63 protein-coding genes and 2 pseudogenes (1 of these 65 only partly in view) are annotated in these 53,796 nt (G+C 59.5%); 13 read left to right on the top strand and 52 right to left on the bottom strand.

Annotated features, from left to right (window positions below; genetic code table 11):
• A protein-coding gene (locus FFS21_RS05055; protein WP_137923836.1) for a hypothetical protein crosses the window boundary here: on the top strand, window positions 1-85 show its 3' portion. Its footprint begins 245 nt before the window's first position; only the last 85 of its 330 coding nucleotides appear in the window; the start codon falls outside the window, past its left edge; the stop codon is at window positions 83-85.
• Between the two features lie 162 nt (window positions 86-247).
• Window positions 248-1,246, top strand: coding sequence for a hypothetical protein (locus FFS21_RS05050; protein WP_212745215.1), 999 nt, complete (start codon window positions 248-250; stop codon window positions 1,244-1,246).
• A gap of 499 nt (window positions 1,247-1,745) precedes the next feature.
• Here the strand turns inward: FFS21_RS05050 and FFS21_RS05045 are convergent, their stop codons facing one another.
• From FFS21_RS05045 to FFS21_RS04905, 29 genes are all read right to left on the bottom strand, one after another.
• Window positions 1,746-2,384, bottom strand: coding sequence for a helix-turn-helix domain-containing protein (locus tag FFS21_RS05045; protein WP_212745214.1), 639 nt, complete (start codon window positions 2,382-2,384; stop codon window positions 1,746-1,748).
• Between the two features lie 146 nt (window positions 2,385-2,530).
• The gene (locus FFS21_RS05040) at window positions 2,531-3,634 is read right to left on the bottom strand and encodes a tetratricopeptide repeat protein (protein WP_137923835.1); all 1,104 of its coding nucleotides are present in this window, start codon (window positions 3,632-3,634) and stop codon (window positions 2,531-2,533) included.
• 23 nt (window positions 3,635-3,657) lie between these two features.
• The gene (locus FFS21_RS05035; protein WP_137923834.1) at window positions 3,658-4,389 is read right to left on the bottom strand and encodes a hypothetical protein; all 732 of its coding nucleotides are present in this window, start codon (window positions 4,387-4,389) and stop codon (window positions 3,658-3,660) included.
• A 109-nt stretch (window positions 4,390-4,498) separates the two neighbouring features.
• A complete protein-coding gene (gene cheY, locus FFS21_RS05030) occupies window positions 4,499-4,888 on the bottom strand; it encodes a chemotaxis response regulator CheY (protein WP_137923833.1) in 390 nt (129 codons plus the stop codon).
• A 20-nt stretch (window positions 4,889-4,908) separates the two neighbouring features.
• Window positions 4,909-5,310: a hypothetical protein gene (locus FFS21_RS05025; protein ID WP_225934815.1), complete on the bottom strand. Its 402-nt coding sequence runs from the start codon at window positions 5,308-5,310 to the stop codon at window positions 4,909-4,911.
• A gap of 320 nt (window positions 5,311-5,630) precedes the next feature.
• Window positions 5,631-6,452, bottom strand: a complete 822-nt coding sequence (locus FFS21_RS05020) for a class I SAM-dependent methyltransferase (RefSeq protein ID WP_137923832.1) — start codon at window positions 6,450-6,452, stop codon at window positions 5,631-5,633.
• Window positions 6,453-6,526: 74 nt separating this feature from the next.
• Entirely contained in the window at window positions 6,527-7,300 is a 774-nt protein-coding gene (locus FFS21_RS05015) for a hypothetical protein (protein ID WP_249359154.1), read from the bottom strand.
• A gap of 66 nt (window positions 7,301-7,366) precedes the next feature.
• A complete protein-coding gene (locus FFS21_RS05010) occupies window positions 7,367-9,304 on the bottom strand; it encodes a DNA cytosine methyltransferase (protein ID WP_137923831.1) in 1,938 nt (645 codons plus the stop codon).
• Window positions 9,305-9,478: 174 nt separating this feature from the next.
• Window positions 9,479-9,829, bottom strand: coding sequence for a hypothetical protein (locus FFS21_RS05005; RefSeq protein ID WP_137923830.1), 351 nt, complete (start codon window positions 9,827-9,829; stop codon window positions 9,479-9,481).
• 133 nt (window positions 9,830-9,962) lie between these two features.
• The gene (locus FFS21_RS05000) at window positions 9,963-10,199 is read right to left on the bottom strand and encodes a hypothetical protein (protein ID WP_017510888.1); all 237 of its coding nucleotides are present in this window, start codon (window positions 10,197-10,199) and stop codon (window positions 9,963-9,965) included.
• 88 nt (window positions 10,200-10,287) lie between these two features.
• Complete coding sequence (gene lepB / locus FFS21_RS04995) at window positions 10,288-11,244, bottom strand: signal peptidase I (RefSeq protein ID WP_137923829.1); 957 nt, start codon at window positions 11,242-11,244, stop codon at window positions 10,288-10,290.
• On the bottom strand, window positions 11,241-11,516 hold the full coding sequence (locus FFS21_RS04990) for a hypothetical protein (protein ID WP_137923828.1): 276 nt from the start codon (window positions 11,514-11,516) through the stop codon (window positions 11,241-11,243). The genes lepB and FFS21_RS04990 overlap by 4 nt, the downstream gene beginning before the upstream one ends.
• The gene (locus tag FFS21_RS04985; protein ID WP_137923827.1) at window positions 11,513-12,277 is read right to left on the bottom strand and encodes a hypothetical protein; all 765 of its coding nucleotides are present in this window, start codon (window positions 12,275-12,277) and stop codon (window positions 11,513-11,515) included. The genes FFS21_RS04990 and FFS21_RS04985 overlap by 4 nt, the downstream gene beginning before the upstream one ends.
• 45 nt (window positions 12,278-12,322) lie before the next feature.
• Complete coding sequence (locus FFS21_RS04980; protein ID WP_029309235.1) at window positions 12,323-12,610, bottom strand: HU family DNA-binding protein; 288 nt, start codon at window positions 12,608-12,610, stop codon at window positions 12,323-12,325.
• A 55-nt stretch (window positions 12,611-12,665) separates the two neighbouring features.
• The gene (locus tag FFS21_RS04975) at window positions 12,666-13,274 is read right to left on the bottom strand and encodes a GIN domain-containing protein (RefSeq protein WP_137923826.1); all 609 of its coding nucleotides are present in this window, start codon (window positions 13,272-13,274) and stop codon (window positions 12,666-12,668) included.
• Window positions 13,275-13,366: 92 nt separating this feature from the next.
• On the bottom strand, window positions 13,367-14,170 hold the full coding sequence (locus FFS21_RS04970) for a hypothetical protein (protein WP_225934814.1): 804 nt from the start codon (window positions 14,168-14,170) through the stop codon (window positions 13,367-13,369).
• Between the two features lie 140 nt (window positions 14,171-14,310).
• Complete coding sequence (locus FFS21_RS04965) at window positions 14,311-14,568, bottom strand: hypothetical protein (RefSeq protein WP_249359151.1); 258 nt, start codon at window positions 14,566-14,568, stop codon at window positions 14,311-14,313.
• Between the two features lie 105 nt (window positions 14,569-14,673).
• Complete coding sequence (locus FFS21_RS04960) at window positions 14,674-15,300, bottom strand: hypothetical protein (protein WP_137923824.1); 627 nt, start codon at window positions 15,298-15,300, stop codon at window positions 14,674-14,676.
• A gap of 53 nt (window positions 15,301-15,353) precedes the next feature.
• Window positions 15,354-15,875 carry a hypothetical protein gene (locus FFS21_RS04955; RefSeq protein ID WP_137923823.1) on the bottom strand — a complete coding sequence of 174 codons (522 nt, stop codon included), beginning with the start codon at window positions 15,873-15,875 and terminating at the stop codon, window positions 15,354-15,356.
• Between the two features lie 12 nt (window positions 15,876-15,887).
• Complete coding sequence (locus FFS21_RS04950; RefSeq protein WP_137923822.1) at window positions 15,888-16,247, bottom strand: hypothetical protein; 360 nt, start codon at window positions 16,245-16,247, stop codon at window positions 15,888-15,890.
• A 57-nt stretch (window positions 16,248-16,304) separates the two neighbouring features.
• The gene (locus FFS21_RS04945) at window positions 16,305-16,562 is read right to left on the bottom strand and encodes a hypothetical protein (RefSeq protein ID WP_137923821.1); all 258 of its coding nucleotides are present in this window, start codon (window positions 16,560-16,562) and stop codon (window positions 16,305-16,307) included.
• A 109-nt stretch (window positions 16,563-16,671) separates the two neighbouring features.
• The gene (locus FFS21_RS04940; RefSeq protein WP_249359149.1) at window positions 16,672-17,847 is read right to left on the bottom strand and encodes a DUF6615 family protein; all 1,176 of its coding nucleotides are present in this window, start codon (window positions 17,845-17,847) and stop codon (window positions 16,672-16,674) included.
• A 376-nt stretch (window positions 17,848-18,223) separates the two neighbouring features.
• Complete coding sequence (locus FFS21_RS04935) at window positions 18,224-19,207, bottom strand: hypothetical protein (RefSeq protein WP_225934813.1); 984 nt, start codon at window positions 19,205-19,207, stop codon at window positions 18,224-18,226.
• 277 nt (window positions 19,208-19,484) lie between these two features.
• Window positions 19,485-19,748, bottom strand: a complete 264-nt coding sequence (locus tag FFS21_RS04930) for a hypothetical protein (protein ID WP_137923819.1) — start codon at window positions 19,746-19,748, stop codon at window positions 19,485-19,487.
• 136 nt (window positions 19,749-19,884) lie between these two features.
• Window positions 19,885-20,352, bottom strand: a complete 468-nt coding sequence (locus FFS21_RS04925) for an arylamine N-acetyltransferase family protein (RefSeq protein ID WP_137923818.1) — start codon at window positions 20,350-20,352, stop codon at window positions 19,885-19,887.
• A gap of 215 nt (window positions 20,353-20,567) precedes the next feature.
• Complete coding sequence (locus tag FFS21_RS04920; protein WP_149135130.1) at window positions 20,568-20,789, bottom strand: hypothetical protein; 222 nt, start codon at window positions 20,787-20,789, stop codon at window positions 20,568-20,570.
• Between the two features lie 140 nt (window positions 20,790-20,929).
• The gene (locus FFS21_RS04915; protein ID WP_137923816.1) at window positions 20,930-21,253 is read right to left on the bottom strand and encodes a hypothetical protein; all 324 of its coding nucleotides are present in this window, start codon (window positions 21,251-21,253) and stop codon (window positions 20,930-20,932) included.
• Between the two features lie 81 nt (window positions 21,254-21,334).
• Window positions 21,335-21,583: a hypothetical protein gene (locus FFS21_RS04910; RefSeq protein ID WP_137923815.1), complete on the bottom strand. Its 249-nt coding sequence runs from the start codon at window positions 21,581-21,583 to the stop codon at window positions 21,335-21,337.
• A 3-nt stretch (window positions 21,584-21,586) separates the two neighbouring features.
• Window positions 21,587-22,138, bottom strand: coding sequence for a hypothetical protein (locus FFS21_RS04905; RefSeq protein WP_137923814.1), 552 nt, complete (start codon window positions 22,136-22,138; stop codon window positions 21,587-21,589).
• Between the two features lie 203 nt (window positions 22,139-22,341).
• Between FFS21_RS04905 and FFS21_RS04900 the strand changes: the two genes are divergently transcribed.
• Window positions 22,342-22,896, top strand: a complete 555-nt coding sequence (locus FFS21_RS04900) for a hypothetical protein (protein ID WP_137923813.1) — start codon at window positions 22,342-22,344, stop codon at window positions 22,894-22,896.
• Window positions 22,886-24,223, top strand: coding sequence for a YfaP family protein (locus FFS21_RS32395; RefSeq protein WP_225934811.1), 1,338 nt, complete (start codon window positions 22,886-22,888; stop codon window positions 24,221-24,223). The genes FFS21_RS04900 and FFS21_RS32395 overlap by 11 nt, the downstream gene beginning before the upstream one ends.
• Window positions 24,224-24,289: 66 nt before the next feature.
• On the opposite strand, the gene FFS21_RS04890 is transcribed toward FFS21_RS32395, so the two are convergent.
• The 3 genes from FFS21_RS04890 to FFS21_RS04880 are packed head-to-tail and all read right to left on the bottom strand — an operon-like array spanning window position 24,290 to window position 26,034.
• A complete protein-coding gene (locus tag FFS21_RS04890) occupies window positions 24,290-25,078 on the bottom strand; it encodes a hypothetical protein (RefSeq protein WP_137923812.1) in 789 nt (262 codons plus the stop codon).
• Window positions 25,079-25,088: 10 nt separating this feature from the next.
• On the bottom strand, window positions 25,089-25,526 hold the full coding sequence (locus tag FFS21_RS04885; RefSeq protein WP_029309220.1) for a hypothetical protein: 438 nt from the start codon (window positions 25,524-25,526) through the stop codon (window positions 25,089-25,091).
• Entirely contained in the window at window positions 25,495-26,034 is a 540-nt protein-coding gene (locus tag FFS21_RS04880) for a hypothetical protein (protein WP_187192332.1), read from the bottom strand. Before FFS21_RS04880 ends, FFS21_RS04885 begins: the two co-directional genes overlap by 32 nt.
• Before the next feature lie 80 nt (window positions 26,035-26,114).
• Between FFS21_RS04880 and FFS21_RS31930 the strand changes: the two genes are divergently transcribed.
• A complete protein-coding gene (locus FFS21_RS31930; RefSeq protein ID WP_160172348.1) occupies window positions 26,115-26,270 on the top strand; it encodes a hypothetical protein in 156 nt (51 codons plus the stop codon).
• 216 nt (window positions 26,271-26,486) lie between these two features.
• Here FFS21_RS31930 and FFS21_RS31925 read toward each other — a convergent pair whose 3' ends face one another.
• Both FFS21_RS31925 and FFS21_RS04875 read right to left on the bottom strand, forming a co-directional pair.
• Window positions 26,487-26,663: a hypothetical protein gene (locus tag FFS21_RS31925; protein WP_160172347.1), complete on the bottom strand. Its 177-nt coding sequence runs from the start codon at window positions 26,661-26,663 to the stop codon at window positions 26,487-26,489.
• A 436-nt stretch (window positions 26,664-27,099) separates the two neighbouring features.
• Window positions 27,100-28,056, bottom strand: a complete 957-nt coding sequence (locus tag FFS21_RS04875) for a GlxA family transcriptional regulator (RefSeq protein WP_137923811.1) — start codon at window positions 28,054-28,056, stop codon at window positions 27,100-27,102.
• Between the two features lie 115 nt (window positions 28,057-28,171).
• Here FFS21_RS04875 and FFS21_RS04870 point away from each other — a divergent pair, with 115 nt between their 5' ends.
• Both FFS21_RS04870 and FFS21_RS04865 read left to right on the top strand, forming a co-directional pair.
• Complete coding sequence (locus FFS21_RS04870) at window positions 28,172-29,059, top strand: MBL fold metallo-hydrolase (RefSeq protein ID WP_232776335.1); 888 nt, start codon at window positions 28,172-28,174, stop codon at window positions 29,057-29,059.
• 198 nt (window positions 29,060-29,257) lie between these two features.
• A pseudogene (locus FFS21_RS04865) lies at window positions 29,258-29,809 on the top strand (tyrosine-type recombinase/integrase); the annotation flags it as partial.
• Here FFS21_RS04865 and FFS21_RS04860 read toward each other — a convergent pair.
• The 15 genes from FFS21_RS04860 to FFS21_RS04790 all read right to left on the bottom strand — a co-directional run bounded on the left by FFS21_RS04860 (window position 29,696) and on the right by FFS21_RS04790 (window position 44,346).
• Window positions 29,696-30,100: a hypothetical protein gene (locus FFS21_RS04860; protein WP_225934870.1), complete on the bottom strand. Its 405-nt coding sequence runs from the start codon at window positions 30,098-30,100 to the stop codon at window positions 29,696-29,698. The pseudogene FFS21_RS04865 and the gene FFS21_RS04860 sit on opposite strands and share 114 nt — an antisense overlap.
• Window positions 30,101-30,168: 68 nt before the next feature.
• The gene (locus FFS21_RS04855; RefSeq protein ID WP_137923810.1) at window positions 30,169-31,035 is read right to left on the bottom strand and encodes a nitrilase family protein; all 867 of its coding nucleotides are present in this window, start codon (window positions 31,033-31,035) and stop codon (window positions 30,169-30,171) included.
• A gap of 36 nt (window positions 31,036-31,071) precedes the next feature.
• Window positions 31,072-31,776, bottom strand: coding sequence for an ABC transporter ATP-binding protein (locus FFS21_RS04850; RefSeq protein ID WP_137923809.1), 705 nt, complete (start codon window positions 31,774-31,776; stop codon window positions 31,072-31,074).
• Entirely contained in the window at window positions 31,773-33,602 is a 1,830-nt protein-coding gene (locus tag FFS21_RS04845) for a branched-chain amino acid ABC transporter ATP-binding protein/permease (protein ID WP_137923808.1), read from the bottom strand. The genes FFS21_RS04850 and FFS21_RS04845 overlap by 4 nt, the downstream gene beginning before the upstream one ends.
• 7 nt (window positions 33,603-33,609) lie before the next feature.
• On the bottom strand, window positions 33,610-34,443 hold the full coding sequence (locus tag FFS21_RS04840; protein ID WP_137923807.1) for a branched-chain amino acid ABC transporter permease: 834 nt from the start codon (window positions 34,441-34,443) through the stop codon (window positions 33,610-33,612).
• A 30-nt stretch (window positions 34,444-34,473) separates the two neighbouring features.
• A complete protein-coding gene (locus tag FFS21_RS04835) occupies window positions 34,474-35,664 on the bottom strand; it encodes a substrate-binding protein (protein ID WP_137923878.1) in 1,191 nt (396 codons plus the stop codon).
• A gap of 131 nt (window positions 35,665-35,795) precedes the next feature.
• The gene (locus FFS21_RS04830; protein ID WP_137923806.1) at window positions 35,796-36,440 is read right to left on the bottom strand and encodes an ANTAR domain-containing response regulator; all 645 of its coding nucleotides are present in this window, start codon (window positions 36,438-36,440) and stop codon (window positions 35,796-35,798) included.
• 25 nt (window positions 36,441-36,465) lie between these two features.
• Complete coding sequence (locus FFS21_RS04825) at window positions 36,466-37,641, bottom strand: transporter substrate-binding domain-containing protein (RefSeq protein ID WP_137923805.1); 1,176 nt, start codon at window positions 37,639-37,641, stop codon at window positions 36,466-36,468.
• Window positions 37,642-39,144: an ABC transporter substrate-binding protein gene (locus FFS21_RS04820; protein WP_249359146.1), complete on the bottom strand. Its 1,503-nt coding sequence runs from the start codon at window positions 39,142-39,144 to the stop codon at window positions 37,642-37,644.
• A 74-nt stretch (window positions 39,145-39,218) separates the two neighbouring features.
• Window positions 39,219-39,932 (bottom strand): urease accessory protein UreF, encoded by a 714-nt coding sequence (locus FFS21_RS04815; RefSeq protein WP_137923803.1) that lies wholly within the window; start codon window positions 39,930-39,932, stop codon window positions 39,219-39,221.
• On the bottom strand, window positions 39,913-40,482 hold the full coding sequence (locus tag FFS21_RS32825; RefSeq protein WP_137923802.1) for an urease accessory protein UreE: 570 nt from the start codon (window positions 40,480-40,482) through the stop codon (window positions 39,913-39,915). The genes FFS21_RS04815 and FFS21_RS32825 overlap by 20 nt, the downstream gene beginning before the upstream one ends.
• 5 nt (window positions 40,483-40,487) lie before the next feature.
• Window positions 40,488-41,303 (bottom strand): urease accessory protein UreD, encoded by an 816-nt coding sequence (locus tag FFS21_RS04805; RefSeq protein WP_137923801.1) that lies wholly within the window; start codon window positions 41,301-41,303, stop codon window positions 40,488-40,490.
• Window positions 41,300-41,914, bottom strand: a complete 615-nt coding sequence (gene ureG, locus FFS21_RS04800) for an urease accessory protein UreG (protein WP_137923800.1) — start codon at window positions 41,912-41,914, stop codon at window positions 41,300-41,302. Before ureG ends, FFS21_RS04805 begins: the two co-directional genes overlap by 4 nt.
• A gap of 15 nt (window positions 41,915-41,929) precedes the next feature.
• Window positions 41,930-43,645 (bottom strand): urease subunit alpha, encoded by a 1,716-nt coding sequence (gene ureC, locus FFS21_RS04795; RefSeq protein WP_137923799.1) that lies wholly within the window; start codon window positions 43,643-43,645, stop codon window positions 41,930-41,932.
• A 2-nt stretch (window positions 43,646-43,647) separates the two neighbouring features.
• On the bottom strand, window positions 43,648-44,346 hold the full coding sequence (locus FFS21_RS04790) for an urease subunit beta (protein ID WP_104670286.1): 699 nt from the start codon (window positions 44,344-44,346) through the stop codon (window positions 43,648-43,650).
• A gap of 476 nt (window positions 44,347-44,822) precedes the next feature.
• Here FFS21_RS04790 and FFS21_RS04785 point away from each other — a divergent pair.
• The 6 genes and pseudogenes from FFS21_RS04785 to FFS21_RS04760 all read left to right on the top strand — a co-directional run.
• Window positions 44,823-45,656 (top strand): annotated as a pseudogene (locus FFS21_RS04785) (IS5 family transposase); the annotation flags it as partial.
• 776 nt (window positions 45,657-46,432) lie between these two features.
• Window positions 46,433-47,251, top strand: a complete 819-nt coding sequence (phnC, locus tag FFS21_RS04780) for a phosphonate ABC transporter ATP-binding protein (RefSeq protein WP_020200553.1) — start codon at window positions 46,433-46,435, stop codon at window positions 47,249-47,251.
• A 2-nt stretch (window positions 47,252-47,253) separates the two neighbouring features.
• A complete protein-coding gene (gene phnD, locus FFS21_RS04775) occupies window positions 47,254-48,114 on the top strand; it encodes a phosphate/phosphite/phosphonate ABC transporter substrate-binding protein (RefSeq protein ID WP_004629229.1) in 861 nt (286 codons plus the stop codon).
• Between the two features lie 12 nt (window positions 48,115-48,126).
• Entirely contained in the window at window positions 48,127-48,924 is a 798-nt protein-coding gene (gene phnE / locus FFS21_RS04770; RefSeq protein WP_009238668.1) for a phosphonate ABC transporter, permease protein PhnE, read from the top strand.
• A 24-nt stretch (window positions 48,925-48,948) separates the two neighbouring features.
• Window positions 48,949-49,959 carry a phosphonate dehydrogenase gene (locus FFS21_RS04765; RefSeq protein ID WP_009238667.1) on the top strand — a complete coding sequence of 337 codons (1,011 nt, stop codon included), beginning with the start codon at window positions 48,949-48,951 and terminating at the stop codon, window positions 49,957-49,959.
• Complete coding sequence (locus FFS21_RS04760) at window positions 49,956-50,840, top strand: LysR family transcriptional regulator (RefSeq protein WP_004629222.1); 885 nt, start codon at window positions 49,956-49,958, stop codon at window positions 50,838-50,840. Before FFS21_RS04765 ends, FFS21_RS04760 begins: the two co-directional genes overlap by 4 nt.
• Window positions 50,841-51,057: 217 nt before the next feature.
• Here FFS21_RS04760 and FFS21_RS04755 read toward each other — a convergent pair whose 3' ends face one another.
• The 3 genes from FFS21_RS04755 to FFS21_RS04745 are packed head-to-tail and all read right to left on the bottom strand — an operon-like array spanning window position 51,058 to window position 53,746.
• On the bottom strand, window positions 51,058-51,540 hold the full coding sequence (locus FFS21_RS04755; RefSeq protein WP_094478839.1) for a hypothetical protein: 483 nt from the start codon (window positions 51,538-51,540) through the stop codon (window positions 51,058-51,060).
• Window positions 51,537-53,465, bottom strand: coding sequence for a hypothetical protein (locus FFS21_RS04750; RefSeq protein ID WP_094478837.1), 1,929 nt, complete (start codon window positions 53,463-53,465; stop codon window positions 51,537-51,539). The genes FFS21_RS04755 and FFS21_RS04750 overlap by 4 nt, the downstream gene beginning before the upstream one ends.
• Window positions 53,462-53,746 (bottom strand): hypothetical protein, encoded by a 285-nt coding sequence (locus tag FFS21_RS04745; protein ID WP_137923798.1) that lies wholly within the window; start codon window positions 53,744-53,746, stop codon window positions 53,462-53,464. Before FFS21_RS04745 ends, FFS21_RS04750 begins: the two co-directional genes overlap by 4 nt.
• Window positions 53,747-53,796: the final 50 nt, after the last annotated feature.

Raw genomic sequence — 53,796 nt, 5'->3', positions numbered from 1 at the left:
CTTCCATGAACCCAAGTGGCTGATGGACGTTGTCTCCCATGCCGGTGTGCAGCGTGCCCGCATCGCCGGAGAGACATTGCCTTAACCGACACGCGCCGCCCTACTTTCGTGGGGCGGCGTTTCATTTGGTGCCCGCGCCTTCTCCAGCCTGCCGCGGCTGACAGCAACAAAGGCCTCGCACACGAACTTACTCGTCGCTGTCCAGCATCACGAGGTTGCAAGACCAACCTCTATGGAGATCGAAATCATGAGCCAGACCAGCTACACCGCACGAAACAACCTTCAACTTGATCTTATTCCGGCAATCGTAAAGGGAAACCTGAAGAAAGGCATGGAGGCTGCCGGGGCCAGTTCCGGAGATTTGTGGACCATCGACCCCTTCGAGATCATCGTGGACGAGCGGTATAACGTTCGCGAGAAAAACAAGGCGTACTGGGACAAAGTCGCGAGCATTCAGCGGTCGATGATGAAGCCGCAGATTGGCTACATGCGTGACAGTCCGCTGTCCGTGATCGTGGCCAAACGGGACGGCAAAGATGTAGTCATCCTGAAGCGCGGTCACCGCCGCCTTGAGGCAGCGAAACGCGCCATCAACGCAGGGGCTACCTTCGATAAGGTTTATGCAGTCGCCACACAAAGGAACCTCACTGAGGTAGAAAGACTGGCAGACTTGCACCTCTCGAACAACGGCGACAAGATCTCAACTTACGAGCTCGCGAAACTGAGCAAGATGTTGTCGATGTATCTTCCGGATGCGAAGTCGATCGCGGAGGAGCTCGAGCTCGAGTCGGTTGGGTATGTGGAAGATCTGCTGCTGATGATTGAGGGCCCAGTCGCCATTACCAACTGGGTGCGGGAGGAAGTCATCACCGCGAACTTCGCGATCGATATGCTGAAGCAGCATGCTGACAAGGCGACTGAAGTCATTCAGCAAGCAATCGATCGCGCCAAGGTAACGGGCAGCACGAAGGTATCCGCGAAGCACGCGCCTGGCGCCCTCCTCAAGAAAGCAGTCACAAAGGCGGCGCCCGAAATGCGAGTGGCCATCCACGACATCAAAGCTGATCCCGCTTTCGACAAACTTGCACCGGACACCAAGGCAAGAATCGACGCCATCTTCGAAGCACTGAAGAAGGCCGAGGACGAGGAGTCCCTCCTCAGCACCGCCGCCGCCGGCGCATCCAGCGACAATGGCGAGACGCCCACGACGAAAACTGCTGGGAAGCAGGAACCCGTTGCAGCTTAATCAACCATGGCCCGCAGTTCTTTCTGCGGGCCTCTTTCTTTTGTCCCGCAGGAAAAAAAGAACCCCGCGCTGTGCGCGGGGCGTCGTGTTCAAGAACCGTCGGCCAGGTAGAAGATGAAACCTTCGATTCGGTAGAGAGATGACCCGCACACTGGTGACCTGCTACCGCCGCAGTAAGCCAAAGATACGTCCCCAGAAACTGGGCCTGGAAATGCAAGTTGACCGCCATGCCCCATCTCTGCGATGTTCCATTGACATGCGAGCACCCTCGCTGCGGACTCGATAGTCGAATCGAGTCAAGCCTTCGCAGTGAAAGCACGCCGCAAGCCCCGTCAGGCGATAGACGTCCGGGAGAAGGTTGACCACGCGGCCTCTCTGCAGCCTAGTGACCAGCGGCTTCCCGCACCCCTCGCACGAGATACGGATCTCGGGAAGTACGGCGCCGTCGGAGAATTGGATCGGCAGAGACGCGGACAATGCAGGCGTCTCTTCCCACTCGCTAGTTGAGTTGACTGCTTGTGGATTCACTGGTCGGGGATGCAATTTGCGTTGGCTGGTCTGCGCTCGCAAGCATAGCACCACCCTTTTCATCCCAGCCACGTAGCACAGCTTCTACGTAGACCGCCACCCATCCTGGCATTTGCCGCTTTCCTCGCTCCCATTCGCCATATGCCGCCAAGCGCCGGCCGAACTTCTTCGCCATATCCTCTTGCCGCAGGCCGAGCTTCTGCCGCAAGGCGGCCAGGTCGGGCGATGGCAGCGTATTCTGCGGCCTCACGATACCCTCGAACAACGCGGTTGCCAGTAGCAGAACAGGCTCCGGTGCGCCCTCATGTTCCCAGCGCGTCACCAGCGGCGTCGATACATGCAGCCAACTTGCGAGCGTCGATTGCGATATGCCTGCGGAAACGCGGAAGGCCGCCAGAGCAGTAACCTCGCGATCGCGACGACGGACGCCGTACTCTGCGGCCATGTCGTCCCGAAACCGTTGTGCGGCGTACAGCGATCCCTCCTTGCCATGATAGGCGGCGTCTCTGAAGTGGCGATTGGCGACATACTTCCCGCTTTTGAACAGACGCACACGCCAGCCGGCATCTGCTGGGTTGGCCGGACGTTCATCTCGGGAAATTCCTTGCATAGCTGGTTCGGCCAGCCTACGGGCTCCCGTTGCAGCTCGGTGCGTAGTTGCGGGCGGTTGCAGCGACACGCTGCCTGGATCGATCGTTCGCGATTGCATCTTCACTCGTTCTTCAAGAATTTGGACACCTAGCAGAGCTGAGCCGGTTACCAATCTCCTCCGGTTCCGCCATCGAACGTGGGCCCTCCACTTCCGCCGCCGCCATTTCCGCTCCCGTCATACCGTCCGCTGGATTCATCGCGGTTTTCCGCGCTTCTGACGGGGGAGGAGCCGCTCAACATGGCGCCGACCACCACACCGGTAAGGAAGCCGCCGCCCGACGATTCGCGTTGCGTTTCGGTGTTGTGCACTGCCGCTCGAGGCGCGATCGACTGCGCAATAGGTCGACTCGTCACCACCGCTGGCCCGACTCGGCGATGATCGCCAGGGCCCGCCACAGGGGGAGTAGTCACGACCCCGGTTTCCGCGGCCGTCTCTAAGCGTGAGGCCCTGGCCACGAGCGCCGGCATCACTCCCTCTATCGATGTGCCGTGCCGCCACTGAGACACTGTCCGCTCCACGTCTTCGCGCAGCCTCCAGATGGACTCGAGAATCAGATCCTTCTTGCCGGTTGGGTACGAAGCCGCCTTGCACACACCCTCCGCAGAGTCCAAACGCTTCAACAAGGCCTCCAGTTCATCGGGCAGCCGGGCTATGCTTCGTGGCCGATCGCTCGTCTGGACTCGGACGATCCCCATTAGGACGGCGACCACCATCAAAAGTGCCGCTGGAACGATGAGCCACAGCATGCGGCCCTCCCAGTCCTCAAGCACGGTCACCACTTGCGGCTGGCTGGCAGGCGTGTCGGTTGCCTGCAGCTGGGCAGCACTCGACGCGCCCTCTATGGCCGGTGTCTCGTGGGAGACGTCCGTGCCTTGCAAACTTGATGCGCCGGCGTCGAGCTTGCCTTCGACAAGCGCCTCCTCTCGGGTGACCATAGCCTCGAACAGCTTCGGCGATGATGCAAACTTGAGCGACGGATCAATTTCCTTCGCCCTGCGATACTCCGCTAGCGCCTCAGCGTGCCGGAACTGGTGTGCATAGACCTGGCCGAGTTGGTAGTGCGCTTTCGGCGATTCGCGCTCCCGCAGAACCTCCCCGAGAAGCGACTCAGCTTTGGACCAGTCCTCTGATCTCACTGCGCTGGCCACATCGGCTGGCGACGGCATCGCAAGTGCCACCGCGGACATCACCAGAAGAGTGACTGCCACGCAGAGGTGCTTCGCATTCGCCCTCACGTACGTGGCCCTCCTTTCTTGTCGGCACGCATAGACAAAATCGACTTGTTTGACGCTACGGCCTCGGCGTTATGGATCGCTTCCGGCGACAAACCATCAATGCGGCTAGTCCAGACCACGCCAGGCGTCTTGTTCCTGACCGACCAGAGATAGGCGTTGTCTAAGTCCCCCGATTTAAGGTAGAGATCGCCTAGCCCTTTGGCCGCGTACGTCGATCCAGCCAACCATGAGCGTTCGAAGAATGCTACGGCGACATCGCGATTTCTCAGCACGGACCTTCCTTCAGCCAGAAGCGATGCAGCATCATCCAACAGCGGAACGTCGCCAGGCTTTCCTTCAGCCTTCTTGGCCCGCTCGACAATCTGTGCAGCAACAGCTTCACGGCTGGCTTTCATCTCATAGGTCCGCACGTACCTCAGAAGTTGATCCGTTGCCAACACAGGCGCCAGCTCTGCAGCCCGCGCATCCAGTGCAACATACAGATCCCGTCGGTATGCACGAAAGGCTTCCCCGCAAATCCTCGGGAAGCCGCAGATGCTCGTGGTGTCAGGATCAGTCCTGCCCAACTCAGCCTCCAGAATTTCAATGGCCTTGTTTCCATCAGATTCGGCCTTTGCCCGATCGAAGACAGACACTTGTTCTACCGGCGCACTTTGGGTGCAGCCAGCGACCCCGACTGCGGCTAGAGCCAGCAATAGCATGCAGATCCAGCGGTGATAGTTCATCATTCACTCCCGTAGTGCGATGCCGTCGACCTTTCTTGATTCATCGACGGACGTTTCGCTACACAACACGTCCTGGTATTTGATTCCGAGACAAACGAGTAGCCCCGCCCGCTCATGCCTCGCCGAGCCGACCGAAGATCCGGTCGAGCTTCTCACCCAGCGTCGCCGCGGTGAAGGGCTTAACGATGTAGCCGTCGGCGCCGGCGTGAGCCGCTGCGATGATGTTGTCCCTCTTGCCCTCGGCGGTGACCAGCAACACGCGCACGCCGGAGTACTTCTCAGATTGGCGAAGCGTTTGGAGCAAGGTCAACCCGTCCATGCGAGGCATGTTCCAATCCGTCAGGACAACGTCAAACGATCCAGCCTCCAGCTTCTCCAATGCATCGACGCCGTCCTCCGCCTCCTCGACATTCGAGTGGCCAATGTCCTTGAGCAAGTTTCGAACGATGCGACGCATCGTGGCGAAGTCGTCAACCACAAGGAACTTTCGATTCATGTTCATCCGGGCAATCCTGCGGCGTCTTATTGATCCATGGGGAATGAGTTGGCGCCCAGCACGAGGTCTTCACGTACATGCTTGATCAACTCTTCGCCGCCGGCGGTGATGCCATGCGCACGGATGCCGCCGGTAACGGCCCAGTACGTCTTGCCACTGTCGCGGTCGATCACCTTCTTGTGGAGCATCAGGCTGTAGTAGAAGAACCGCTCTCCGTCCCGATAGGATGCGGTCTCCATGACTCCAATCAGCCTGTAGTTCGAATCAAGGGCCTGGACCTTGGCGGGAAGGAACTGGGTCACTACCTCCGTGAACTTGGCCTTGTCCACGACCGCGTCTGTCGACGCCAGATTCATTTCAATCGCGTTGGCGGCCTGCGTCAGGCCGAGGAGCGTTGCGGCCAACGCGCATTTGAGAGCATTCTTCAAGTGCAGCCTCTTCAGATTTGATGAGTTTCGGGAACCGCTCGGAGCGGGAACTGTGTTTGTCCCGGTGCTAGAGCTACTGGTTCTTTACACAGTCGACAGACACGTACTGCTTCTGCTTCCAGGGGTCCTTGGACACACCGACACCCAAGTCTGCAGTCTGCTTCCTAACGGAGGTAGCCGCCGCGTTACATGCAGCCAAACTTGCGACGTGTTCGGTCTTCACTATGACTCCGTGGGCGGTTGTCATGACAATGATCAGAAGGTAAGCACCCATACTTTTCTCCACAGCGACTGGTTATACATGTCAGCGTCAATGCTCTTCACATGAATCCTTCGGAAAGCGCGTACCGCCCCTCCCCCTTCACAACGAAGACCTCGGCATAACGCCGTAAGGTTTGACGGATCTTCTCTCTCCACCAACGGGTTTCAGTTGGGCGGTTGCGCTGCAGTTCTTCGTAGATATCAGCCAGGCTGGCCTCACCTCCCAAACGGCGTAGCGCGAGCTCGATAACCTTCCGCCAAATCGGGCCGCTCCCTTGTTTCAGAACGACCTGGTAGTCATCCTGCATGCGGTGTACGGCAACGGTCTCGTGAAACAAGGCAAATCCCAGAAGCCTGCGATGGCGTTCCTTGTGAAAGAGCGCGAACACCAAGGGGAGCCGCAAGCCGTCGAACACATTCCGCGGCACGAGCTCCTGCGCGATGGTCCAATACTGGTTGTAATCCACTACGCGGCTTGCGGTCTGGAACGCGTAGGCCGGCAGAAGGAATCCAACCCTTCCCCCTTCCGGCAGCAATGCGTGCGCGCGAGCAAGGAATTTGTCCACCAGTGCCAGCTTGAACGGAGGGTTGCCGATGATTGCCGTGGGCCTAGCCTCCAAGTCGACCGTGCAGAAGTCACCAGTGATTACCTCGCGTCCGGTCGCGACTCGCGCGCACTCGGCCGCCAGTGGATCAATCTCAACGCCGATCGCCGGCACACCGGTCGGAATTGCCCCAAGGAAAGCGCCAGGGCCGCAGGCCGGCTCGATAACAAGGTCGTCTCGCCCGAGGTCGCCGAAGTACCGCTCGACAAGCCGCTCCGCCGCCCACGCGGGCGTCGGGTACTGTCCCAATTGGCGAATCTTGTCCTGGTCGTTCATTCTGTTTAGTTCGCGCTTCAGTTGGTGTATTGTTACGTGTTACCGTTACTTTAGTCAAGTAACAAAGGGAAGCCCTAGAAGCGATTGAGGTTGCCGGGCTTGAGGATCAGGTTCATGAAATGCCGCGGTGACAAAACCATCTTCCGCTTCTTCGGCTTCTTCTTCACCTCGAAGTGGCCAGGCTCAATCTCGTAGACCAGCCCGCAGCCGATGGGGACCTCTTCGAGCTGGATCAGCCCCTCGGGGCATGCGTAGTAGAAGACTTCGGACAGATGTGTGTACCCTCGCCGCTTCTCGGGTTTTGCCAGATCGGCCAGAAAATCCTCCCGAGACACCTTCACCTCGTGGATGCACGGGTTCATCCGGTCGGGGTTGTACGACTTGGCGAGAGAAAAGACGTCCGGCCTGACGATGGAGACCCAGTCCGGAACCTCTATGGCCGTTCCAGGTATCGTCACCACGTCTGGAGAGGTGACCTTGAACTCGATGTTTTCCCAGGTCATGCGACCTTGCTGGCGGAGCCATCCCGCTAGGCGGGAGCCGAAGTCGTGGTGGCCAGCTCTCCGCCCGATCTCCCGTCGATGCTCGAGGGCGAGCTCCTGGTCTCCCGCTTTCGTCAGCACGAACTTGGGCTCGGATCTCGGGTTCGGAACCCGCTCAATCAAACCCGCACCGAGCAAGTCGAGATCGATGGGGTCCGGCCGGCCGGTAGCCGGGTGGTGGTTCCCCATGAAGTACCAGCGAAGGCGCCGGAAATGCTTGCGCGTGAGACCGACCCTGAGGGGGATCATTTGCGTGATGACGATCGAGTCATCGGCTGTGCCTGTGGGCGTGCTGGAATCAGGCATAGTTTCTTCCATTGTTTGTGCTTGTCGACGGGAAAGTGGCTATCGGGCCGTGGCTGGTTGGAGCGTTCACGCGGCCCTCTGTCGCCGCTCGTCCTCGCCTGAGAAGACGCGCAGATGGGCGCAATTGGCCGCGATAACTGCGGCACCGTGGTGAGGCGAGACGCTGTTTCCGCACATCCGGACTTGTTTTTCCTTCGTAAAGACACGGCCGTCGTGCCCCACCTCGATCTCGTAGTGGAGTGGGAAGCCCTGCGCCGAATACAGCTCACGTGGCTGCAGCATTCGCAAGCCGATATCGACAATGACGTACTGCCGGCCATCCACAACTACCGTCACCAATGCCAGGAGCTCTTCCCTCGTCAGTTCCTCCGGCGACCTGCCCGCAAGGTCAACGCTCTCGTGCTCGATCAAGAACCGTGCCACTCGCAGCGCCCGCCTCTCATCCGCCAGGGAGAGCTTCGGCCTCGCAGCAGCCGAGCATCGAGCGGCAAGGTGAGCTTCGACAAGCCCGTGGTGTTGCCCCCCTGCACTGATCGTCCGAACCGGCTCGTCCACAGGACGTGCATCACAGTTCCGTCGGAGGTGAGTCAAGTGCGTCGCCACCAAACCCGGCTCGGCGGCATGCAATGGGTGCAGGGAGTGCTTGATCAACTGCTGCTGGGCTCCCTTATTGGTAATGCTCGTCATGGGCCGGCGCAGATCGTGGCCAGGGGTGCCTCGTTCGTCGTTGAATCCGCCATTCATTTGGGCGAGATAGAGGGTGGACAGACCCAAGGCATGGGCAGCGCCTGCAGCTCGCCCCTTCCCGTTTCCGCCGGCGGTGATTGCCGGCAGCGGCTTGGTAAGTTCCAGCCCTGTGGAATCAAATCGGAACTTGACCAGGTGGGCAGCGGCAAGCCCGTTGTTCGACGCACCGCCAGCCCGCCCCACCACCCTTCGGTACCTGATCGGTTTGCGACCTTCCCCGCCAACAGGTGCGAACACCGGTCTGACGTAGGACAACTCTCCGCGGTTGGCGCATGTGATCGTGGGAAGCGGTAGCTCGATATCGTTCATGCGGTCGCTACCATGGTGCGTCAATGGGACGATGAATGGGCTGGCCGTTTCGAGGACGAAGCGCTGAGTACCCTTTGCAATTCTGCGCATGGTCTTCACAACAAGCGGCTTCTTCCCTTGCGACTCGCGATCGAAGATGGACGGGCACTCGAGCGAGAAGTCGATTGCTTCCGCAGCAGCTCTCCACCGCTTTTGGCCTGGAAGCGGATTCTGGAAATGCGTCTGCACTGGCTCTACGTAGGGCAATCCATCCCTACGAGCGATCATGAATAGGCGCTCTCGTGTCGTCTTGGCGCCATAGTTCGCCGCTACTCCGATGTGAACGTCAACCGTGTAGCCGAGCTCCTGGATGCTTTTCACGAACTTTTTCCACGTCCGGCCTTCCTTTTTCGGATCAGGAACGAGGAACTGTTGACGCACTGGTACATGTTCGCCGGGAGCGGCAACAGAGCCATCAATTTTGACGACGCGGCCTGTTGCCTTGTCCCGCTTTGCACGAAGCCCACCCCACTTCAGGATCTGCCGAACGCATTCCAAGCTGATCGTCTCTGGTCGCACCTGCGCTGCCCAGCGGTAGCCGACCCAAGCGAGACTTCTCAACTGATTGCTGCGCGGCTGCCCGGCTGCTGCCTGGCTGTGGTGAGTGCAGTCCGGAGACAAATGCAGCAGTCCGATCGGCCTACCTTTCGTAACCTCGTGCGGGCAGACCTCATACACATCGGCGATGTAGTGAGTGGTCTGCGGATGGTTCACCGCGTGCATGCTCAGGGCGTCATCCGAGTGGTTCACTGCGATATGCGGCGGCCTACCTAGCGCCCATTCAATCGCGGTGCTCATCCCACCGCCGCCAGCGAACAGATCTACGATCAGTTTCGAGTCCAGATCAAGCACCGGCTGCGGCCGATAGCCGTTCACGAATGCCTCAAAGTCAAACTGATCGCGCAGCATAGAACATGTCTCTCCCAAGGTCATATGATCAACGCGGCGCGCTTTCGATTCATGCGCCGTATGTGTACGTGTTATCTAACGTTGTTTCTTTGCTTTTGTCAAGCGAGGCAAAAGAAAACCCCCGCTCGCGATGACGCGTAGCGGGGGTGGTGCAGGGTTAAGTGCAGTGAGCTGTCAGTGCATGGCAGCCTTACTCATCGACGTCCGGCGGCTCGTATGGCGCCTGATCTGCTTGCGCAGTTGCGCGGCCTCCTGAAGCATCTCCGGGCAGACCACTTTCCAGACTGTACAAACTGCGTGTCCGGAGCGAACGACGCGATCGGTTTCCTGGAACTTGTTGAGGTCAAGAATCGACTTCAGGACGCTGTCGTCGAGATCCCAGTTGATGGCGATCTCATCGTCCGCGAAGGCTTCATCGGGCAGGTTCACGTTCAGCCTGGCGTATGGACCCTCATCAGCCCAGAGTTGAATAGCGATCCGACCGTTCGTGAAGACCATTACTTGCGTGGTGATTGCTTCATTCATGAGTATCTCCTTGAGCATGGGTGATCAAACCCGATCCATGGGCCTTGTGGACTGATATGTCCTCCACGCGGCTATATGAAAAAGGCCTGCCGGTTCGGCAGGCCTTATGGGCAACGATCGGGCTTCCAGGTAGTTATCGACCGTGCGCGGACGTCTCGACGTGCGTCCGATCAACCTTGTCCACGGAGTGCAGGAGATATCGCAGGAGCGCCCCGGTGACAAGTAGCACCACAACGACCTTGAGAGGCGAGATCACGCTCAGCGCAATGCCCAGCATCGGGCCCAGGACAACGCAGAACAGGATCGTCAGCGCCGCGATCAGGATCAGGGCAAGCAAGTAGGAGCGCCAGTTTGCGCGAACGTGTTCCATGGGGAATTCCTGTGTGGCCGTTGTATCAGATCGCTATTCTAGTCGTGTTTGTACCTGTTAGGTATCGTTTTGCCGCAAACATGTTCTTTCAGCGCAACCAAACCCCTGTGTAGCGGGGCCCACTGGTGTTCCCGAGAACGGCATCGACCCTCCCTAGGAGATGGCTGTCCGGCACGAAGCCCCAGTATCGGCCGTCCAGGCTATCGCTTCGGTTGTCCCCGAGCACGAAATAGTGGCCCGGGGGCACGATGCACTGCATTCCCGCTCTGCCGAAGGCGCAACCATCTTTGGGATGCAGCGCCACGACGGCGGCCAGATCCGCCCAAGGGGTTCCGGGCCGGTGGAGTGACTGGTACCTCGTCGATTCGAGCCGCTCGACGAACTGGTCGGCCGCCACGGGGTGGCCAGCGTCGCTCGTGTAGGTGTAGCTGCCGGCGGGAGTTTGGAGAAGCCTTTCACCGTTGATCTCGATACCTGCATCATCGACGCGGACGGTATCACCCGGGATTCCGATTACTCGTTTCACGAACGCGCGGCTTCGATCGGGCGGGTACTCGAAGACGATCATCTGTCCTCTAGCGGGCTGGCCAATTGGGATCAGCGGGAGGTTGAGCACTGGCAGGCGGATGCCATAGGAGAACTTATCCACGATGATCACGTCGCCAACTGATAGCGTCGGCCGCATGGATGACGACGGGACAACGAAAGGCTCCACAACGAAGAACCTCACCAGACATACGCCCAGCACCATGAGGAATGCGTCGCTCCCGTAACGCGCCACCCCGGACGTCCAGCGGCGCCCATGAGTGCGCTTGGCCAACCAGTCCGCGCCCCATAGAAGGCCGCTCACCGCAGCTGCCACAAGCAGTGCTGAGGGCAACGTGGCGACGTAGACCAGCAGCAGGAACGGGCCGAAGATCGCACAGGAGTACCCAAGGGACAGAAGCCTACTGTTGACCTCGTCTGTTTCCCCCCGACGGCGGCCGTAAGCCACCATGGCCGGCCCGGCGGCGGTCAGCGCCAAGCCCGACAGGAAGAGGCTCATGCGACACCCCCATTGCTTGGTCGTTTGCGACGTACGAGTTTGCAAATCAGCCATGCCGCAGACAGCACAGCCAGCCCACCGGATACCCAGCCGACGGTCTCGGCGGCGGCCCACAAACGCACGTACCAGGTGCTCCTGTGGAGTAGGTCCCTGGCCGTGATCGCGACCGACGCGAGCAGGAATGCAATCGCAAGGACGTTGAAGGCGATTGTGAGCAGCAAATAAGGGCGAAAGCTCTGCCGCCAGTTCACGATGATGGTCCGTACGTTCATTCTGATTCCTTCTGGGGTGCCAAAGACCACCCGAACTCGTCGACGAGCAGCCGCCAACCAGCAAGAGCGCCAATGAGATGGGAATCGCCCTCTCGTACAGCGTTGACGTTCAGGGTCCGGCAGTAGTAGCCGGCGAGCTTGGCGGTGGCAGCGCCCAACTCCTCTCGGAACGCCGCATGTGCCGGCGTACCTTCACAGGGCGAACAGCTTTCGAACTGGAGCGGGAATGGCTGCACGACCAGTAGTCCGGGAGCGAAAGAGGAGCACAGCCACCTCAGCATGAACTGGCCGAGCCACTCGCCTAACCTTTGACCTTGCTGGTCAGCCCTCACCTCAATGCGGGAGAGATGTAGGATCGGAGCGGACCCGAGCAAACGGCCGACGTCCTGCACGGCCGATTGCGACAGTGCGATCGCCATAGAGCTCAACGCACTACTGGCGCTATCGCAGGCATCCAGGAACTGCCACTCCTCGAGGGTCTGGCCGGCGCACGGCGACAGCAAGTCGAACTCCACGTACGCGCGTGGAAAGGCCTCGCCTAGTCTGAACGCCTGCGCATGCACGCCTCTGGCATCCATGCCGGAGTCTTCCGAGAGAAAGCTATCGGACACCTGGCAGAGGACAAGCCACGGCTCCTTGGCAAATTCGGCGTCCAGGCGGATTCCGTCAGTCAACGCCTCGACTTCGCTGAAGTAGCCGGTCTCTTGCCGGCGCCGCGGCCAACCCAGTTCCAAGGCGGTGGTGGATTTGTTAGCAGTCACGATGTCTCCGTTGATGGGGCCACAACGGCGGTTCAATGCCGCGGCCTAGTTGCGCTTCCAGCCAACAACCTTGTCCTTGAAGCCCTTGCCGGGCGCGAAGGTCGGTACCGTCCTGGAGGGGATCTCGACGAAGGCCCCAGTGCGAGGGTTTCGCGCGGCGCGGGCGGCGCGGGTGACCCCACGGAATGCGCCAAATCCAACAATGGTCACCTCGCCACCCGCGGCGACCTCGTTCTCAATCGCCGACAAGACCGTCTGAAGTGCACGCTCTGCGGCGACCTTCGTGAGACCGCAACCTTGGGCGACTTTCGCCACCAACTCTGCTTTGTTCATGACACCTTCTCCTGTTTGCAACAGAGGCGACTTGGCGTCGCCCCATCCATACTCGTTAGCGCGAGACAAGTCCCTCGCCGGCGGCACCCCACAACCGGCTGACGTAGCCGTCGTCCGCGATCGCGATTTCTTCCCTCCGTGGACGGCCGCCAATTGCGAAGGACGCATGGCCTGATACCTGCGCGCGAATGGAATCGAGGGCGAAGGTTCTGCAGGAAGCGTTCTCTGTGATGTGACAATCGGCCTGAGAAGTGACCAGTGCCTCGCAGTCAATCGAGCTCATCCCGCCGGCGGAGACTGTGAGGTGCCGGCAGCGTCCGCCTGCCGATACTTCACTGGAGTCGGTACCTTGGATCTCGAGCGCATCCACGTCGATATCGGCGATGCTGACGATCGCGTCGCCGCCCGCGGCAACGCCGGCGATCTGGGGCGCGGCAATACCGACGACTACGCGTCCCTGATGTTCGAACGCGTGGTGGGCACCGGGATCGACCTCGATCACCAAGGTGCCCTGGCTGACAACTGTGCTGACGGCCTGCAGCTGCGCCTGCGAGCTGGCGGAAAGCCTGAGCTGATGGTCGGGCAGTTGGTGGAACTGCAGATCGAATGGACCAACAACGCGTAAGCGGGACGGAACCAGGATCTGCCGCTGCTCGGCGAGCATCTCAAGGTGGACGTCACCAGACGGCTCGTTCGATCGCCGGCCAGCCAACCTGCGGCTGCAGCACCAGAGAACTCTCAAACGCTGAAAACCGCTCATCCGCGAGCCCCGTCCTTGGGCACAAAATGGATGTCGTTCTCCTCGGCGTCATAGGCCCAGTGTCCATCGGCATCAGGGGAATACGCCTCTCCTTTCAACAGTTCAAGAGCAACCGCCCTTTCGCCGTCTCGCAGATCTGGGAGCCATCCATCCACCATGCTGGTGAATCGCTGCTCGTAGAGCTCGTAGAACTGGCCACATCCCTGGTTGGCCAGCGCCGACATCTCGCGGATCTTGGCTTGTAGATCCTCTCGCGTGAGCGGTCGCAACTCATACTCGCGTTGGCCCCAGCCGGCCTTCCAGTTCTTCGCCAGTGCGATATCGCTGGCGAGCAACGGAGATGGTTCAAGGTTTGGGTAGCCGGCATAGCCAGCTTGGAACGCGAGCTCGATGGCCAGAGTTTCTTCGCGCCTGTCGGCAAACAGCCTGCTGAGCGCGATCGCCGCACTGGCCTCCAGCGCATAGACGGCCGGATCTGCTGGAAATACAGTCGTATTTGTATCCTCTCGAATAGCCTCCGGCCTTTCGAGTACGCGCAACACCAGGGCACCCAACACGGTGAGCTTCAGCGAGGCGCCATCACGCATGGCATCGCCCCCTTCCCCCGTACTTGCGCCTGCAGCTGGCTCAATGAGACCGAGCATCCGCAACGACCGACAGGATTCCTCGGTAAACTGTGACGCGGCATACGCCGCTCGGCGCACCGCACGCAGGCCATCAACGGTCTCCGGCGGCATTTCCACGCCGCAAAAGCGCACCGCCCCATCCTTTGCCTTGATCAGGCTGCGAACTGACTTCAACTTTTCCCTCCTGGGCAAGCACATTTCCACCTATCTCGCTTCATATCGCGTAGCAATACACCCTCAGTGGAAGGCTCACGATGTTCGAGCGAAAAAAAGCCCGCATAACGCGGGCAAGCGGTGATACGAGGAGAAAGGGGTCAGGCGGCGCCAGGCACGAACAGCGTATAGACGACGTACACGAGGCAGAGAGTGGCGAAAAAGCCGCTCAGAACGAGAGTCAGGCGATTTTCGGCCAGCAGATCCGTCACAAACGCGTCGAAGTCCGGGGGCACGGAGGAGGCGTTGTCCGTTTTCACGGTGAAAAGGCGCTTCCGGCGCTGGAAAGCGATCAGGAAGATGAAGGCACAAATCACGAGGGCAGCACGGGCAGCAACAAGGGGAGTCATGGTGGGCATCAACCTTTTCGGTTACTCAGCGGTTCTTATGATACATAACACGTATCGATACGTCAACAATGAATTTTAGGCGCGTGAAACGCTCCATGTGCAGAGCACCAGAGGCTACCGCGCCTGAACGGCGTTACGGTGGAGCGCCTCGATACCGCGCTTCAGCTTTTCGCTCTCCCCTGCTTGGTAGCTGGGCCACGGCGCGAACGGCCACTCCGACAGTACCCCGCCCCAAACCAGCGAAGTCGGGCAGCGGTACCGCGCCGTCTCGCTGTCGATTCGCACGAGAGAGATGCCATCGCATTGGACGTCATCGACGCCCAGGGCTCGTGCGTCTCCGATGCCGGACTTGTCTCGGTCGCTGAAGAAAACCCAGTGATCGAGTGTCGTCCCGGTCAGGTAGATGCCGGCAAGCACGGCCCAGACGATCATGCCGACCCGAATTGCGGGCCCTTCCGCGGCCTGGTGCCTAGCCGCGAGCAGCTTCTTGCCGAACACGACGACGGTTAGCACGCCTAAGGCGAAAAACAGCGGCACGCTCAGGTTGGTGCCTGGTCGCTGCGCCCCGGTGAAAACTGCCTCTAGGCCGAAGCCGAAGATCACCGCGCAAGCCCCCACTGTTGCGGCCAGCCAATGCAGCACGGCAGTTATGCGTTGCGGTCCGTCGCGGTTCGAAAGCGCGCGGAAAGTTGCGATCATGTGGGCATACAGCAAGAACGTGGTGGCTGCGAGGAACGGCATTGGTGGGGATGCTTCGAAAAGACGGTGTGAGAATCGAATGATGTGCGCTCGGGTCATTCGCCGGCGAAGGCGATCGCGTCATCTGGGACGTCGATGCCATGGTGCTCGCGCACTTTCTGGCGGAACGTGTGCCATTGCTCTGGGCCGGCAACACCGTGAGCGCAGAAGAGACACTGGGGAGCCCCGGCCATCTGCGCTTCGCCGCTGGCGTGAACGTCGATGCCAAATCGCTTGCTAAAGCGGGCAATACAACTGCCATCGGCCCAGTTGACCCAGACGGTATCGCCCTGTGCGGAGGTTCGGACCTCGAAGGCGGACCCTTCGGCATCTGGCCAGCTGGGCTCGGCCGGCGCTGCCCCGCCCGCGGCACCGCTCTTTGGCGCCTCAACCCCCAAGGCCAACCGGTCAAGGAAGCCACTGGCCTTTTCGGCAGACCAAAGCTCGCCCGGTCGGCCATCAGGGTCACCGCCCTGCTGCAAATACCAGTCGCCAAAACGCCATCCGACCAGGTACTGCTCAGACCGCCCGGTCGGCTCTCCGGCGGTGGCGACGTCATCAAGACACTGTGTAGCCATTCCGATTGTCCGTTACGCCGCTGCTGCAGTGCTGGAGCCTATGACGTTCAGAAGGTCGTAGACCGTGTCGTAGATGCCTTCCCTGCAAACGAAGAAGATCGAGCCGCCGGCGTCGGCCTTGAGGAAAGCCTGGCGAACGAGCTCCTTTGCCTTGAACTTGGATGCCACATCGACCAGCTGAGGCGAGTTCTTCCCGAGCTCCTTCAATCGCTCGTAAGCCGCCTGCCCAACGGGCGTCAGATACAGCCCTTCGCGTGCGACATTGCCAATGCCGAGGCCTACCGCGAACTTACCCGCCGCGGTGACGGTGTCCAGGACCACATAGGACTCGAGGTACTTCGCCTGGTCTTTGATCTCGCTGGAAATCTTCATTTTCAACTCGCTCATTGCTCGGATAGCGCACATTCGCCAACCGTATGCCGTTGGCTATCAAGCGTCAGCCGGCAAACCCAGTTCGGTGCGCCATGTAAATTGGTATGACCCCAACAGGTTCAACAGCCGCGTCCCATCATCCAATCCGCTTGGCCGCCAACCGAGTGTCAGCCCATCCCACAGAACATAGACGCCATGAGCAAACTGGCGCAGACGCTCAGCTTCCTCGGCAGGCTTACCACGGGATGCCTCCAAGAGCTGCTGAATACGATGCTCAGCCTCGTTTGTTACTTCTTTGTAGTCCCATGATTTCATCGGAGTCTTCCCTGTCATATATTCGTCTGCTGCGACGCTGCGGCATGCAGAATTGACCAAGAAATACCGGCACCCGCTATCTCTTCTGTCAACGACCGCAAACCTGCCTTCACATCTCAAAGTCCCTGTCGCGTTGCGAGTGTGTCGCGCTGTCGTTCTCTGCTACCCGGTTGAGCCCAAGCCGTTGGCGGTAATGGCCTGTGATCGTAGAGAGCAACTGGTTGTTGGCTCGCTTCTGATCAAGCTCCAGCCCCCCTTCCGCAGTGACCGTAGCGACGTAGAAGGGCTTCATATCGGAAACCTCATCAAGGTAGGCCAGGATTTCCGCTGTATCCGCGAAGGAACCGATCCTCCCCCCAACACCCGCGTGCGCGACGATGTATTCCGGCATACACAAACCGAGGTCGGACAGATCCGCGGCCAGAACTCCGTTCTCCCGTGGGAGACTGGACACAGACACCGCAGGAACGTACGGAAGCTTGGAATACTGGATATACAACCCGAACGAACCCCGATTTGGCCTATGCACTTTGGTTAGTGCGTCAACCTGCAAGCCCTTGGTGTTCTTCTGGTCGTAGTGAAGCGTGAATGGGTTGGCATCGGCTTCAGCCTTCTTTGCCTGAATCCAGAAAGCCCTCGCAAAGCCGCTCCCTGCCACCTGCTGTCCAGCAACGATCAGGAGAATATCGGCACCTACATCCGCTTCCTTCACTGCCGGCTTGGCATGCTCAAAGATCACGCTATAGGCAACCTGCAGATTCCCGCTTTCGGCGGAGAACCTCGATGCCGTCCCGACTTCTGAAGCCAATGCCTTCAAGAACTCCCCGGAGACCCCGTCCTCGACCTTGGCCACGACCGCATTTGCGGCAGCGCGACAAGCGTGGACAACGCACCAGTACAACGCCCATCGCGCTGGACTAGAGAACTGGTCCATACGGCTCACGTCGGACGGCGATGCACCATCCCTCAGGAATGCGCTTCGGAATTTCCATGTTTTCTCATGGAAGCTTGCGGGCGTCCCAGGCGGAAACTCCACCAGTGAGGGCAAGCACCAGTCCTGGCGGTCCCGTTCTTGCTGAGCTGCTTCTCGCAGTTTCCGATTCTCTTCCTGGCTTCCCGTCAGAGCGCGCTCAGTCGTCGCGAGTGTCGACCGCAAAAGGGAAAGCTGCTCCTCGCGCTTGTCAAGCGTCTTTGACAGATCGCTGACGAGATCTACTTTCGCTTGAAACTCCTGCTTCCTGACCAAACCCAAGGAAGACAACAAAAACTTGATGAATGCCTGCATAACGCGGGTGGGATTGACAGTTATCGTATAGATACGTGTTACGAATCATACGTGAGATCTTTCTACTTGCCAAGAAACAGGACAGAGCCGGCCGTGCGCGCTCGATCCAGGGCTGTCGCAGAGGAAAGCTGAGCCCAGAAAGCCAAAGGCCCGCACGATCTTTCAATCGTGCGGGCCTTTGACTGCAAGTGCGATCTTTCGATCGCTTCCCAACCTCAGAGGAGAATCTGAGACCGATGTGTGTTTCGGTATGGGGTCTATTAGACATGAGGATGGCCCCCGTGGCAAGGACCATTACCCCGGGGTAACTCCAAAGCCGCGGCGCAGGAAAGGAAAAAGACGCCGCGGAGAAGCTCCGCGGCGTGCTGGACAACAGTTACTGGCAACGGAAGACCGCAAGGCCTCCCACGTCTCCGCTGGTCGGGGTAACGGTACCGTACGCAATCACGAGATAGGGTTTGCTCAGGTCCGAGCCAACCGTCTCGGCAATCACGGACGAACCACCGCCAGTGGTCGGCATGTCCACCAACACGTTGGTTTTCGACAAAGTCACACCATGGTCAGCGCCGATATCGAGCGACAGGTTCAGTGTGATCACCTTCGTAGCCAGGTTGATGATCGCCGAGCTGCCCGCACCATTGAAGGTGCCAGCGGCGGTCGAACCATCCAAGCTCGTCGGTTTCGTCGAAGCCTCGTAGGCGCATGCCAGCGTGCCGGTGCTCGGGCCCGAATACAGATCCAGGGGGATGCCCACTGCATACGGCGCAGCCTGGTTGACCCGGAGCGTCTGGGTGTTGTTGACCGTCGGCGTCGTGACGTCGAACGAGCCAACCTTCCAGCGGCCGATCGCATACTGACCGTTGCCGGCCACATCATCGATTTCTGCGACGTCGGACAGCTTCACCGACATCGCGCCACTGCTGGCACCCAGCGTGCTGTACGCCCCTTCTGCCGTAACTGCCTGCGCGGTCGCAGGGACGGTCAGAGCCGAAAGGAAGTTTCCAGCCAAACCCGTCGGCTTCAGCGCAGTGCCTGCAAACAGCACGGTAACGTTCTGCGAGCCAACCAGCGATGCACTGCCGGTGACCTTCAGGCCGGGCGTACCGGGGCCGGACGGGTTGGTCGGGGTCGTCGGATTCGAGGGATCAGTCGGTGTCGACGGATCGGTCGGAGTCGTCGGACCGGACGGATTCGCCGGATCGGCCGGTGTGGGGTTCGATGGGTTGCCCGGTTGCGGAGTCGAGATGATCGGCGTGGAGTCCGGCTTCACCGTCTCCTCACCACCACCACCGCACGCAGCGAGTGCCAGCGAAGCAGCCAGTGCAGCCAGAATTGCAAAGGGTCGAGTCGATTTCAACATGAGTACATCTCCTTGATCGGTTGAGATTGGAACAAGCGTCATATCTCTCCCGCCGACTGGCGGGGTGAGCCTTACGGGTGTGGTATGGGAAACACCGGGAGATAAACCTCACAGGCCCGCGACGCTGGCCGCCGCGGCGGCGGCCGTGCCGCGCGACGACGAGTAGGCGACTACGAATGAAAATGCCCGCGGCCGATCGGGAGATCGTGCACGCGGGCTTATTGGGGGATGAGGTCAGACCACAGACGCCTCAGCCGGGAAGCCGGCGGTCATGACATCAGGCGGTAAAGCCGTATTCAACTTTGAGACCCTCTGCAAGGCCGTTGGCCTGGGCAATCAATGAGGCGTCATGCTTCAACAAGTCGTTCATGCGCTCGGCCTCCCGCTCGATCGCGGCACCGGTCATGGGGTGCGTCTCTTCGCCCCGTAGGTGTCGCTTGGCTGCGTCGGTCAGGGATGGCTCCAAACCCATCTTCTCGGCCACGAGAAGGATGATGCTATTGCCGTGTCCATAGGTCATCTGCTTTGCAGTGCAAGCCATTTTCCATTCTCCTGAATAGTATGCGGGTTGAGCCGCGGTTGAGTGCCAACGGAGATGCATCACAAGCAAACCCACGCTTCAAAAGAATGAAAGCCCCGGCCACCTGAGGAGGTGCGCACGGGGCTGGATGTAGGGTTTAAGCGAGTGCCGGTTCGTCGGCTATCGGCTCGTAGTCTTCTGCATAGCGTGCATGCAGGTTCAAATCGTCGTCCAAGAAGAAGACATCGCCGTCAGCAGCGGCCTCGAACTTTTCCATCAGTACAGCGATCTGGGCGCTGCTCGTTTGGATGATGTAGCCACCGTCGCTCGGATAATCCGCGAAACGGAAGGTGCCGTCAGGCTGGACCACCACTTCACCGTTCTGCAGTCGCAGTTCCTCCTCAATGCCCCCGGGGCCCCAGGCTGGATAGCAGGCAAAACGCGCCTCAGTGAGCTCGTACGCCTTACACACGGCAACGAGCCTGGCAAGCTTGCCGATGAACGAATGCGTAACGTCGAAGGCGGCGTAGGTCGGTGCCTCAGCGGACTCGCTGGTGCCACTGGCTTCGATAACTACCCTCGCGGTCTTGTTCGTGCAACCGATTCGGTTTTCCTGCTGAGTCATAGCGATTCTCCTGGTAAGGTGGGTTGACTTGCAGGTAGGTATGCGGAACGCCTACCCGTAATCGCACTGGTGACGCCTGCAAGCCCTGCGACGCGCAGTAACAAAAAATGCCCGCGGCACGACGTGAGTCGAGCGCGCGGGCATGGGGTTTCGGTTGCTTCACTTCATTGTTCGGGACGATGGAGCTCGGCCACCCGGGCACTCCGATCGGGGACTTAAAAGCCCTGGTCAGCGCCGAGGCCGTACGACTTCTTCGCATGGCTGTACACCGACTCCTCGTAGACGGTGCGATGCGGATCATCGGAAAGTCCGCATGACTTCAAGTAGTGCTCGACGAGTGAGCCAAGCCGCGCCTTCGTCCGATCGCCTGATGCGGCAAACACCTCCAATGCGCAGCGATAGGCGTATGGCAGATGCTGGATGGGAACGAGTTCCATTCGGTGCTCCTTTGTTGGGGGTTGAACTTGCGAACCGTTATGACAAACACCCTCCTCTACCCGCCCACGCATGAAAGAAAAAGGCCGTCCGAGGTGGACGGCCTGTGGTGAGATTTAGGCTACGGGAAAAGCGCGGTGATTCAGCGCTCCATAACGTTGCCAGCAGCGGAGGTGGCGTTCTGCCCAATCAGGCCAGCGATAACCGGGTTTGGACGCCAGCGGCTGTCATCAAGCCAGTCTGCGATGTCTCGCAGCTTGCTCGGAGGCATTGCCTCGGCATCGAGGGCGATCATCGTCCCTTCGAAGCCGTTGGCGACCGCGTCTGCCTTTGCCAGTTCGAGGTGCTTCCCCAACAGTTCTTCTTCCTCCGTCACTTCCACCGTGCAGGTGTGAATCGACGGATTCCAGGCGCTGTCCAAACATGCGACAAAAATCCTGACGGGTTGCTTCACAGCGTTGCTCATGGTGAGATCTCCAGAATGAGTGGCGTTGACTTGCGATCGGAGATGCCGACCAGAGACGTGTAAGGCGAACATCCCCTCCTGCTACTCAACACGCGCGATCCGGATCTTGCCGATGACGTCTCGATCCCTCCAGAGCTCCTTCGCAGCAATCTCGAGGTCCTCGTCCGAATGGCCCTCCTCCCGAATCAGCGTGAACGTCGCACCGAATGACCCTGCAAGGGTGTAGTCAAAGACCACCCCGTTCGAAGTCACCTCCCCGAAGCGCCTGTTCCGTTCTACGTCCGATGCGCAATACACCGTGTCGCAGTTGCGCGTTAAAGACTTGGCCATCGTTCAGTTCCCCTTTGCCGCCAAACCCGGGGCTACCTGGTCGTTGCACCCCGTCAGGTACTCATGCGCGGAGGCATGGGCCTGTTCGGGCTGGGCGTAACCATCAGGGCAATGAGACTGAATCCAAGCCTCCGGCCGCACGAACTGCCCAGGCAAACCCGGGACCATCGGAAACCAGCGCGACATGAACTGGCCGTCAACCATTCGGTAGTCACGGACAGCCCGCGTTTCCGCGGGGCCGACAGACATGTCCGCTTGTGCCAGCACTGCTGAGCTCCGAACCCAGTGATGCGCGTCGTTGAGCAAGAAGCTCCGCGCCTGGTCGTCACACTGACAGAAGAGTTTATGCGCAACCATGGCTCGCGCCACGTGATCCAGATCGAGAAGATCCTCGGCGGTAACCGTGGGCTTCGCAGTCAGCACCTCCACCTCCTCCTTCCGGGTTGCGTACAGCACCTCTACCACGTCGCGCGGCATAGATCCCTTGGTCGGGTACTGCTCGCGCAGTCTCCGCGACGAAAATCCTGCTCGCACCTGAATTACTTGATTCTGCATACCTTCTCCTTCCTTGCGGGTTGATCGATGAAGAGGGATGCGCAACATGCGGAAATATATCAACTTGATACAGGCTGATACCACCTCCGTGTTATGTATCAGTCAAGCATCGTGGTGTATCGTCGATGCCGCCGGCGGAGCTGGCTGATGCAGGGGTTAGCCATGACGGTTCCGCCGGGAAACGACTCAAAGATCAAAGGAAAATGACAACTCATCGAAAATCAGGTGTACTGGCTCGCCATACCGCGATCATCGCCAGCGCGATCGTCTTGTCCGCATGTGGTGGGGGTTCAGACTCCCAGGCACAAACGCCCCCGACTGAAACGCCGGCGCAGGCGGTGCAACGCCTGGAGCAAACCGGCCAGCTTCCGATCCTCGACCGGTCTCCAGACGTGAAAGGTCCGGATGCCAATGGAAACGGCATCCGAGACGACATCGAGGCCTACATCATCAAACAGCCCTACGACGCTGGCCAGCGGGCGGCCGTCGAGCAGCTGGCGAAAAGTTTGCAAGCGACCCTGCTCGTCGATGTGTCGAACAATGAGGCGCTGCGTGCAGTCGATCAGCAGGCCAATCGCGCAATCCACTGCATCTGGAGTCGCTTCACGACTACCGCAGCGGCTTCCGGCGCCGTGACCATGTACGAGAAGCTGACGGCCAACACGGAATTCCGCGCCCGCGCGTACCTCGCCTACAGCAAGGCCTTAGACGGCACCGTTTCATCCCAGCCGCGAGGAGACACCTGCGATGCGCAATAAGCTCAGGAACCTCCCGCTGGCCACCCTCATCTCGGTGACGGCTGCTCCAGGCGTGGTGACGGCCCAGTCCCAGACAGTACTTTGCTCACACGGAGGCATCACGGTCGGCTTCTTCAACGGGGTTTGGAACACCCGCAGTCAGGCCCAGAGTGCCCGGGAAGCCCTCGCTCAACTGTATGGCGACACATACGCGCCAACGGGCGAGCCGATCAGTTACGACAATTTTTTCAACACGACGGGCTCGGAACACGGTGCCACCGGCGCTGAGGATCTGATCGAGACTTTCAAGCAACGCGCGGCCGAACAGGACGCAGTCTTGCAGAACCGTTTCGAGCTGTTCTGGGAGGCCATCTCCTCGGATACCCAGCAGAACTCATTCACCCGGGTCCTGTCGACCGTTGGGGCCTTTGCCGGCGTGCTGGGTGGCATCTATGACGATATTCGCGCAAAGACAGTCGCTGCTCTCACTTCCTGGGCAAGTACTCCGCCGACGCTGACCAACTACCTGGAGCACCAGGCACGGGTGGACGGGCATCTAGCAGCCCACAAAAAGGTGGTCCTGGTCGCGCACAGTCAGGGCAATCTGTTCATGAACGCGGCGTACCGCTATGCAACATCGAAGGCTGGGGCAGCCGCGGTAAAGGCAGTTCACATCGCGCCGGCGTCGCCGACACTGAACGGCGAGTACACGCTTGCCGATCTGGATCTCGTGATCAACGGTCTACGCCTGATCGGTACGGTGCCTGCCAACAACGTGAAGATCTCGGCAACGGGGCGCGAGGATGTTTCCGGTCACGAGCTCGTCCGCACCTACCTCAACGAAGTGCTCCCCCCGATTGGCCCGCTCAACCCTAGGGGCATGGTCAAGCAGCACCTCGGCAATGCGCTCTCGACCGTGCAGGCTCCCCAGTCGACAGGCTCCGACGGATTCTTCACTGTCACCTTGACGTGGGATGGGGCCGGAGACGTCGACCTTCACTCGATCGAACCAACAGGCAGGCACGTTTTCTATGCAGCAAAGAAGGGATTGTCCGGCGAGCTCGATGTCGACAATATCGTGGGATTCGGGCCGGAGCACTACACCGCTACGTGTGACGCCACCAAGCTCGCGCTTGGGACGTATGCCATCGGTGTGAACAATTTCTCCGGCGCGACCGGGCGAACCGCGACGGTTCAGATTGCATCCTATGACGAAGGGGTGCTCCTGACGCGCTCGGTGGGTGTCGGAATGGCTCGCGGCACTCCCGGGGACAACTCGCCAATCCCCGTTGCGACCGTGCAGGTGAGGCAAGAAGGAACAGGCCGCCTGCGTGTGACTGCGCAGTAGCCCGCGCTTGGTCAGGGGTCCCGTTCCTCAACCTCGGACAGGATGGGATGGGACCCCGAGTATGACCTACCCTTCGGTCGGTACCGGTTGCGGTAGCGTCAGAATTTCTGGTAGCCTGTAGATGTAAATCTCAACACCGCGCAAGACGCATTCAGTCCTTCCGCGCCGACTGAGGTTCTCCGTCTTCATGATCTCTGCCGATGGCAGTCGGGTGCGAATCGGATCAAACAAGGCCTTCCGACTCGCGTCGCAGTCCAGTACCGCTACGTCCCCGCCGTCGTCCGTCAGCACGTACCCCATTTCCTGGAGACTCTCGTGCCAAGCAGCCTCAGCTGCTTTGTCGGAGACAGGCGTGTCAGACTCCAGCAGGCCGAAGCCGAAGCGTCCCTTGGGGTTGCAGCTGAGTATCGCCTTGCATCCATTGCTGCGGAATGCTACTTCGGAGACTGTCCCAAACCCCTCAAGGCTCCACCAGGTGTACAAGCGATCCTCCAGAACCTGCAGGCTGAGTTGCGTGTGCTCGGGCGCCTGCTGATTGCCGAGTTGGGCCTCCACCTCGCGTATCCGTGCATTTGCCTTGCGTAGAGCTGCGTGACGTGCCTCCACGTCGGCGGCGCTGTCCATCTTTACGCCCAATACACCTGCGAGATCCGCCAGGTTGAACTCGCAGGCCCTCAGGGTGGCGTCAGCAAGCCCAACGCTTGGCGATTTCCCCTCGCCCACGCCTCGGGCCAGGGTCTGCAAGGCAAACATCATGTCCTGGATTTTTCGCGTCGCGACTGCTCTGGAGTCGGGAGTCAGCGGAATCGGCGTTGAGTCAAAGGCGATCCCCAGAGGGGGAATGATTTCCGGCATCCGTGCCCCCTTAGCCGAAGCGGCCGTTCGCGTCCAGGCTCTGTGCAACGGGCAGAACCGTCTCTATCCCGCGGCAGAGCAAGGCCTGCGCAACTTCCTCGGGATTGCCGCCGTATAGGCCTGTCTTCGCAATCCTGTCGAGCAGCGCTCGTACTCTTTCGTTCACCTCCAGGAGCAGATGGTCTTCATCCTTTCGAATCCAGCCTCTGTCCGAGCGCGGCTTGAACGCCAACTCTTCTGCAACCTCCGTCAGCAGCAGTTTGCGATCAGCGCCATCCTGAAACGCCTGCTCCAGATACTCCGCTTCCCCCTCGAGGACGTCCCTGGCGACGATCTCCGGCATGCCGTGATCGTGGACGAGGAGATAGCTGACACCTGCCCGGAACTCGTCAAATGTCGCGAGATCGTCAGTCTTCTTAGAGGGCTTCGGTTCCGGCTTCGTTCCCATGGATGCTTCCTGAGTAGTTCGTGTTGGATGTCACGTGAAGTGTTACCGCACCGGTCTGTGCAGCCATCCTCCTTTGAAGAGCCGCTGCCTTCGCCGGGCTCACAAGGCCATAAGGCGCGCAGTGCTCGCATTGCGGCGCCATGAGGTCAAAGGCAAGGTGCTTTGACAGGTTGGAACAGACTGGGCACTCAACCGCCGTTTTCCACCACGCGTTGTTGTTCCGAATCCGTTCTGTCCTCGCCAGCGCGCACGACGGACAAGCATAGTGGTCCGTTTCTTCGCCACCTTCCCCGGCACTCGAAATGGCTGCATAGAGCCGCGCACCAGGTGAAGCGTTCTCGCAGCGATCGCAGTCACAAGTCGATTTCGCCACAAAATCGCAGCGGGCATAGCCGCCAACCTCGACGATAGCCGCCTCCTGGCGCACAGCCTTGGCGTCGGCCTTCTTCTTCTGCCGGCGGTTCATGCGCCTGAACCGCCCGCGCATCAATCCTTGGTTGACTTTCATCACGCCCTCAATAACGTGCATGTGATCATTTTAAACCTTAACAGATACGCATACTCTGCGTCCGAGGATTCTACGACAGAATGCTCACCGCAACCATGTCCGATTTCGACATGCAGACGGCCGCGAAAGATCACTGGGCAGTCGACGACGTGGAGCGATTCAACCAAGGCGCGAGGTGGGTCATCTCGGCCGATGAAGATGTGTTTGTACGCCGCGACGGCATCTGCCTCGGCTAACCCTGATCCTTCCCCGCATCGCCCTGCCCCTCCCATTGCGCGACACCCGATTCCGAACACGGGCAAGAAGAAACCCCATCAGCCTTCGGCAGGATGATGGGGTGTGGGGGTTAGATTCTGAGGGCCTCTACTTAGCGAGTTTAATCTGCGTGTCAATAGCGTGCGTCGCTGCAACGATTTAACTGCATGCTTGCAGCGGTCCGCTCGACTTTGATGCTACGCGTGCTCACCGTCGCTCGACACAGTAACGCTACTCCTTTCCCCTTGATGCTCCACATCGGCGTTCCACGACTCGAGGCTCCTGTCGCGCAGATCGTCTAGTGCGAGGCGGGCCGCCTCCTCCGGCGTTCCTGCCGTAACCGAGACGGTAAAAGTTACGTTGAAGTCTTTCATGATAGGTATCTCCTTCACAGCCCGTTAATCGCTTCGCGGAACGCGTCAAAAGCACTTTCACGGGAGGGCAAGCCCTCCAGAAGCTTCAGGTCGTCGCGGTGGAACACTACAAACCATGTTCCATAGACCTAAGTGCACCAGGCTACTGTTGCGTTTCCTTTGAGAAGGAAGTCGTTGACTGGTGTTGCGATTAACCGAGTAGGGCTGTTGCGTTTCATTGGCAGTGGCGACCATTGCCCGGAAGCCAAGTGGGCACCCGGATGAGTATTTTGGAGCAAACCCACTAGGCGTTCGCACAACAAGCCCTCCACCGATTTCCATCCCAAACTCATCAACGATTTGCATTCAATCCCGCCACCTTCACCACGCAGAACTTATCTAACAGGTCAAAGCTAAAGGGGCTCAATGTCGCAAATCGACCCGGAGCAGACAAAGCTCACGCGCGCCCAAAGGTTCTTCGCCATTCACTGGGACTGACCTGGTTTCTGCGCTTGAAGTGCTGACGCAGCGAGGTCGGGTTCTGAAATCCGACCAGGTCAGAGATGGCTTCCACCGGCAAGGTGGTGCTTTCCAGCAGCTCTCGGGTCCGCTGCAGGCGTTCGTTGATGAGCCAGTCTCCCAACGACATGCCGGTCGCCTTGCTGAAGTGGCGCGTGAACGTGCGCCGGCTCATGGCGGCGCGTTGGGCCAGCGCATCGACCGAGTGGACCTGGTTCAGGTGCTGGCGCAAATGGTCCAGCAACTGATTGATCCTGGCATCTTGCGTGGAAGGGGCAAGCGGCTGTTCAATGAACTGAGCCTGTCCTCCTTCGCGGTGAGGCGGCACCACCATCATCCGGGCGACTTTGTTGGCCGTTTTCTGGCCGTAGAACTTGCGCACGATGTAGAGGCAGCAGTCCAGGCCCGCCCCTGTTCCCGCCGATGTGATCAGGCCATCGTCATCGACATACAGCGCATTCATGTCCAGTTGCACTTGCGGAAAGCGCAGCTTGAAATCCTGCTCCGCCATCCAGTGTGTGGATGCGCGTTTGCCATCCAGCAAGCCCGCATAGGCGAGGACATACGCGCCGTAGCACAGCCCCACCACATGGGCACCCCGCTGGCGGGCCTGGCGCAAGGCGGCCATCAGCTCGGGCTCAGGACGCTCGGCCAGATCATGCCAACCGGGGATCACGACGATGTCAGCCTTGGCCAGCAACTCCAGCCCGCCATCGGGTTGGACGAACAAGGCCCGCTCGGCCGCCAGCGCGGTGCCGCCTGGCGTGACGATCTTCAGATCGAACAGCGCCTGCTCGGGCAACTGCGCACTGAAGATCAAGAACGGCACGCCAAAGTGAAACGGGCTGAAGTGCGGGTAGCTCACGAGGGCCACGAGGGGAAGTCGCTTTGACATGGAGCTCCTGGGTGAAGTGGCCCAATTCTTTCGAATATTGACGCTTGGGTCAATTCTACAAAGGGGCGAGAGACACGACCATGGAGGCCTCTTCAACTCAACGCGGGTGTCCCCCATGTTCTCGATGAAAGCTTTCACTCCCCTGCTGGTCTCGCTGTCGCTGGGCGCCTTTGCGGCAACCGCCTGGTCTGCACCGGCAACCGTCACCGGCACCTCGGTCAAAGTGCAGCAGATCCGTAACGCCACGGTGAAGATCGACTTTGCTGGCACGACCTTCCTGGTCGACCCGATGCTGTCGGACCAAGGGGCGTTCCCCGGCTTCCCGGGCACTTACCGCAGCGAACTGAGAAACCCCTTGGTCGCGCTGCCCTTTTCAGTGAAGGATGTGCTGGACAGCGTGGAAGCAGTGGTCGTGACCCACACCCATACAGACCATTGGGATGAGGCCGCTCAAAAGGCGATCCCCAAGAGCCTGCCGGTCTTCACGCAGAACGAAGCGGATGCCAAGCTCATTCGCAGCCAAGGCTTCCAGGACGTCCGCGTGCTCACCGGCTCCACCACCTTCAAGGGTGTGAAGCTGAGCAGGACCGGCGGTCAGCACGGCACGGATTTGTGGTTTGCCGACCCCGCGCGTGCGGCGTTCATGGGCCCGGTCATGGGGGTCGTGTTTGCGGCGCCGCAGGCAAAGACGGTCTACGTGGCGGGGGACACGGTGTGGCGTCCGGAAGTGGATCAGGCACTGAAGCTGCACAAGCCCGACGTGGTGATCCTCAACACAGGGAGCGCGCTCGTGAGTGGCTTTGAGGAGCATCCCATCATCATGGGCAAGCAGGACACACTCCAGGCCACCAAGGCAGCGCCCCATGCGGCCATCGTGGCCGTGCACATGGATGCGGTGAACCACATGTCACTCACCCGCAAGGCCCTGCGTGAGTTTGTGCAAGACCATAAAATTGAGCAACGGGTGCTGATTCCCGAGGATGGCGAAACCCTCCGGTTCTAAACTACTACGGTGCCTCGTCGTCAAGACCGGACACGGGGGACCAGAGACCGCTTTTGGCCGGGAGTGTCAGTCTCGAACCGCGCCCGAGAGCAGCCGTTCGGCGTGGTGGGCCGGTACGACAGCCTCTTGACTCAGAGCAAGCGCCCATTTCGCCTGTAGGCGCATCTTGGTTGGCCCTCAACTCGATGGGAGACCATCATGGGATCCGCTACCAACACGGCTCATCGCGAGCCATGGAACAAAGGCAAGATCGTCGGGCAGAAAGCTCCTTTCAAGCTGAAAGACATTTGGGCGCTCCGGGTGCGTCTACAGATGGAGCATCGAGTGCGCGAACTGGCCCTCTTCAACCTGGGCATCGATAGCAAGCTTCGGGGCTGCGATCTGGTCGCCCTGAAGGTCAGGGATGTGTGTCACGGTGATCAGATGGCAACGCGTGCCATCGTCATGCAGCACAAGACCCAGCGCCCGGTGCAGTTCGAAATCACACTGGCGGCCCGGGAGGCGCTTCAGGCTTGGATCAAGCAGGCTAAGCTCAAGCCCGAGGACTTCCTGTTTCCCAGCCGCCTGCACGCCTCGCCACATTTAGGCACCCGGCAGTACGCCCGCATCCTCGGGCACTGGGTCGATGAGCTTGGACTAGACCGCGCCGATTACGGTACGCACTCGATGCGCAGGACGAAGGCGACGCTCATCTACCGTCGAACCAAAAACCTGCGTGCTGTTCAGTTGCTTCCCTTTGAACTGGGCCACATACTGGTCGGAACGCACCACCACCAGCGTGCCCCGCCTGCGGTCGATGTCGCGCAGCGCGAAGATGTCCTGGCCGCTCCTGGGATCCGGGGCAAACACCTTTTCCAGGTTATGGAGTCCGTGCCGGTCCTTTTGCGGATGCAGCAGGGCCGGCAAGGCGTGCAGCTCGATGTCCTGGTACGGCTCCTGGAAGATGGCGCGCAGGTCGAACAGCGCATCCGGGTCCTGGCCCAGCGCCCTCTCGGTACCAGCACGCCTATACACTGGCTCGACGTACTGATCCAGTGTCATCGACACGGATCGCCTCAGGAGCTCGCGCAGGCAAGCGGTATTGAGGCTCGACGCGCTCAGCGGCCAGGTCATGCAAGAGGAGGTTGCAAAACCTGTGCATACACCTGCGGACGGCGGTCGTTCAGCACGTGATTGTTAGCGTTGAGGGCGCGCAGCTGGCGAGCAGTGTTGAAGTCAATCTCCGCCAACAGCATTTCTTCCCTGTCGGGTGATGCCGGTCCGGCCAGTGGCCAACCGTCGGGGCCCACGATCAGGCTGCGGCCGAGGAAGGGCTGCCCGCGTTCGATGCCGATGCGATCCGCTGCGGCGACAAACAGCGCGTTGGTGTGCGCGCCGCCCATCGCGAGAAGATTTGCCATGGTAGGAAGGTCGGACGGCTGGTGTCGCATGGGAACCCAGTTTGTTGGCACACACAAGAGTTCGGCGCCGCCGACTGCGGCCATTCGGTAGATCTCACTAAACCACATGTCGTAGCAGATAGCGCAGGCAAAGCGCCCCCCTTCGAATTCGAACACCGGCACGCCCAGGTCGCCCGGCTCGAAGAACAGCTGCTCGGCGTCCCAAAGGTGGTTCTTTCGGTAGGTGCCCAAGTACCCGTCGGGACCAATGACCGCAGCGGAGTTATAGAGCCGGTCGCCAACGCGTTCAGAGACGCCAGCGACGATCACAAGGCCAAGCTTTGCAGCAGTGCGTATCCAAGCCTCGCAGCTGGGACCACCGGGCACCGGCTCCGCCGCCTCGAATGCCTCCTCTCGGGAATTGAAAACGTAGCCTGTGTTGCACAGCTCGGGCAACACCACAAGACGTGCGCCCGCGGCCGCTGCCGCTTCGATGTACTCCAGGCTACGCCTGAGGTTGTCCGCCTTCTGGCCTACACGAGGTTCCATCTGAACGCAGGCGATCCGCAGCGAGATCGGAGTTTGGTTGGCTGTCATGAGCGTATAAATGGGAAGAAATTGCAAATTACGCTGTCACAGCCCCAAATCGGCCGCGATATGCTGCGCTGCTTGATTGGAATCCACCCTGGCTGCATTGACGATCTCGCCGCGCTTGAGCAGCAGATAGCGGTCGGCCACCGATAGCGCGAAGCTGACGTTCTGCTCTACCAGCAACATGGCGGTTCCCGAGCGCTCGCGCTCGCTCCTGAGAATTGCCGCCAAGCGTTCGATCACCGAGGGTTGCAGGCCTTCGGTGATCTCGTCGATCAGGATGAGCGCCGGAGCGGAAAGGAGCGCGCGCGCAATCAGCAGCATCTTCTGTTCGCCCCCCGAAAGCGTTCCTGCACGCTGCTTCAGGCGCGTGGCCAGAACCGGGAAGACGTCGGCGACGCGCTCAAATTGCCTATTGAACGATTTCGATTCGCGCAGCCCCAGCTGCAGGTTCTGCTCGACGCTGAGGTCGTGGAACAGAGGCTTCTCCTGGGGGGCGTAGGCCAGTGCACGCCGAGCCACCTGGTGCGCGCGCAGCTTACTCACATTTTCACCAAAGATGGACACCGTGCCACGTTGCGCCGCAACCAGGCCCATGATGGTTTTCAAGAGCGTGCTCTTGCCCATGCCGTTCTTTCCCAACAGCGCAACGATCTCCCCCGGTGCAACCGATAGGCTCACGCCGTGCAGAACCATTGCACCGCCGTAGCCGGCGGTGAGCTCACTGACCTCAAGTGCGGCACTCATGCATGTTCTCCAGGTGCGCCAGCACCGGCATAGACCTCGCGAACGAGTTCGGAGTTGACAACCTCTTCGACGCTGCCGTCGAGGACGATCTGGCCTTGATGCAAGACGATGATCCGGCTGCTGATCTCGTGCACGAAGTCCAAGTCGTGCTCGACCAGCAGTACGCACAGAGCGTAGTTCCGAGTCAGGTCAAGCAGAATGGCTCCGATCTGCGTACGTTCTGCCTTGGTAAGCCCGGCCGTGGGTTCGTCAAGGAGTAGCACGTTAGGTTCCAGCGCCAGCACCATCGCCAACTCGAGGGCTTGCTTCATACCGTGCGAGAGATCGCGCGAAGCGACATCCAATTGCCTTTCCAGCCCAGTGGCTCGCAGCACCTCGAGCGCAGCATCCGGCAATGCGAGAACCGAGGCACGCCGCAAGAGTGACGGCGGCTCGAGCCGCGTGCGGGACACCCGCATGGCCTGCGCGACCGTCAGTGACTCGAACACGTTGGCATTCTGGAACTTGCGACCTGCTCCCAGTGCGACACAAGTCGCTGGCGGGGACCGAAGGATGTCATGGTCATTGAGCCTGATGGTTCCCGATGTCCGCTCAGCGCCATCGGCGATGCATTTCATCAAGGTGGTTTTGCCCGCACCGTTCGGGCCGATCAAGCTCAGCAGCTCGTTGGGCCGCACCTTGAAGTCGATGCCGCGCAGTACCTGAAGACTCCCGAAGCGCTTGTGGACGTCTTCGACGCTGAGCGCAAACCGGCCGACCGAGGCCAAGCCAGCGAGAGGCCGTGGTTCGGCAACGCGCAGTGCCACCTCCTTTGCGCGCGAAGCGCTCCCCCGGGTGCCGAGCCGACACCATCGACGCACAGCGTTCAGCAGCGCTGGCAGCAGCCCCTGTGGCATAGCAACGATGACGATGACGAAAGCCACACCACTCAGTAGTTTCCACAGGAACGGAAGGCTGCCACTCAAGTAGGAGGTGCTGCTGTCGAGCAGCACGGTACCAATCACCGGTCCGAGCAGAGTGCCGCGCCCCCCGAGAGCGACCCACATCAGCAGTTCGGTGCCGAACGCGAAGCCAGCGTATTCCGGTGCCACCACCATTTGCACGCAGGCGAAGAGAAAGCCGGCGCAGGAGGCGACCGCCCCACAGGCGACCATGAGCAGAATCTTTACGCGCGAGACATTGATCCCAAGATACGCGCAGCGCTGTTCATTATCTCGAATGGCCTCGAGAATGCGGCCTGCGTCGCTGCGAACAAAGACCCATGCGCCCGCGGTGATCACGAGCAGGAAGCCAGCGGTGATACGGAACCAGGCCTCGAGGGACAGGTCAAAGCTCTCGAACCCAGCGAGTCCGCTGCTTGAGCCGGTGAAGCTGCCGCCGGAATACAGCAACTGACTCACAACGATGGGCAGTACCAGGGTGATGACAGAGCCGTAAAGCGCCGAGGCACCGGGATGGAAAGCGAACCAGCCCACGACTAGAGCGACCAGCATGGCGCCGGCGATGGCGATGCCGAAGGCCATCAGGGCCGTTCCTGGTCCAAAGCCGACGTGCGTAAAAGTCAACGCTGCCGCATAGGCGCCGAAGCCGAAGAACGCTGACTGGCCGAAAGTCAGGATGCCTGTGTAGCCCCAAAGGATGTCGACTGTGATGGCGACCGCTGCATAGAGGAAGGCGCGGATGAGCGTATTGACCAGATAGGTCGGCAATACGTCGGGCGCTATGAAAAGCAAAACAATGCCTGCGGCTGCCAGACCGACGGGCAAGGCCAATCGACGCCTGGTCACTGCGGGGTTTGCGACTACGGGTTGGGTGCTAATGTTCATGTGTGTTTCAACCTCGTGCAAAGCCTTCCGGACGCACGCGAAGGATCAGCGCTGCAAGCACTACGATGGTCAACCCGCCCAAGATAGGATTGGCCCAGGTGCTGACCAAGACTTGGGCGCCACCGAGTACCAGACAGGCGATGCCGAGACTGACCAGAGAAACGCCAGAGACCATCACGATCATGAAGGCGTTGACAAGCCAAGGCACGCCCATGTTGGGGTCGACGCTGGAAAGCGGGGTGATCAGGGAACCAGCCAGACCGGCGAGTCCGGCACCGAGTGAGAACGTCGCCAGACGCACCAGGCTGGTATTAATGCCAAGTCCCCGGGCCAGGTCTTCGTTCATGATCACTGCGCGTGTCACGAGCCCCAGGCGAGATCCGTTCATCATCCAGCCAAGCACGCCGACGACTGCCAGCGAGAGTGGAATCATCAAGAGCCTATAGCTCGAGTAGGAAGCGCCGGCGAAGTCAAAAGCGCCGCTGAGAGGACTTTGTACGAACTGCACGCCACGATCGAAGACCAGGGTGATGCATTGACCCATAACAATCGCCAATCCCCAGGTCGCCAGGATGGCGTCGAGTGGGCGTTGGTAAAGCGGCTTCATCACCAGGCGCTCGACCAACGCTCCAAGGAAGCCCCCGATGGCGAATGCTACCGGCAAGGACCACCAGGGGTTCCATCCTAAATTGGTCACCAGAAGTGCGGCGTATCCCCCCACGGTGAGGAAGGCACCGTGCGCGAAATTGATGATCTTCATGACGCCGAAGACGATCAGAAGGCCGGCCGAAACGCCGTACAGGATGGCGGCGGTGGTCAGAATGTCGAGCACCAAGGTCATAGCATCAGTTCCTGGTTCGTCTAGTTGGCGCTATTTCAGCTGCGGGCACTGCGCACCGGGAGCGACGTTCTGGAAGGTCTCTAGGATCTTGACGCTGCCGTCAGCCTGCACCTGGCCTATGTACATGGTCAGCGCTGCGTGGTGTTGCTGGTCCATCTTGATCTCGCCGCGTGGGCCGTTGACGGATACTTCCCCGAGCGCCTTGAGGACCTTGTCGGTCTCGAGAGTGCCTGCCTTTTCAACCGCGAGTTTGTACGCCCAAACAGCTTCGTACTGAGGCGTGGAGAGATCGTTAGGTGTCTTCATATCCGGTCCGAAGCGCTTGCTCATCGCGGACAGAAATTTCTTGTTGCGCGGCGTGCCGATGCTGGTGTAGTAGGAGCCCGCGGTATAGACACCCTTGGCATCGCTGCCCATGCTCTTGGCGGTGCCTTCATCCACCGCCAGATTGCCGAAGGGAAGACTGACGCCGGCAGCCCGAAGCTGCTTGGTGAGCGTCACGTTGGGCGCCCCGCCTGAGGTAGAGCTAATCAGGGCATCGGCGCCTGAGGCCTTGAGCTTACTGATGATGGCTGTCCAGTCCGAGCCGTCTATGGGCAAGTACTCTTCACCAACCACCTTGTGTCCTTTCGACGCAATGTATTTGCGCGTGAACTCCAGCATGCCGCGGCCAAAGGCGTAGTCACTTCCGATCAGGAAGTAGCTCTTGGTATTGAGTTTTGTGCTGAAGTAGTCGACCACTGAAGCAACCTGCTGCTCCGGCACCCAGGCGTTGATGAACAGGTGCTTATTGCAGGAGCGGCCTTCGTAGAAAGAGGTGTAGATAAAGGGCTTCTTGGCGCGGGTGACGATGGGGAGTGCCGCGTTGCGTGCGGCACTCGTCTCCATGGAGATGACAGCGTCAACCTTCTTTTGAAACAGCAACGAGTCGTAGGCTTTCTGGGCACCTGCAGCACCGCTGCCATCGTCTGCAACCTCAAGCACCACCTTGCGTCCGAGAATTCCCCCTGCCGCGTTGATTTCGTCGATTGCGAGCTGTGTGGCCTGTACGACAGAAGGAGCGACGACGCTGTTTGCGCCGCTCAAGCCCACCGCCGTACCAATCACGACAGGCGGCATTTGCTGTGCCGCAGCGATGGGACTGGCGAGCAGGGACACGGACGCGAATGCAAATGCGGCGAGGATGCTCGTCGCGGTAAACAATTGAGTTGATTTGCGCATAGGGCTCACGATCGAGATTTGAAAGTCAAAAACAAAAAAGCCTTCGTCCTGCCGCATGGCAATTGAACGAAGGCTTCCTAGCCAACTGAAGTGCGGCAGCCCTGCCGCGGTGCATGAAAGCGCTCTCTAAGCTAGCGCCGTGTTAGTCCAAGCACCTTCCGTGCCAACTTCGGGCCTGAGGTTGCCGTGGACGTGCTGTCAAATACCCTGTGTGCGGTAATGATGGAGCGTGCCACAGCGCCCATCCCTAGGCGCTGCGAGGTGGCCTGGCTTCGAATCAACTGGTATGCGGCATCTTCGTCGAGGCGCTTCATCTCCATCAAAATTTGCGTCGCGCGCTCTATCTCGCGCCGACTGCGCAGCGTTTCTTCGAGCTTGTTGACCTTAGCGAGTAGGCGGGATTGGTAGCCGTGTAGCGAACGTGCCAGCAGCAGACTGGAAACAATGCCCGAGGGGCGGATGGGTTTGGTAATGAAGCAGTGCGCTTCCGATTCGAGAAGGCTCTTGACTGCACTGGGGCTTTCGTAGTCGACGACGGCCACCAAGCACGGGGCGGGGTTGACGAATCGTGGCAGTGTCACACGCGGTCCTTCGGCGGTGATTGCAAAGAACACAACGCTGGTCGATACCGAAATACTGGCCGGAGGCGGCCAGCAGGCGTCGATCTGGCACCCGATGCGCTTGAGATGGCGCAACAATTCTTCGATCTCACGGTCCAGCGGATGCAAAACCGTCACATTCAAGCCGCGCAGTTCGCGCATCGGATCATTGCTCATGTCGATGTATTTAAAGAAGCAGAGTTCACGGACCCGGAGCTTCGGCAAGCGTCTCGGCACCACCATAGCTCACCAACCACGGGTCGGGTTGGGCGGCTTCGCTCGCCTGCCAGAGTATGTCGAACTGGTCGCGGCCATTCCAGCGGCCAATGCGCGGCGTCATCCAGGTGTGATTGTTGTCGTAGTCGACCACCATCTGACCCTGCGGTGCCTCAAATGGCACACCTCGCATCGCGTCGATGATGGACTGGGTATCCATCTCTCCAGACTTCTCGAGAGCACGTGCAAAAAGATGGACGACGCTGTAGGCTGCGGCGGCAATCTGGGAAACCGGCGCCTGCGCACCAAATGCGCGCCTGAAGCCGTTCACAAAGCGCTGACTTGGTGCAGTGTCGAGGCTTGCGAAGAAGGGTGCCGACGTTATATGGCCGGCGACTGGGGGCTTCGGCAAGGCGAGCATCTCCGCCTCGGTGATGTTGTGGCTGACAATCGGGATGGAGCCATCAATGCCTGCATTGGCGCAGGCCTGCAGAAGATCGCAGATCGACTGGCCCACCAGCGCACTGAATAATATGTCGGGCTTCAATTCAACCACACGCTCCACTAACTGCGCCATGCGCGCCGCATCGGGCTGTAGAGGGAGGTACAGTTCGTCGAGCACGGCCCCCCCTTGGCGCTCGACCAGATCGCGCATTACGCGATTTGACTCGCGCGGGTAGATGTAGTCGCTGCCGACAAGCACGAAGCGGCGGGCCCCGCTTCGCAGCAGATAGCGAGCAAGTGGAAGGGTGTTTTGGTTGGTGGTAGCGCCGGCGTAGATCACGTTGGGAGAATATTCGAATCCCTCATATAGGTCCGGGTACAGGAGCAGACCATTGCGCCGCTCGAAAGTGGGCAGCACAGCCTTGCGGCTCAGTGAGGTGCAGCATCCGATTACCACGTCCACGCCATCTTCGGTGAACAGTCGGTCCACGCACTGACGATAGAGGGCAAGATCGCATCCCGGGTCATAGGCCTTGGTATTCAGCAGGCGCCCACGCACACCGCCGCGGGCGTTGATCTCTTGGAGAGCAAGCGTGATTCCCTGCACATGCTGGCGCGAGGAAATCGCAGTCGGCCCATCGAGGGAATAGAGCACGCCGAGGATCCAGGGCTCCGGGTTGTGCGTGATAGGGGACATGGTCGGCATGCTTTCGGTCATTTAAGTGAACCGTACGCGCCGAAAGTCTTGCCAGCACTGGTTCACTGTAGTCAGGCCAGTGACACGGGGCGAGCATGCGATCATCCCTCTTGCCGAGGTGACCAGGGGCAGGATGGGGAGGGTCTCCATGACGCGCGCATCAGCGGCGCGGTAAAGCGATTTTCGCTCTTCAAATGACAGGGTACTCCGCGCCTGATCCAGCATCGTGTCGAGTACAGGATCGTGGTGGTACCCGGCATTGAACCCGCGTGGGGACATGTTGCGGCTGTGCAGGACCTGAGATAACCACACGTCGCACGACATGGCCCAGCTCATCTCGCTCATTGCGACGCCCATCGGTGCGCCTTGCCGCCATTGATTGCAATAGGCAACCCATTCATCTTGCAAGCTGACTTCCAGTCGGACCCCGACCGCAGCGAGGTCGTGTGCGATTCGTTGGAAGATCGCTCCAGGATCGAGTTGCGCCGAGCCCGCGCGTGCGCCAATGACATGCAGGACCAAGCCCTGTGGAACACCAGCCGCTGCCAGTAAGGCGCGCGCCAGATCAGGGTCGTAGGGATAGCGTTCCAATGCATGCGCATCATGCGCTGGCGCACCCGGTGGAATCGCCGAGGTTGCAGGGCGTACAGTTCCTGGAAAGAGCGCGTCACAAAGCGACTTCCGATCAATGGCATGTGCAATGGCCTGGCGTACCCGGCCATCGGATACCCATGGGTCACGTTGGTTGAACACCAAGTACCAAAGGTACGGAGGGGAAAACGCAGGCACGTTAAAACCGCGCGCCAGCAGGTTCTCCACATCGGTGCCCTCGAGGCTGTAGGCTACGTCCACCTGGCCTTCCATCAGGGCCCGCACGCGATCCTGCAGATCGGGAATTGGAAGGAACTGGATGGCATCGATCGCCGGCGGGCCATCCCAATACGCCGCGTTGCGTCGAAGTTCCACGGCCGATCCGCCCGCGGTCTCAAATCGACGATGGAACCGAAAAGCCCCGGTGCCTGGGGCGCGATCTGCGCAGCCATCCGGTCCGAATTCTCGGATCGCCTTAGGGCTGATAAGTGCCTGCGAGCCGGGCGCGTCTTCCTGCGTCATGTAACGCAGAAATTCCGGGAATGGTTCGCTCAAGCGAAACTCGACTGTCATCGAGTCCCGCGCGTGAACGTGGTCGATGAGCCCTACCCCTTCGCGATTGAAGTCAGCAGCGACATGTGAGTAATAGGGAGAGGCCGGATCGCACATCCTCTGGTAATTGAGGACGACGGCATCCGCATCCAGCTCGGCGCCGTCGTGAAAGCGTACGTCTCTGCGAAGTTTGAAGATGAAGTGGCGGGCATCGGGCGATTGCTGCACCGATTCGGCCAGCCTGGGCACCACTTGGGTCGGCGCACCGGTTGAACCGGGGGGCATATGGAAATCATCCTCGACGAGGCTTTCGTGCGTTTGCTGCACGACGCGGCCAGTGTTCCAGCCGCCGAAAGAACGGGGTGGGTCGATTTCGTCCACGGCCCAGTCCAGAGCCACGCGCAACATCCGGTCATTTTGCATCTATGAAATGCCTTCAAGGGGGTTTGTAGGAATCAGCTGGCAAAAAGCCGAGCGTCGTCGCGGGCATGTCGCATGGCGGCAACCTCAATCCCAGCGGCCGCGCTGCACGACATCTCCTCAAGACCTGTGCGCAAGGCGATTCGCGTAGCTTTGACGATGTGCTGGGACAGTTCTGCCAGCATGCCCTGGCAGGCTGCAGACGCGAGGAGGTCCAGACGAACCGCGGCCGACAGAATCATGGATGCCACTCCGCGCATTTCGCACAGCACTGCGTGTTCACGATCGATACCTGCAGTGGCCGCAATAGCGCCGGAAACTACCGAGAGATGGCCAGGCGACTTTTGGGCGGCGATCTCTGCGGCGTATTCGGTCAACAGGGCCTGCGCTCCAAAGGTGGTAGCCATGGCCGCGAGGCGGCTGCCGCAGCGGCGGGACGCGGCTTGCGCTGAGGGCGTCTGCTTTAGCAGGTCGAGCCTGGCGTCTACCCCGCGCAGTGCGGCGAGGTCCTGCGCCATCACCGCGCCATGCGCGAGAGCGGTCGCAGTGCCATCGGAGCGAGCCGCCCCGTGGATCAACGCAGAGACCACCATCTCACGCAGCGTTTCGCGGGTCTGCACGCGTCCGTCTCGAATGAGCCTTTCCAGGCCCATCGCATGTGCATGACGGCCAATGGGTAGTGCCGAGTCCGACAGCTGCATCAGTGTCAGCATGCGCATTGCAGCAGTCTCATCCATCGTGGCGTGCATGTGTCGAATGCGGATGCAAATGCGAACCGTGATCCAATCGTTGGGGCGGGTGATCGTGTGCGGCTGCGCCGCAAGCCGGTGGACATTGGGCAGCAAACGGCAGATGGTCGAAACGCAGCTGAAGTCCGGCCAATCCCAGCGCCAACACGGGTCGGGAGGCAAGTTCCGGCGTGTCAGTGACCGGGACGATGATCTCGCCCTCAGACAGTTCGCAAGGGCTGTGCCGATTGCCCAGCGCATGGCCGATGCGGAGCGTATCGGCGGGTGTGAGTTGTGCCAACCCAATGACCATGACCGGTTCCGGTGGGCGGGTGACAACAAGCAAGCGACAGCCATTGTCGTGGAGTACCGCGCCATCAAACAACCAAGCTGGCTTGGGGAGATCCACAGCGATGGCCGTACCGTGCTCTCCGCGAAGCAGCACGCGCCGGCGTGCCGCATCCGCGGCGGGTACCGGTACTCGCTCGATCCAGCGTCCAGCGAACTCTGGCGCACCCACCCGGCCGAGGATTCGCGCTGCAATAGGTGGGTCAAAGTGTTGTTCAATCATTGGAGTTACTTTCGCAGTTGAGGTGCTGGACGGCCAAGCAGGCAGCGGCGCATGAGATCCCACGTGAGCTGCATTGCGTGGCGCAATAGCGGTGAGTCGTCGGCCAGCAAGCGGGCAACGACGCCATATCCAGAAGCCAATGGGGAGGCCCCACCGTAAACTCCTTGCACACTTGCGATACCGGCGTGGACCCTGTCCGCGAGTTCTGCCGCACAACCTTCCTGCGTCAATGCGAACAGCGTCCCGACATAGCCTTGCCTGCCAAGTGCTCCCTCCAGCCACGGATCCGCCTCATCAGGGCAAAAGGTTGCGGCGTCATGGAGGATCGAAGACCCTTCGACGCAGACCCGCAAGCGCAGCGCGAGCAACTGATATGCGTGACGCTCGCCGCTCGCGACACGGCCTGGAGCCAGCGCGTCGGCGATGATCGCCCGCCCACCGGATGCAAGCTCGACCAGGGTGTGCTGTCTATGCATCGAGCGCGCATGCGGTATCAGCATGTCGGGAATGGATTCGAGAAAGGCCCCTTTCCCCACTGAAATGTGCGAGGTCTGCACCGACAGGGTATCCCCTTGCAGTCGCGTGGCGGACGGTGTCGACAGACAAAGCTCAGCGCCGTCACCCAACGCCACGTCGAGGTGCAAACGGTCGCCGCCAAATACCGATCCAGCCGCGTTTTGTACATATATGAGAGCGCCCGGACCGGCGTCGAGCGGCAGCACAGCGGTGGTGGTCAACGGGTAGCGCTGCTTACGCTCCACCAATCGGGTACGGCCTTGGCGGTCGCAGGCCAGACGAAGTTGAAGCAGGCCGTCGGTCATGTACGGCCATGCCCGAACAGTGCCGAGCGCCTTAGCTCCTCGAAGACTGCGCGTACACCCTCACCGCGACGCAGATCCGTGAACAGCGAGGGACGATTGGGTCGAGCTATTGCCACATCGGCGCGGATGCGGTCGAGGTCCGCGTCAACGTGGGGAGCTAGGTCGATCTTGTTGACCACCAACAGGTCGGCTCGCAAAACGCCTAGTCCACGCTTGCGCGGTATGTCGTCCCCGCCAGCCACGTCGATGACAAACATCCACCAATCCACCAGTTCACTTGAAAAAGTAGCGGCCAGATTGTCGCCGCCACTCTCGATGAGGATGACGTCTGGCTGAAAGCGCCGTTCGAGCCATTCAACGGCCTCGATGTTGACGGACGGGTCTTCGCGAATGGCGGTGTGCGGACAGGCCCCACTCTCGACGCCCAACACCCTATCGGGATCGATCAAGCCGGATCGACGTACACGCTCCGCATCCTCTCGCGTAACCAAGTCATTGGTAATAACTGCCGTGGAAATACCCTCCTCGGCAAAAATGGGGAGCAGGCGCTCCACGATGCGCGTCTTGCCGCTGCCAACCGGACCGCCGATGCCTAATCGCACCACAGACATTTCAGATCCCTTTGTTCACTTGAGCATGTAGGAGGCCCCCAGCGTCACTCGCGTGGCTGGAGCGCTGATCAGCGTTTGGCCATCGATGTAGACGCGGAAGGTTTCTGGATCAACCCTGATATCGGCCAACAGATCGTTGTAGAGCATATTGCGCTTGGTCAGTCCCCGTGTGTCCGTTACGGCCACCAGAGCGGATTTAAGGTCGAGCCTGCGGCCGATGTCTGCAGCGATGGAAGGCGGCGCGACAAAGCGCACGCCCAGCGCCTGTGGCGCACGACCGAAGCAGCCCCACATGGGCCGGTAGCGCAACGGCTCGCAGGTCATCAGAGATGCATTGGCTTCCCCAAGCGGTGCCCATACAGGGAAACCCGATTTCATGACCAACTCCGGTTTGATGCCGAAACTGTCGGGACGCCAGAAAACCAGGTCGGCCAACTTTCCCGGAGCAATGGATCCGACCTCGTGATCGATGCCGAACATCTTTGCAGGGTTGATCGTGTACTTGGCGATGTACCTCAGGATTCGGTGGTTATCGGCGCCCGTGCCGAGGTCCTCAGAAAGACTGCCGCGCAGATCACGCATGTGCTCAGCCAGCTGCCAGGTCCTTGCGATCGTCTCGCCAATGCGCCCCATACCCTGGCTGTCAGAGCCGATAGCGCTGATTGCTCCTAGGTCGTGCAATACATCTTCGGCGCCGATCGTCTCGCGGCGGATACGACTCTCCGCGAAGGCAACGTCCTCCGGTAATCGAGGATTCAGATGATGGCTTGTCATCGCCATGTCGAAGTGCTCGTCAAAGGTGTTGACCGTGAACGGATTGGTTGGATTGGTCGAAGACGGCAACACATTCGCCTTGCCGCAAATGCGGATGATGTCGGGCGCATGCCCGCCGCCCGCGCCCTCGACGTGGTATGCATGGATGCATCGGTCACCGATCGCGCGCAAAGTATGCTCGATGAAGCCCGATTCGTTTAGGGTGTCGGTGTGCAGTTGGATCTGGCCACCGCCAATGTCAGCAGCCTGGAGTGCGGCGTCGATGACGGCCGAACTGGCGCCCCAGTCTTCATGGACTTTGAGGCCGGCGGCCCCAGAGGCGAGTTGTTCAATCAGGGGCGCCACGGTGTGTGACGCAGCCTTGCCGATGAAGCCGAAGTTCACTGGGAACGCCTCAGCCGCCTGTAGCATCAGACCTAGGTTGGTTGTGCCGGTTGAGGCGATCGGAACCGTGGTGGGACCGAGTCCCCCGCCCATCAAGGTCGTGATGCCTGCGCACAGGGCCTCATCCACCTGACCCGGGTCGATGAAGTGGACATGGCAATCGATGCCTCCGGTCGTGACGATCAATCCTTCGGCGGCTCTGATGTCGGTATTGACCCCGACGATAAGCTGAGGGCTCACGCCATCCATGATGTTGGGATCCCCGGCCTTGCCAATACCAACAATCCGCCCTTGCTTTATGCCGATGTCCGCCTTGATGATGCCGGCCACCGCGTCGATGATCAGTGCGTTGGTGACGACAAGGTCGAGAACGCCGTCCGCCGCTGTCATCGCGCCGTCGCAGCCAGTCCCTGCACGGATCGTCTTGCCGGCACCAAAAACAAGTTCGTCGCCGCCATGACAGTAGTCACGCTCGACCCGGGCCCATAGCCCTGTGTCGCCGAGGCGGACGCTGTCGCCTGAGCTGGGGCCGTACAGTTGCACGTAGCGTGAACGTTCAATGGTGAATGCCATGCCTAGTCCTGGATAAACGCGACAAGCCGGGTCATTGCTGCGCAGCGCACCGCCGGGTCGTCGAGTGCTCCATTGATCAGGCCCGCCAAGCCGAACACGCGACGCGCACCTCCGATGGCCACAAGATCAACATCTCGCGCATCGCCGGGTTCGAAACGTAGTGTGGTTGCCGCTGGTATATCCAAGCGCATGCCGTACGCGGCGGCGCGATCGAACCGAAGTGCCGGATTGACTTCGAAAAAGTGATAGTGCGAGCCGATCTGTATCGGCCGGTCACTGGTGCTTTCCACTCGAAGGCGCAGCGTAGGCCGGTTCTGATTGACCACTAACGGTTCTTCGACCAGGCGCCAGCGTGGCTCGACTTGCGGTGCCGCATTCGACGGCCCTTTTGCCTTGGCTGGCCCTATTGGATCGCGAACGCATACCAGCTTCTGCCCGTCAGGGAAGAAGGCTTCGACCATGACCACGTCGATGCGCTCGGCCACGCCTGCCATCAGGTCGTCCTCGTTCAGAAGCGCGCTGGCCATGGACACCATATCCGCCACAGTCCCTCCCTGGCGCGCCCCCTCGCAGATGGCGTCCGCGATCAGCGCCCGCGCCTCCGGTTCGGTCAGCTGCAAGCCCTTCTTGCGGCGAGCCTGCGCTAGGCTTGCCGCCTGGTGCAGCAGAAGGCGATCAATCTCACGAGGAAAAAGGCGCATTGCAGAATACCTGTGGTCCAAAAACAAAAAGCCCTAGCTCCGCCGTCAGGCAGTGAAACGAAGGCTACGTAGCCAAAATGGGGCGGCAGCCCTGCCGCGGTGCATGGAACGCTCCAACTCAATGGCGCCCGTTGTTGTTAAGCACAATTTGTGCCACCTGAGTGAACAGACGGTGGACCCTGCCAGGTTTCCACGGACATCCATCCATGCCGCCAGCAGCTGCTTTCCTTTGTGACGGGGGCCATGGATCCGATGGACGTGTGCCTGCGCACGCGATGGTGGAAGCCCTCTATCAGTCCCAACCAAGCCACGCTGCAAAGCAGACATCGACACAGTCATGCTTGACACCTTTTCGGGATTCCCGCCAGTACTTGTGAATGCTCAACTCGCGATAACGCTACTTATCGCGGACAACAAAAAAGGCGCTTTGAGCGCCTTTTTTGCGTCTGGTGCCACCATTCGAGCTACATGTATGTCCACCGTTTGCTGTGGAAACGATGCTGCGCATCCACTTTTTGCAGCAGTGGTTCAACTTGTCTGACCCGGCGATGGAAGAGGCGCTGTACGACACGCCGATGTTCCGTGAGTTTGTCCGGCTGGACATGGGGGAGGACCATCTTCCCGACGAAAGCACCATCTTGCGGTTTCGCCATCTGCTCGAAGCTCACGATCTGAGCTTGCAAATCTTGGCAACCGTCAACGCCACCCTCACCGCCAAGGGTTTGCTGCTCAAGCAAGGCACGGTCGTGGATGCGACGTTGATTGCCGCGCCGAGTTCGACCAAGAACGGCACAGGCACGCGCGACCCTGAGATGCACCAGACCAAAAAGGGCAACCAGTGGCACCACGGCATGAAGGCGCACATCGGCTCGGATGCCGATTTGGGGTTGGTGCACAGCGTGACCACCACGGCGGCCAACGCGCACGACATCACCCAGGCACACGCGCTGTTGCATGGGCAAGAAACCGACGTCTTTGCCGATTCGGGCTACCGGGGTGTTGAAAAGCGCGCAGAAATTCAGGCCAAGCACCCGGATGTGAAATGGCACATCGCCATGATGCCTGGCAAGCGAAAGGCCATGGACAAGAACACGCCCATGGGCAGCATCCTGGAGCAGTTGGAAAATACCAAAGCCAGCATCCGCGCCAAGGTAGAGCACCCGTTTCGTGTCATCAAGCGGCAGTTCGGCTACGTCAAGGTCAAGTACCGGGGGCTGGCCAAGAACACGGCCAATCTGATGACGCTGTTTGCACTGTCCAACCTGTGGATGGTGCGCAAACGACTCTTGAATATGGGGGCGCAGGGATGAGTGCGCCCAAAAACGGCCAAGGGGTCGCGACTGGGGTTCAATTCGCCCTGAATCTGCCCTTTGAACGCAAAAAAGTGTCGTCATCTGAAATAACAGCCGCCAGTCGCCGCGTCAGCGGTGGTTGTGCAGACCATCCTTAATTATCCAGGGCGCCTGGATTGGCCTGATCATACTTTTCATTGGATTTGCAGCGATCGGAGTGTTCAGCTTTGGCAGAGCAGGTCGTTTGCTGCGCGACACGCCAGGGTGCCAGTGCGATTGGCCGCCGCCCCACCATTCGCCGAGGCACATGGGAGCACCGGCCGCTGAACTGAAGGTCGGCTTGATGCTGGTCTGCGCAAGTGCGCCCCATGGGTGTGACCGGCACCCAACGCTGCAGAACTGCCGCTCACCAGGCATGGACAGCTTCAGGCTGTACTCGGTCATTGATGTTTGCGATCTGACCGACTGCGTTTGCCGCAAGAAGTCATTCGGCGGGCATCGACTTGATTGACCGCTTGACCCTCAACACCAGTCGTTCGATTCATGCCCCCGAGATGGAGTCACGCGAACGACCGGTCTTGGTATTGATGGCTTGCCGCTCCCGACCCATAGCAGACGTCTATATTTGGCATAGATAGCACAACTTATTTCCCTCACAGGCACCCGCGACCATGCCACAAAAATGACATCAACGAGTCATCAGGGTGTCATATCACGACATTACCATCGCTGCAATTCAGATTCGTAATCAGGTCATCATTTTTGATTACGAATTCAAATCTGCCGGAGGTGTCATGATCGAACTACAGAATGTCTCAGTCAGTTATGGTGATGCGATTGCACTGTATCCCACCACTCTCAAACTCCATCAGGGACAGTTCACCGTATTGCTCGGATCTTCCGGCGCTGGAAAATCCACGCTACTTCGCTGTATTAATTCGCTGCATGCGTCGCAGCGCGGCACCACCATTGTCGCCGGCTTAGGAAATTTGGCGAACTCGCGTGCATTGCGCATGCATCGCCGACAGACTGGCATGGTGTTTCAACAGCATCAATTGATTGGCCGACTGACGGCTTTGCAAAACGTTTCGATGGGCCGAATGGGCTACCACACGGCATTACGCAGTCTATTCCCCCTCCCGGCGAAGGATCAATCCATATGCTTGCAAAGTCTGGACCGAGTCGGCTTATTGCACAAAGCCTTAAGCCGTGTCGACGCATTGAGCGGCGGCCAGCAGCAACGCATCGGTATTGCCCGGGCTCTGGCTCAGCAACCTAAACTGGTGTTGGCTGATGAACCGGTAGCCAGCCTCGATCCTGCTACTGCAGAGCGAGTGCTAAGTCTGCTGCACCGCATTTGTAAAGAGGACGGGATTTCGGCGGTCGTCAGCCTGCATCAGGTAGACCTCGCTCAACGTTATGCCGACCGTATTATTGGCCTGTCCCATGGCCGAGTCATTTTTGATGCCGCCCCGCAGACTTTGGATCAAGCCAGTTACGACACGCTGTATGAACAAGTACCCCGTTCTTCTTTGAGCGTTCCACAAGACGCTCGAGAGGAACGGCTTATCGATACTTCATTTCCCATGCAACTTGCTACCGTAAAGGATTGATTATGAAAAAACTCGCATCCGCATTAATGTCTGTCTTGCTTGCCGCCGTCTGCAGCATTGGCCATGCATCATCCAATCCCGATCCAGAAACGCTCAAAGTTGCGCTGCTGCCGGACGAAAACGCATCGACCGTAATTAAAAACAACAAGCCGCTCGAAATCTATCTGGAAAAAGAGCTGGGAAAGAAAATTGAGCTGGTGGTTACCACTGATTACTCGTCAATGATCGAAGCCATGCGTCACGGCCGTATCGACATGGCATATTTTGGCCCCTTGTCGTATGTGCTGGCTAAGCAAAAGAGCGACATCGAGCCATTCGCAGCGATGAAGCAAAAGGGTAGCACTACCTACCAGTCCGTATTGATCGCCAATACTGGCGCCGGCATCGCCAAAATCAGTGATATCGTCAACAAGAATGTCGCTTACGGTGATAAGGCATCCACCTCCAGCCATTTGATTCCGAAGTCGATATTGGCGGAAAACGGTTTGAAAGCCGGCGAAAACTATCGCGAACACTTTGCCGGTGCGCATGACGCGGTGGCCATGGCCGTGCAAAACGGTCACGCGCAGGCTGGCGGCTTGAGTAAGCCGATTTTTGAATCCCTGGTTCAGCGCGGACTGGTCGATCCCAACAAAGTAAAAGTTCTTGCCGAATCGAAGCCATATCCGCAATACCCGTGGACCATGCGCAGCAATCTGAAGCCGGAACTGAAGGAAAAGATCCGTGCAGCCTTCTTGAATCTCAAAGATCCGGAAGTCCTGAAACCTTTCAAAGCCGATGGTTTCGGCCCGATCAGCGACAAAGACTATGACGTGGTGCGCAGCCTTGGCACACTGCTCAAGCTCGATCTGTCGAAGTTCTAAGTGAGCGACAGCATGCAAGCTGATTTTGGTTTGATTCTGGCCGAGCGCCAGCGCGTATGGAACCGCACGATACTGCAGTTTGCCGTTGTGCTGGCGATTGTGATCGGTTGCTGGTATTACGTCGGCCTATTTGATGCCGAGCGATTGAAGGATGGCATGCCAAGCCTGGTAAAAATTGCCGGCGAGATGTTCCCACCGAACTTCTCGCAGGCTGGCACCTGGGTCAAACCGGTACTGGATACCTTGGCCATGAGTATCGCCGGCACGGCAATCGCGGTATTGCTATCCATTCCCTTAGGAGTGCTCGCCGCGCGGAATACTAGCCCTCATCCACTCGTGTATCAAGCCACACGCGGCCTGTTAAACGCTTTGCGATCGATACCCGAACTGATCATGGGCATCCTGTTCGTGGCAGCCGTTGGCTTCGGCGCATTGCCGGGTGTTTTAGCCCTAGGCTTACATTCGGTTGGCATGATCGCCAAATTTTTTTCGGAATCGATCGAACATGCCGATCCGGCACCGGTAGAAGCCGCGCATGCAGCGGGCTGCACGCCATTGCAGGTGATTTTTCATGGGATCTTTCCCCAAGTGCTTCCGCAAATGGCCGATACCGCGATCTATCGATGGGAATACAACTTCCGTGCTTCGACCGTGATGGGCATGGTCGGCGCCGGTGGAATCGGGTTCGAGCTGATGGGCTCTCTGCGCATCATGCAATACCAGGATGTCTCGGCTATTTTGCTGGTTATTTTAGGCATGGTTACCCTCGTCGACGCCTTCAGCTCCTTCCTGCGTCGCAAGTTCAAATAACTCCCAAAGCTTACAAAGGTTTTTATGAAGCCCAAAGTCGTCCTCACCCACTGGGTGCACCCGGAAATCATCGAATTGTTGTCCGCTAGCGCCGATGTTATCCCCAACACCACACGGGAAACCTTGCCGCGTTCTGAGGTAATTGCGCGAGCCAAAGATGCGGATGCACTCATGGCTTTCATGCCGGACAGCATCGACAGCGCGTTTCTCGAGGAATGTCCAAAGCTGCGTGTCATCGGCGCCGCGCTTAAAGGCTATGATAACTTCGATGTCAACGCCTGCACACGCCACGGTGTATGGCTTACGATTGTGCCGGATTTGCTTACGATCCCGACCGCTGAACTGACTATCGGCCTTCTTCTCGGTTTGACAAGGCATATGCTGGAAGGCGATAGGCAAATCCGTAGCGGACACTTCCAAGGCTGGCGGCCGACACTATATGGCTCTGGTTTGACAGGAAAAACGCTTGGCATCATTGGTATGGGGGCGGTCGGCCGTGCAATCGCCCAGCGCTTGGCTGGCTTTGAAATGAATCTCTTGTATTGCGATCCGATTCCGCTCAATGCCGAACAAGAAAAGGCTTGGCACGTACAGCGCGTCACGCTCGATGAACTGCTCGAAAAATGTGATTATGTCGTGCCGATGGTTCCGATGGCCGCAGAGACACTGCATCTAATCGATGCCACCGCGTTGGCCAAGATGAAAACCGGTAGCTACCTGATCAATGCATGTCGCGGCTCGGTCGTGGATGAGAATGCGGTGATAGCAGCACTGGCGTCTGGAAAACTAGCTGGATATGCAGCCGATGTCTTCGAGATGGAAGAATGGATACGCGCTGATCGCCCGCAGGCTATCCCCAAGGCGCTGCTCGACAATACGGCACAAACGTTTTTTACGCCGCATTTGGGATCGGCGGTCAAGGAAGTTCGGCTTGAAATCGAGCGGCAGGCAGCGATGAACATCATCCAGGCACTCGCTGGTGAAAAACCGATGGGCGCGATTAATCAGCCGTATCCGGGAGTAAAGGCGGCGTGATAGATCTGGAGCGTGTGGCGACGTTCATTGCCGTCGTCAAATGCGGGGGCTTTCGCGAAGCGGCGAAGCAAACTGGATTGTCCCAGCCAACAGTAACGCAGCATATCAAGCGGCTGGAGCAGTCTTTGCAGGCCCGGCTGATTGACCGCGCAACAATGCCGCAAAGCCTGACATTGGAGGGAAAGATTTTTTTCCCCTATGCGGAACAATTGCTCCGTACTAGCCATAAGGCTACGGCAGCCCTCCACAATAAAAGCCTGGTCGTTGGTGCAAGCTCCAATATCGGCATTTATCTTTTACAACCCTATATCAAGGCGCTCCAAGATAAATTAGCAAACAAGATCGATGTGAGGATCGGCAAAAATATCGAGATTGCCGCTTTGCTGGAAACGCTTGAAGTGGATGTAGCGGTAATGGAGTGGTGGGACTCACGTCCTGGGTTCGTCTCAACAGTATGGCGGCGCGAGAGGATGGTTGTCATTGTTCGCCCCGGCCATCCTTGGGCTGCCGAGTCGACCATTCCACTTAAGTGGTTAAAATCCCAGAACTTGCTTGGAGGCGAAGCGGCTACCGGAACTGGGCGCCTACTACAACAATATGCCGGTGCCGACTCGGCAGAGTTCACAGTGGGTATGCAGTTAGGTAGCACCGAGGCGGTCAAACACGCGGTCCACGCAGGGCTAGGAATCTCGCTTGTGATGGAAAGCGCGGTCAAGCATGAACAGGCAAGCGGATGGTTACATGCAATTCCGATTGAAGAAGATGTTTACAAAGATCTTTATCTCGTACATCGCTCAGAAACTTCGTTAAGCGGTCCGGTGGCAAGCCTTGCAGATTTGATTCTCCATTCTCCGGATTTAGGCTCAATAGAATATAAATAGCAAAACGAATGTCTGCTTCTGGCCGATAGCTGCCATCACAGGAACACCAACACAGTTGCGCTGGCGCTAGCTTTCTTCGGCTACATCAGCGCTCATTGCTGTTGCCACTGCGCGATTAGGTGGTGGATTGGCGACGCGAATCAGTGGAGGTTTTGTTATGCGAACGCATTGTGGATTTGCTGCAAAAACTCAACCCAGGCAGGTCGGCTCCGACCTTTCAATCTGCCGTTCCGTCTGACATCTTGACGACGCGCAAGGGCAGATGCGTTACTGGACGCTCGGCGTTGGCTGCTGAAAGGCTGTGTACCGCGTCGCCCACCGCCTTGTAGTCTCGCCAGAACCGCTCAAGTGCAGGCCCGCCTCCGGCCATTTGAACCGCGCGGATGAGGCCGGCGTGGGCTGCCACCATATGCGTGAGCTGGGCTTCCAGCCGCTTGATGTCCTGCCGGTAGCCTGCGGCCTGGTCTTGCAGACTGCCGGCGCCTCCACCTCCGGCGACGATTTTGCGTACTCCTTGCTGCTGTGCCTGGGCCGCAGCGATGAGCGCGCTTCTAGCCTCATTGCGCGTGAACGCTGAAGGGTTCTTCAACGTGCTGTGGCGCCGTGCCACCTCCCGCGCTGTGATGTCGATGTTGTCGGTGAGTAGCGTGTTGAGGATGTCGGCCAGCTCCTCGTTCTTGGGGTCTAAGAGCAGCCTCATTTGAAGATGTCCTCTTTCAGGGTGGAATGGTCGATGCCGTCTGCGAAGACGGATTGGTTCGGTTGGGCGTGAAGCGCAGCCGACACACCAGCAATCAGCCGCTCGGCATGGGCAATCTGGTTCTTGCGCCCCACGGTGGTGGCCGGCTTGCAACGAGCCGCGTCCCGCATCGCCACGAGCTTCGAGCGAAGGTCTTCAAGAGTCACCCGGTGCTCAGCGACCCCGCTGGCCGTAAAGTGCTTGCACTGGTCGAAGCACTTGAGGTGTCGAGTGCAGGGATTGACAGAGAAGCTGTTGGTGCAGAAACCGTACGGCGTGACGTGGAAGCCATCTGCGTTGGCCGCCAAGTAGATGAAGGCTGCTTCATCACCGCTCTCGTGCTGGATGCGCTTAAACGATTGCCCCAAATGGCTTTGCAGCGCCATACCACTGACGACCATCTTGCCCACCAATTCCTTGGCGCTTCCTGCGGGAAGGACCTTGGACGCTGCAGGCGGCAGTTTGACGAAGCTCAACTTCTCTGCGAGGTTGCGATGGTCATACTCGTAGCTCTGAGCGACGGTCCGTCGACCGAACTGGTGCGTAATGATGGTGTCAGGCACATTCTTACGGAACATCTCTGTGTTCATGAGATGCCGAAGACTGTGCGGCTTGATTGACATCAACTTCGACTCAGGCGACCGTCCGTACACACTGAACATCGACCGGCCTGCATGACGTCCTAGCGCGATGAGCATTCCCGGGTACAGCATCGGCTTGATTTCTGTGTCCTCTTGAAGGGGAAGCTGGAGCGGGTAAGTTCGTCCTGCCGTGCTCCGCCCCAGGCTCAGAAATAGGCGGTCGCTAGTCCAAACTGGCCTCCCGGAGGAGGTACGAAAAATCCGGCAATCCGAGTCAGGAAATCGGCTGGGGTTCTGCTGTTGCAGGCGCAGCAGCTCTCGGACGGGGCCGACAATCTCTACCATCTCAGTGACCGTTGAGACCACAACATCTTCGAACATCGCGGGCACATGCTGGTGTGCCTCAACAAGCAGATTTGGGGCGCCGTCGATGTGCTTCTCGGCGTAATAGTGCAGTCGCAAGGAGCGTGAGACGCCGCCCACCGTTCCGGCCGGGCGGCCGGTGACTATGTCGAGGTGTTCATCCCAAACCAAGCAGTCGGCGGGTATCGTCAGCACCTCCTCGATTCGCAGTCCCGTGAACAGAGCCAGTTTCACGACACCGAAGCGAACTGCGTCCATGTAGGTCTGGGGCGTCTCCTGGAAGACGATTCGCGTCAGTTCAAGTAGCGCGGAAAGGTCCGGTAGCTTCTCGGCGTGCTGGCGTTCCTGCAGCGAGCCGAGCAACGCTGACGACTCCTTCCTTTTTAGTTCCGGGCGGACTGGGCAATGAACGGAGATGAGGTTCTCGTCGATGTACCTCGCGACCGTTGAGAAGTCGCGCGCCGGCTTGTCGGACCAGGCCTTAAGGCCCAAGACGGCGTCAAAGTTTTCACGTGAAAGCTCCCACGGCGGGCATCGAACCAGAGAGAAGAGGCGACGAGCAGCTCTGGCTATTTGTTGTGTGTCGCCGGTCGAGCGGCCGCTGCTGCAGTGCTCGACGATTAGGGCTTTGATGAAGTCCTGCACGTCTTCACCGAGCACCGCGCCTTCCGGCAATTGGCTGGGGTGCCATCCAGTTGAGGCCGCCATCGCGGTCAGGTCGCGCGACACCGCAAAGCCACAACTTCCAGGGACGTGGAGGTCATGGCTTTTGTTCAACTTGCGTAAGTCCCAGTCCGTGTTAGACGTGGCGGCGCCGTTGCTGTCGAGTTCGATGTGCCAGTCAAGTCCGTGCGATGAAGCGACACGACGCATCCGGTCGATGAAGCTCAGATAGGCCTGCGGCGGTGGCGTCAGTTGAGGCGAGAGGATGTGGATGGTCATCCGTGGTTCTTGGGTCGGTCATCAATCAGGGTTAACGCCTGCTGCGCCCCCGCCAGCGCGCGCGTGAGTTGCCGGTAGGCCGGCGTCTCATCGGAGATTCCCTGCTTTAGGTACAGGCGGACTTGGTCGCGCATCCCTTCGATAGCTTCGACGTGGGATTCCCGGTCTAGGGATGGCATGAACTTCGGACAGCCATAGCAAGACGTCACCGGGTTGTAGTGTGCGTGAGCACGAGATTCGATGGATGCGCGAGCACGGTAATTGATGGTCGGCTGCGGCACCGTCCATCACCAATGTTGCGTGCCGTCGGGCAACGCTGATGGACGTGGCG

Source organism: Cupriavidus sp. 2SB, from assembly GCF_005503625.1.
Lineage (GTDB): Bacteria > Pseudomonadota > Gammaproteobacteria > Burkholderiales > Burkholderiaceae > Cupriavidus.
This window is presented reverse-complemented; position numbering and strand designations above follow the sequence as displayed.

What these genes read in the sequence shown, in the direction of transcription:
- FFS21_RS04815 (WP_137923803.1), bottom strand. Translation starts at nt 39,932, where the DNA reads ATGCACGCCACGATGGATGAGACTGCTGCAATGCGCATGCTGACACTG.
- FFS21_RS05045 (WP_212745214.1), bottom strand. Translation starts at nt 2,384, where the DNA reads ATGCAAGGAATTTCCCGAGATGAACGTCCGGCCAACCCAGCAGATGCC.
- FFS21_RS31925 (WP_160172347.1), bottom strand. Translation starts at nt 26,663, where the DNA reads ATGAAAGACTTCAACGTAACTTTTACCGTCTCGGTTACGGCAGGAACG.
- FFS21_RS05035 (WP_137923834.1), bottom strand. Translation starts at nt 4,389, where the DNA reads ATGATGAACTATCACCGCTGGATCTGCATGCTATTGCTGGCTCTAGCC.
- FFS21_RS04870 (WP_232776335.1), top strand. Translation starts at nt 28,172, where the DNA reads ATGTTCTCGATGAAAGCTTTCACTCCCCTGCTGGTCTCGCTGTCGCTG.
- FFS21_RS32825 (WP_137923802.1), bottom strand. Translation starts at nt 40,482, where the DNA reads ATGATTGAACAACACTTTGACCCACCTATTGCAGCGCGAATCCTCGGC.
- FFS21_RS04940 (WP_249359149.1), bottom strand. Translation starts at nt 17,847, where the DNA reads ATGCAGGCATTCATCAAGTTTTTGTTGTCTTCCTTGGGTTTGGTCAGG.
- FFS21_RS32395 (WP_225934811.1), top strand. Translation starts at nt 22,886, where the DNA reads ATGCGCAATAAGCTCAGGAACCTCCCGCTGGCCACCCTCATCTCGGTG.
- FFS21_RS05000 (WP_017510888.1), bottom strand. Translation starts at nt 10,199, where the DNA reads ATGGAACACGTTCGCGCAAACTGGCGCTCCTACTTGCTTGCCCTGATC.
- FFS21_RS04790 (WP_104670286.1), bottom strand. Translation starts at nt 44,346, where the DNA reads ATGCGCCTTTTTCCTCGTGAGATTGATCGCCTTCTGCTGCACCAGGCG.
- FFS21_RS05010 (WP_137923831.1), bottom strand. Translation starts at nt 9,304, where the DNA reads ATGCTGCGCGATCAGTTTGACTTTGAGGCATTCGTGAACGGCTATCGG.
- FFS21_RS04950 (WP_137923822.1), bottom strand. Translation starts at nt 16,247, where the DNA reads ATGAAGATTTCCAGCGAGATCAAAGACCAGGCGAAGTACCTCGAGTCC.
- FFS21_RS04945 (WP_137923821.1), bottom strand. Translation starts at nt 16,562, where the DNA reads ATGAAATCATGGGACTACAAAGAAGTAACAAACGAGGCTGAGCATCGT.
- FFS21_RS04905 (WP_137923814.1), bottom strand. Translation starts at nt 22,138, where the DNA reads ATGCAGAATCAAGTAATTCAGGTGCGAGCAGGATTTTCGTCGCGGAGA.
- ureG (WP_137923800.1), bottom strand. Translation starts at nt 41,914, where the DNA reads ATGTCTGTGGTGCGATTAGGCATCGGCGGTCCGGTTGGCAGCGGCAAG.
- FFS21_RS04955 (WP_137923823.1), bottom strand. Translation starts at nt 15,875, where the DNA reads ATGGCTACACAGTGTCTTGATGACGTCGCCACCGCCGGAGAGCCGACC.
- FFS21_RS04885 (WP_029309220.1), bottom strand. Translation starts at nt 25,526, where the DNA reads ATGGGAACGAAGCCGGAACCGAAGCCCTCTAAGAAGACTGACGATCTC.
- FFS21_RS04845 (WP_137923808.1), bottom strand. Translation starts at nt 33,602, where the DNA reads ATGAACATTAGCACCCAACCCGTAGTCGCAAACCCCGCAGTGACCAGG.
- phnC (WP_020200553.1), top strand. Translation starts at nt 46,433, where the DNA reads ATGATCGAACTACAGAATGTCTCAGTCAGTTATGGTGATGCGATTGCA.
- cheY (WP_137923833.1), bottom strand. Translation starts at nt 4,888, where the DNA reads ATGAACATGAATCGAAAGTTCCTTGTGGTTGACGACTTCGCCACGATG.
- FFS21_RS04980 (WP_029309235.1), bottom strand. Translation starts at nt 12,610, where the DNA reads ATGAACAAAGCAGAGTTGGTGGCGAAAGTCGCCCAAGGTTGCGGTCTC.
- phnD (WP_004629229.1), top strand. Translation starts at nt 47,254, where the DNA reads ATGAAAAAACTCGCATCCGCATTAATGTCTGTCTTGCTTGCCGCCGTC.
- phnE (WP_009238668.1), top strand. Translation starts at nt 48,127, where the DNA reads ATGCAAGCTGATTTTGGTTTGATTCTGGCCGAGCGCCAGCGCGTATGG.
- FFS21_RS04835 (WP_137923878.1), bottom strand. Translation starts at nt 35,664, where the DNA reads ATGCGCAAATCAACTCAATTGTTTACCGCGACGAGCATCCTCGCCGCA.
- FFS21_RS04830 (WP_137923806.1), bottom strand. Translation starts at nt 36,440, where the DNA reads ATGAGCAATGATCCGATGCGCGAACTGCGCGGCTTGAATGTGACGGTT.
- FFS21_RS05020 (WP_137923832.1), bottom strand. Translation starts at nt 6,452, where the DNA reads ATGAACGACCAGGACAAGATTCGCCAATTGGGACAGTACCCGACGCCC.
- FFS21_RS04765 (WP_009238667.1), top strand. Translation starts at nt 48,949, where the DNA reads ATGAAGCCCAAAGTCGTCCTCACCCACTGGGTGCACCCGGAAATCATC.
- FFS21_RS04805 (WP_137923801.1), bottom strand. Translation starts at nt 41,303, where the DNA reads ATGACCGACGGCCTGCTTCAACTTCGTCTGGCCTGCGACCGCCAAGGC.
- FFS21_RS04920 (WP_149135130.1), bottom strand. Translation starts at nt 20,789, where the DNA reads ATGGAACTCGTTCCCATCCAGCATCTGCCATACGCCTATCGCTGCGCA.
- FFS21_RS04875 (WP_137923811.1), bottom strand. Translation starts at nt 28,056, where the DNA reads ATGTCAAAGCGACTTCCCCTCGTGGCCCTCGTGAGCTACCCGCACTTC.
- FFS21_RS04850 (WP_137923809.1), bottom strand. Translation starts at nt 31,776, where the DNA reads ATGAGTGCCGCACTTGAGGTCAGTGAGCTCACCGCCGGCTACGGCGGT.
- FFS21_RS04990 (WP_137923828.1), bottom strand. Translation starts at nt 11,516, where the DNA reads ATGAACGTACGGACCATCATCGTGAACTGGCGGCAGAGCTTTCGCCCT.
- FFS21_RS04890 (WP_137923812.1), bottom strand. Translation starts at nt 25,078, where the DNA reads ATGCCGGAAATCATTCCCCCTCTGGGGATCGCCTTTGACTCAACGCCG.
- FFS21_RS05015 (WP_249359154.1), bottom strand. Translation starts at nt 7,300, where the DNA reads ATGCCTGATTCCAGCACGCCCACAGGCACAGCCGATGACTCGATCGTC.
- FFS21_RS04935 (WP_225934813.1), bottom strand. Translation starts at nt 19,207, where the DNA reads ATGTTGAAATCGACTCGACCCTTTGCAATTCTGGCTGCACTGGCTGCT.
- lepB (WP_137923829.1), bottom strand. Translation starts at nt 11,244, where the DNA reads ATGAGCCTCTTCCTGTCGGGCTTGGCGCTGACCGCCGCCGGGCCGGCC.
- FFS21_RS04855 (WP_137923810.1), bottom strand. Translation starts at nt 31,035, where the DNA reads ATGACAGCCAACCAAACTCCGATCTCGCTGCGGATCGCCTGCGTTCAG.
- FFS21_RS04925 (WP_137923818.1), bottom strand. Translation starts at nt 20,352, where the DNA reads ATGACTCAGCAGGAAAACCGAATCGGTTGCACGAACAAGACCGCGAGG.
- FFS21_RS04825 (WP_137923805.1), bottom strand. Translation starts at nt 37,641, where the DNA reads ATGACCGAAAGCATGCCGACCATGTCCCCTATCACGCACAACCCGGAG.
- FFS21_RS04965 (WP_249359151.1), bottom strand. Translation starts at nt 14,568, where the DNA reads ATGCCCACCATGACTCCCCTTGTTGCTGCCCGTGCTGCCCTCGTGATT.
- FFS21_RS04750 (WP_094478837.1), bottom strand. Translation starts at nt 53,465, where the DNA reads ATGACCATCCACATCCTCTCGCCTCAACTGACGCCACCGCCGCAGGCC.
- FFS21_RS05050 (WP_212745215.1), top strand. Translation starts at nt 248, where the DNA reads ATGAGCCAGACCAGCTACACCGCACGAAACAACCTTCAACTTGATCTT.
- FFS21_RS04900 (WP_137923813.1), top strand. Translation starts at nt 22,342, where the DNA reads ATGACAACTCATCGAAAATCAGGTGTACTGGCTCGCCATACCGCGATC.
- FFS21_RS05005 (WP_137923830.1), bottom strand. Translation starts at nt 9,829, where the DNA reads ATGAATGAAGCAATCACCACGCAAGTAATGGTCTTCACGAACGGTCGG.
- FFS21_RS04960 (WP_137923824.1), bottom strand. Translation starts at nt 15,300, where the DNA reads ATGCCGTTCCTCGCAGCCACCACGTTCTTGCTGTATGCCCACATGATC.
- FFS21_RS04880 (WP_187192332.1), bottom strand. Translation starts at nt 26,034, where the DNA reads ATGAAAGTCAACCAAGGATTGATGCGCGGGCGGTTCAGGCGCATGAAC.
- FFS21_RS04840 (WP_137923807.1), bottom strand. Translation starts at nt 34,443, where the DNA reads ATGACCTTGGTGCTCGACATTCTGACCACCGCCGCCATCCTGTACGGC.
- FFS21_RS04910 (WP_137923815.1), bottom strand. Translation starts at nt 21,583, where the DNA reads ATGGCCAAGTCTTTAACGCGCAACTGCGACACGGTGTATTGCGCATCG.
- ureC (WP_137923799.1), bottom strand. Translation starts at nt 43,645, where the DNA reads ATGGCATTCACCATTGAACGTTCACGCTACGTGCAACTGTACGGCCCC.
- FFS21_RS04975 (WP_137923826.1), bottom strand. Translation starts at nt 13,274, where the DNA reads ATGCTCGCCGAGCAGCGGCAGATCCTGGTTCCGTCCCGCTTACGCGTT.
- FFS21_RS31930 (WP_160172348.1), top strand. Translation starts at nt 26,115, where the DNA reads ATGCTCACCGCAACCATGTCCGATTTCGACATGCAGACGGCCGCGAAA.
- FFS21_RS04860 (WP_225934870.1), bottom strand. Translation starts at nt 30,100, where the DNA reads ATGACACTGGATCAGTACGTCGAGCCAGTGTATAGGCGTGCTGGTACC.
- FFS21_RS04915 (WP_137923816.1), bottom strand. Translation starts at nt 21,253, where the DNA reads ATGAGCAACGCTGTGAAGCAACCCGTCAGGATTTTTGTCGCATGTTTG.
- FFS21_RS04930 (WP_137923819.1), bottom strand. Translation starts at nt 19,748, where the DNA reads ATGGCTTGCACTGCAAAGCAGATGACCTATGGACACGGCAATAGCATC.
- FFS21_RS04755 (WP_094478839.1), bottom strand. Translation starts at nt 51,540, where the DNA reads ATGAGGCTGCTCTTAGACCCCAAGAACGAGGAGCTGGCCGACATCCTC.